This is a genomic window from Streptomyces sp. CA-146814 (assembly GCF_050942385.1).
GTDB lineage: Bacteria > Actinomycetota > Actinomycetes > Streptomycetales > Streptomycetaceae > Streptomyces.
The window spans coordinates 3381416-3438259 of the sequence record NZ_CP192068.1 but is presented as its reverse complement, the minus strand read 5'-3'; the positions used below and the strand labels follow the sequence as shown (position 1 = coordinate 3438259).

51 protein-coding genes and 1 pseudogene (2 of these 52 only partly in view) are annotated in these 56844 nt (G+C 69.1%); 23 read left to right on the top strand and 29 right to left on the bottom strand.

Features of this window, described 5'->3' with window-relative positions:
* The 6 genes from ACQP09_RS15170 to ACQP09_RS15145 all read right to left on the bottom strand — a co-directional run.
* A protein-coding gene (locus ACQP09_RS15170; RefSeq protein ID WP_433399636.1) for an amino acid adenylation domain-containing protein crosses the window boundary here: on the bottom strand, positions 1-6152 show its 5' portion. 211 nt of this gene lie to the left of the window's left edge; only the first 6152 of its 6363 coding nucleotides appear in the window; it begins with the start codon at positions 6150-6152; its stop codon lies beyond the left edge, outside the window.
* Positions 6149-7330, bottom strand: coding sequence for a cytochrome P450 (locus ACQP09_RS15165; protein WP_433399633.1), 1182 nt, complete (start codon positions 7328-7330; stop codon positions 6149-6151). The genes ACQP09_RS15170 and ACQP09_RS15165 overlap by 4 nt, the downstream gene beginning before the upstream one ends.
* Positions 7331-7332: 2 nt before the next feature.
* Entirely contained in the window at positions 7333-8334 is a 1002-nt protein-coding gene (gene sbnA / locus ACQP09_RS15160; RefSeq protein ID WP_433399630.1) for a 2,3-diaminopropionate biosynthesis protein SbnA, read from the bottom strand.
* Positions 8318-9163, bottom strand: a complete 846-nt coding sequence (locus tag ACQP09_RS15155; RefSeq protein ID WP_433399627.1) for a formylglycine-generating enzyme family protein — start codon at positions 9161-9163, stop codon at positions 8318-8320. Before ACQP09_RS15155 ends, sbnA begins: the two co-directional genes overlap by 17 nt.
* A gap of 9 nt (positions 9164-9172) precedes the next feature.
* Entirely contained in the window at positions 9173-10786 is a 1614-nt protein-coding gene (locus ACQP09_RS15150; protein ID WP_433399624.1) for a DUF885 family protein, read from the bottom strand.
* Positions 10787-10873: 87 nt separating this feature from the next.
* Positions 10874-11251: an MbtH family protein gene (locus ACQP09_RS15145; RefSeq protein WP_433399622.1), complete on the bottom strand. Its 378-nt coding sequence runs from the start codon at positions 11249-11251 to the stop codon at positions 10874-10876.
* A 485-nt stretch (positions 11252-11736) separates the two neighbouring features.
* Between ACQP09_RS15145 and ACQP09_RS15140 the strand changes: the two genes are divergently transcribed.
* The 4 genes from ACQP09_RS15140 (at position 11737) to ACQP09_RS15125 (ending at position 16101) form a co-directional block, all read left to right on the top strand.
* Positions 11737-12627 (top strand): cupin-like domain-containing protein, encoded by an 891-nt coding sequence (locus ACQP09_RS15140; protein ID WP_433406604.1) that lies wholly within the window; start codon positions 11737-11739, stop codon positions 12625-12627.
* Positions 12628-12677: 50 nt separating this feature from the next.
* Entirely contained in the window at positions 12678-13928 is a 1251-nt protein-coding gene (ectB, locus tag ACQP09_RS15135) for a diaminobutyrate--2-oxoglutarate transaminase (RefSeq protein WP_433399619.1), read from the top strand.
* A gap of 127 nt (positions 13929-14055) precedes the next feature.
* Complete coding sequence (locus tag ACQP09_RS15130; RefSeq protein ID WP_433399616.1) at positions 14056-15342, top strand: MFS transporter; 1287 nt, start codon at positions 14056-14058, stop codon at positions 15340-15342.
* Between the two features lie 18 nt (positions 15343-15360).
* Positions 15361-16101: a thioesterase II family protein gene (locus tag ACQP09_RS15125; RefSeq protein ID WP_433399614.1), complete on the top strand. Its 741-nt coding sequence runs from the start codon at positions 15361-15363 to the stop codon at positions 16099-16101.
* 279 nt (positions 16102-16380) lie between these two features.
* On the opposite strand, the gene ACQP09_RS15120 is transcribed toward ACQP09_RS15125, so the two are convergent.
* Positions 16381-17319 carry a 3-oxoacyl-[acyl-carrier-protein] synthase III C-terminal domain-containing protein gene (locus tag ACQP09_RS15120; protein ID WP_433399612.1) on the bottom strand — a complete coding sequence of 313 codons (939 nt, stop codon included), beginning with the start codon at positions 17317-17319 and terminating at the stop codon, positions 16381-16383.
* A 478-nt stretch (positions 17320-17797) separates the two neighbouring features.
* Between ACQP09_RS15120 and ACQP09_RS15115 the strand changes: the two genes are divergently transcribed.
* The 5 genes from ACQP09_RS15115 to ACQP09_RS15095 all read left to right on the top strand — a co-directional run bounded on the left by ACQP09_RS15115 (position 17798) and on the right by ACQP09_RS15095 (position 21889).
* Positions 17798-19339: an amino acid adenylation domain-containing protein gene (locus ACQP09_RS15115; protein ID WP_433399609.1), complete on the top strand. Its 1542-nt coding sequence runs from the start codon at positions 17798-17800 to the stop codon at positions 19337-19339.
* Positions 19336-19605: a phosphopantetheine-binding protein gene (locus tag ACQP09_RS15110; RefSeq protein ID WP_433399606.1), complete on the top strand. Its 270-nt coding sequence runs from the start codon at positions 19336-19338 to the stop codon at positions 19603-19605. The genes ACQP09_RS15115 and ACQP09_RS15110 overlap by 4 nt, the downstream gene beginning before the upstream one ends.
* Before the next feature lie 88 nt (positions 19606-19693).
* On the top strand, positions 19694-20395 hold the full coding sequence (locus ACQP09_RS15105; protein ID WP_433399603.1) for a hypothetical protein: 702 nt from the start codon (positions 19694-19696) through the stop codon (positions 20393-20395).
* Complete coding sequence (locus ACQP09_RS15100) at positions 20392-20637, top strand: phosphopantetheine-binding protein (RefSeq protein WP_433399600.1); 246 nt, start codon at positions 20392-20394, stop codon at positions 20635-20637. The genes ACQP09_RS15105 and ACQP09_RS15100 overlap by 4 nt, the downstream gene beginning before the upstream one ends.
* A gap of 163 nt (positions 20638-20800) precedes the next feature.
* The gene (locus ACQP09_RS15095; RefSeq protein WP_433399597.1) at positions 20801-21889 is read left to right on the top strand and encodes a cytochrome P450; all 1089 of its coding nucleotides are present in this window, start codon (positions 20801-20803) and stop codon (positions 21887-21889) included.
* Between the two features lie 289 nt (positions 21890-22178).
* Here ACQP09_RS15095 and ACQP09_RS15090 read toward each other — a convergent pair whose 3' ends face one another.
* From ACQP09_RS15090 to ACQP09_RS15050, 9 genes are all read right to left on the bottom strand, one after another.
* Entirely contained in the window at positions 22179-23510 is a 1332-nt protein-coding gene (locus tag ACQP09_RS15090; protein ID WP_433399594.1) for a sulfate adenylyltransferase subunit 1, read from the bottom strand.
* 2 nt (positions 23511-23512) lie between these two features.
* Positions 23513-24448: a sulfate adenylyltransferase subunit CysD gene (cysD, locus tag ACQP09_RS15085; RefSeq protein ID WP_433399591.1), complete on the bottom strand. Its 936-nt coding sequence runs from the start codon at positions 24446-24448 to the stop codon at positions 23513-23515.
* Positions 24445-24999, bottom strand: coding sequence for an adenylyl-sulfate kinase (cysC, locus tag ACQP09_RS15080; RefSeq protein WP_433399588.1), 555 nt, complete (start codon positions 24997-24999; stop codon positions 24445-24447). Before cysC ends, cysD begins: the two co-directional genes overlap by 4 nt.
* A gap of 67 nt (positions 25000-25066) precedes the next feature.
* Positions 25067-26365, bottom strand: coding sequence for a (3,5-dihydroxyphenyl)acetyl-CoA 1,2-dioxygenase DpgC (gene dpgC, locus ACQP09_RS15075; protein ID WP_433399585.1), 1299 nt, complete (start codon positions 26363-26365; stop codon positions 25067-25069).
* Positions 26362-27021 carry an enoyl-CoA-hydratase DpgB gene (gene dpgB, locus ACQP09_RS15070; protein ID WP_433399582.1) on the bottom strand — a complete coding sequence of 220 codons (660 nt, stop codon included), beginning with the start codon at positions 27019-27021 and terminating at the stop codon, positions 26362-26364. Before dpgB ends, dpgC begins: the two co-directional genes overlap by 4 nt.
* A gap of 14 nt (positions 27022-27035) precedes the next feature.
* Positions 27036-28115, bottom strand: coding sequence for a 3,5-dihydroxyphenylacetyl-CoA synthase DpgA (gene dpgA, locus ACQP09_RS15065; RefSeq protein WP_433399579.1), 1080 nt, complete (start codon positions 28113-28115; stop codon positions 27036-27038).
* A gap of 89 nt (positions 28116-28204) precedes the next feature.
* On the bottom strand, positions 28205-29509 hold the full coding sequence (locus ACQP09_RS15060) for a PLP-dependent aminotransferase family protein (protein ID WP_433399577.1): 1305 nt from the start codon (positions 29507-29509) through the stop codon (positions 28205-28207).
* Between the two features lie 198 nt (positions 29510-29707).
* Positions 29708-32833 (bottom strand): amino acid adenylation domain-containing protein, encoded by a 3126-nt coding sequence (locus ACQP09_RS15055; protein ID WP_433399574.1) that lies wholly within the window; start codon positions 32831-32833, stop codon positions 29708-29710.
* A gap of 343 nt (positions 32834-33176) precedes the next feature.
* Positions 33177-34157: a helix-turn-helix transcriptional regulator gene (locus tag ACQP09_RS15050; protein WP_433399571.1), complete on the bottom strand. Its 981-nt coding sequence runs from the start codon at positions 34155-34157 to the stop codon at positions 33177-33179.
* 390 nt (positions 34158-34547) lie between these two features.
* Between ACQP09_RS15050 and ACQP09_RS15045 the strand changes: the two genes are divergently transcribed.
* From ACQP09_RS15045 to ACQP09_RS15020, 6 genes are all read left to right on the top strand, one after another.
* On the top strand, positions 34548-34760 hold the full coding sequence (locus ACQP09_RS15045) for a hypothetical protein (protein WP_433399570.1): 213 nt from the start codon (positions 34548-34550) through the stop codon (positions 34758-34760).
* Between the two features lie 102 nt (positions 34761-34862).
* Positions 34863-35042 (top strand): hypothetical protein, encoded by a 180-nt coding sequence (locus ACQP09_RS15040; RefSeq protein WP_433399567.1) that lies wholly within the window; start codon positions 34863-34865, stop codon positions 35040-35042.
* A gap of 47 nt (positions 35043-35089) precedes the next feature.
* Positions 35090-36196, top strand: coding sequence for a ParB N-terminal domain-containing protein (locus ACQP09_RS15035; RefSeq protein ID WP_433399565.1), 1107 nt, complete (start codon positions 35090-35092; stop codon positions 36194-36196).
* Between the two features lie 39 nt (positions 36197-36235).
* A complete protein-coding gene (gene dpgD, locus ACQP09_RS15030; protein ID WP_433399562.1) occupies positions 36236-37033 on the top strand; it encodes an enoyl-CoA-hydratase DpgD in 798 nt (265 codons plus the stop codon).
* A gap of 267 nt (positions 37034-37300) precedes the next feature.
* Positions 37301-38023 carry a VOC family protein gene (locus tag ACQP09_RS15025; protein ID WP_433399560.1) on the top strand — a complete coding sequence of 241 codons (723 nt, stop codon included), beginning with the start codon at positions 37301-37303 and terminating at the stop codon, positions 38021-38023.
* Positions 38024-38947: 924 nt separating this feature from the next.
* Complete coding sequence (locus ACQP09_RS15020; RefSeq protein ID WP_433399558.1) at positions 38948-39703, top strand: hypothetical protein; 756 nt, start codon at positions 38948-38950, stop codon at positions 39701-39703.
* Here the strand turns inward: ACQP09_RS15020 and ACQP09_RS15015 are convergent.
* Positions 39675-40844: a hypothetical protein gene (locus ACQP09_RS15015; RefSeq protein ID WP_433399555.1), complete on the bottom strand. Its 1170-nt coding sequence runs from the start codon at positions 40842-40844 to the stop codon at positions 39675-39677. The genes ACQP09_RS15020 and ACQP09_RS15015 overlap by 29 nt on opposite strands.
* 161 nt (positions 40845-41005) lie before the next feature.
* On the opposite strand from ACQP09_RS15015, the gene ACQP09_RS15010 reads away from it, so the two are divergent.
* Positions 41006-43288, top strand: coding sequence for a 2OG-Fe(II) oxygenase (locus ACQP09_RS15010; protein WP_433399552.1), 2283 nt, complete (start codon positions 41006-41008; stop codon positions 43286-43288).
* 205 nt (positions 43289-43493) lie between these two features.
* Here ACQP09_RS15010 and ACQP09_RS15005 read toward each other — a convergent pair whose 3' ends face one another.
* The 9 genes and pseudogenes from ACQP09_RS15005 to ACQP09_RS14965 all read right to left on the bottom strand — a co-directional run bounded on the left by ACQP09_RS15005 (position 43494) and on the right by ACQP09_RS14965 (position 48943).
* Positions 43494-43913 (bottom strand): PIN domain nuclease, encoded by a 420-nt coding sequence (locus ACQP09_RS15005; protein ID WP_433399549.1) that lies wholly within the window; start codon positions 43911-43913, stop codon positions 43494-43496.
* Positions 43913-44167 (bottom strand): type II toxin-antitoxin system VapB family antitoxin, encoded by a 255-nt coding sequence (locus ACQP09_RS15000; protein WP_013001761.1) that lies wholly within the window; start codon positions 44165-44167, stop codon positions 43913-43915. Before ACQP09_RS15000 ends, ACQP09_RS15005 begins: the two co-directional genes overlap by 1 nt.
* A 494-nt stretch (positions 44168-44661) precedes the next feature.
* A pseudogene (locus ACQP09_RS14995) lies at positions 44662-44850 on the bottom strand (NUDIX domain-containing protein); the annotation flags it as partial.
* 185 nt (positions 44851-45035) lie between these two features.
* Complete coding sequence (locus ACQP09_RS14990; RefSeq protein ID WP_433399545.1) at positions 45036-45410, bottom strand: hypothetical protein; 375 nt, start codon at positions 45408-45410, stop codon at positions 45036-45038.
* A 19-nt stretch (positions 45411-45429) separates the two neighbouring features.
* Positions 45430-46017, bottom strand: coding sequence for a class IV adenylate cyclase (locus tag ACQP09_RS14985; protein ID WP_433399542.1), 588 nt, complete (start codon positions 46015-46017; stop codon positions 45430-45432).
* An 11-nt stretch (positions 46018-46028) separates the two neighbouring features.
* Positions 46029-46691 (bottom strand): class I SAM-dependent methyltransferase, encoded by a 663-nt coding sequence (locus ACQP09_RS14980; RefSeq protein ID WP_433399539.1) that lies wholly within the window; start codon positions 46689-46691, stop codon positions 46029-46031.
* Positions 46609-47181, bottom strand: a complete 573-nt coding sequence (locus ACQP09_RS14975; protein ID WP_433399536.1) for a hypothetical protein — start codon at positions 47179-47181, stop codon at positions 46609-46611. The genes ACQP09_RS14980 and ACQP09_RS14975 overlap by 83 nt, the downstream gene beginning before the upstream one ends.
* A gap of 61 nt (positions 47182-47242) precedes the next feature.
* Positions 47243-48145 carry a radical SAM protein gene (locus ACQP09_RS14970; RefSeq protein ID WP_433399533.1) on the bottom strand — a complete coding sequence of 301 codons (903 nt, stop codon included), beginning with the start codon at positions 48143-48145 and terminating at the stop codon, positions 47243-47245.
* 105 nt (positions 48146-48250) lie between these two features.
* Entirely contained in the window at positions 48251-48943 is a 693-nt protein-coding gene (locus ACQP09_RS14965; RefSeq protein WP_433399530.1) for an HAD family hydrolase, read from the bottom strand.
* 96 nt (positions 48944-49039) lie between these two features.
* On the opposite strand from ACQP09_RS14965, the gene ACQP09_RS14960 reads away from it, so the two are divergent.
* Both ACQP09_RS14960 and ACQP09_RS14955 read left to right on the top strand, forming a co-directional pair.
* Complete coding sequence (locus ACQP09_RS14960; RefSeq protein ID WP_433399527.1) at positions 49040-49813, top strand: XRE family transcriptional regulator; 774 nt, start codon at positions 49040-49042, stop codon at positions 49811-49813.
* A complete protein-coding gene (locus ACQP09_RS14955) occupies positions 49800-50267 on the top strand; it encodes an NUDIX hydrolase (RefSeq protein WP_007493464.1) in 468 nt (155 codons plus the stop codon). The genes ACQP09_RS14960 and ACQP09_RS14955 overlap by 14 nt, the downstream gene beginning before the upstream one ends.
* Here the strand turns inward: ACQP09_RS14955 and ACQP09_RS14950 are convergent.
* Positions 50255-50818, bottom strand: a complete 564-nt coding sequence (locus ACQP09_RS14950) for an HD domain-containing protein (protein WP_433399524.1) — start codon at positions 50816-50818, stop codon at positions 50255-50257. The genes ACQP09_RS14955 and ACQP09_RS14950 overlap by 13 nt on opposite strands.
* A gap of 459 nt (positions 50819-51277) precedes the next feature.
* Here ACQP09_RS14950 and ACQP09_RS14945 point away from each other — a divergent pair, with 459 nt between their 5' ends.
* Positions 51278-52120, top strand: a complete 843-nt coding sequence (locus ACQP09_RS14945) for an IS5 family transposase (protein ID WP_433398764.1) — start codon at positions 51278-51280, stop codon at positions 52118-52120.
* A gap of 91 nt (positions 52121-52211) precedes the next feature.
* On the opposite strand, the gene ACQP09_RS14940 is transcribed toward ACQP09_RS14945, so the two are convergent.
* Positions 52212-52631, bottom strand: a complete 420-nt coding sequence (locus ACQP09_RS14940) for an Imm10 family immunity protein (protein WP_433398767.1) — start codon at positions 52629-52631, stop codon at positions 52212-52214.
* 121 nt (positions 52632-52752) lie between these two features.
* Here ACQP09_RS14940 and ACQP09_RS14935 point away from each other — a divergent pair, with 121 nt between their 5' ends.
* Entirely contained in the window at positions 52753-53022 is a 270-nt protein-coding gene (locus ACQP09_RS14935; RefSeq protein WP_433399521.1) for a hypothetical protein, read from the top strand.
* A 22-nt stretch (positions 53023-53044) separates the two neighbouring features.
* On the opposite strand, the gene ACQP09_RS14930 is transcribed toward ACQP09_RS14935, so the two are convergent.
* Positions 53045-53841, bottom strand: a protein-coding gene (locus tag ACQP09_RS14930; RefSeq protein ID WP_433406603.1) for an IS5 family transposase whose coding sequence is annotated in 2 segments (ribosomal slippage) — positions 53045-53505 and positions 53505-53841 — 798 coding nt in all. Because the reading frame shifts where the segments join, the coding sequence is not laid out codon by codon here.
* A 136-nt stretch (positions 53842-53977) separates the two neighbouring features.
* On the opposite strand from ACQP09_RS14930, the gene ACQP09_RS14925 reads away from it, so the two are divergent.
* The 3 genes from ACQP09_RS14925 to ACQP09_RS14915 all read left to right on the top strand — a co-directional run.
* Positions 53978-54991: a helix-turn-helix transcriptional regulator gene (locus ACQP09_RS14925; RefSeq protein ID WP_433399518.1), complete on the top strand. Its 1014-nt coding sequence runs from the start codon at positions 53978-53980 to the stop codon at positions 54989-54991.
* Between the two features lie 145 nt (positions 54992-55136).
* Positions 55137-56120: a hypothetical protein gene (locus ACQP09_RS14920; RefSeq protein WP_433399515.1), complete on the top strand. Its 984-nt coding sequence runs from the start codon at positions 55137-55139 to the stop codon at positions 56118-56120.
* 99 nt (positions 56121-56219) lie between these two features.
* A protein-coding gene (locus ACQP09_RS14915) for an HSP90 family protein (protein WP_433399512.1) crosses the window boundary here: on the top strand, positions 56220-56844 show its 5' portion. It continues 1223 nt past the right edge of the window; the window shows 625 of its 1848 coding nt (coding positions 1-625); the start codon lies at positions 56220-56222; its stop codon lies beyond the right edge, outside the window.

The following is a 56844-nucleotide window of genomic DNA, read 5'->3' as shown; positions in this document are numbered from 1 at the left end:
ATGTCCAGGTCGGTCGCCTCCACCTCAAGACCGGTCAGTTCGACGGGTCGGGAGGGCGGCTGCATCACGAGCATCACGTCGAACGGCGACCCGTCGCCGTCGGTGGCCGGTGTGAGGAGCGGCGCCAGTTCCTGGAAGGGCACGTTCGCGGACCGGTAGGCCCGCAGGGCGCCGGCACGGACGGCGGCCAGTGCCTGGGCCGGCGAGTCCGCCGGGGACAGGTCCACGGCCAGCACCGAGACGTTCAGCAGCGGCCCGACGACCTGCCGCCACTCGGGCCGGTCGCGCTGGGCGATCAGCGTGCCGAGCATGATCTGCTCCCGCTCGTTCGACCCGCTGTGGGTGAGCGCGGCCAGTGCGGTCGCGAACACCATGTAGGGGGTGGTGCCGGTACGCACGCCGAAGTCACGCACTGCCGCACCGAGATCGGCGTCGAACGCGTCGATGTGCCTGGCCGACGCGTCCTCGCCCGGCCCCGCCGGGACAGCCCGGTCCGGCAGCGCGGACCGTCGGGCCGGTCGGCCCACCACGTCCCGCCACAGGGCGGCGGTCTCACCACGGTCCCGCCGGTTCCACCAGGCTCGCTCGTCGAGGCAGTAGTCCGCGAACCCGTAGTCGGCCGCCGCCGGCACCCGCCGGTCGTAGCGGTCGGCCAGCTCGCGCAGGAAGAGCATGACTGACCAGCCGTCGCACACGATGTGGTCGATGTTGACGAACAGGCCCCGGTCCCGGTCCCCGAGTCGCGCGAGCAGCGCGCGGAACGGCAGCTCCTCGCGCAGGTCGGTGACGACCGCGGCCTCGTCCTCGACCAGCCGGTCGAAGACCGCGTCGCCGAGCTCGGCCACCGGGCCGCGCAGGTCCAGACGGGCGAGCTCGAACTCCTCGACCGGGCGGGCGGTCCAGGTGAGTTCGCCACCGTCGGTGGCGAACCGGGCCAGCAGCACGGGGTGCGCCGCCAGGGTCTCGCGCAGCGCCGCCTCCAGCGCCGCCTCGTCCAGGTCGCCGCGCAGCCGCAGCACACCGGGCATGTTGTACGTCGGGGAATCGGGGTCGATCTCGCGCAGGAACCAGAAGCGCTGCTGCGCGGCGCTGGCGGGAACCGGCCGGGTCGGGTCCGCGGGTACGCGGTTATCCCGCGTCCGGTCGGCCGTGGCCGGGTCCGCCGCCCGTACGGCACCGACGAAGTCGCGCAGTCGCGGGTTGGCGAAGACGACATCGACCACCAGCCCCACGCCGAGCAGCGCGTTGACCCGGTCGATCATGGCGAGCGCGAGCAGGGAGTGGCCGCCGAGCTGGAAGAAGCTGTCCTCCCAGCCGACCGTGTCGAGCTCCAGCAGGTCCGTCCACAGGGTCCGGACGGTCGCGGCGAGCGGGTCGTCCGGTTCGGCCGCAGTCCTGGGGGCCGCCGACGCCGTGAACGACAGAGACCGGTAGTCCACCTTGCCGTTCTTGGACCGGGGCAGCCGCCCGAACTCGGCGATGATCGTCGGGATCATATGCCGGGGCAGCAGGTCGGTGAGGACGGCGCGGAACCGTTCGTCCTCGTCGAGGCCGAGTACCGCCGCCGAGTCCTCCGGTCCACCGGGCCGGGACACATAGCCGACGAGCGAGGCACCCGCCGGCCCGTGGTGAACCTTTACCGCGGCCTCGACGACACCGGGGCACCGGCGCAGCGCGGTCTCGACCTCGCCGACCTCGATCCGCTGGCCGCGGATCTTGATCTGGGTGTCGGCGCGTCCCAGGAACTCCAGGTCGCCGTCGGCGTCCAGGCGGCCGAGGTCTCCGGTGCGGTAGAGCCGCCCGCCCGGGGCCGCCGCGTACGGGTCCGGCACGAACACCTCGGCGGTCCGCCGGGAGTTGCCGCGGTAGCCGCGGCCGACCGCGCCGCCGCCGACGTGCAACAGACCGACCACACCGGGCGGCACCGGCCGCAGGTGCTCGTCGAGGACGTGCACGGTGGTGTTGGCGAGTGGCCGGCCGACCGCGGTGGTCATCGGAGCGTCGGGTCCGGTCGCGCACAGGCCGGCGGTGACGTCGTCGGTGCATTCGGCCGGACCGTAGGCGTTGTGCACGGGGATGCCGGGCAGCTCCCGCGTCCAGCGCCGCAGCACGTCATGGGTGAGGGTCTCGCCCGTGGACAGCATCACCCGCAGGGCGCCCGGGGTCGCGGCGAAGCCCGCGTCGAGCAGCGCCATCATGTTGGACGGCACCAGCTCCAGCATGGTCACGCCGCCGTCGACCACGGCCTTCAGTAGCTTCGCGGGCGACTGCGAGTCCGGCTCGGGCACGATCCGTACGCGGCCGCCGAGCATCAGTGGAGTCAGCAACTGCCATACGGAGATGTCGAAGGAGACCGGGGCGGTCTGGGCGACACAGTCGTGCTCGGTGAGCCCGAAGTGCTCGGCCAGCTGCCACATGTGGTTGGTGACGCCGTAGTTGGTGGAGACGGCGGCCTTGGGAACACCGGTGGAACCGGAGGTGTGGATGATCGTCGAGGTGGCGTGGTCGTGGCAGAGCCGAGGCGGCCGGACCTCGGTGGCGCCCGAGACCAGCTCGGCGAGGTCGAACACCTGGCGGTCGCCGAACAGATGGCGGCCCGAAGGCCCGGCGATGATCGCGACCGGCTCGACCGCGTCCACCATCGCCTCGGCCCGCCGAGGAGCCTCGCGGGGGCTGATCGGCACGTAGGCGCCGTCGGCCTTGTGCAGGCCCACCAGGGCCACCAGGTAGTCGGCGGACCGGTCCGCGCTCATCACGACGGCGGCGTCGGTGGCCACGCCGGCGGCCCGCAGCCGCTCGGCCGCCCGGTTGGCGCGGACGTCCAGCTCGGCATAGGTCAGCCGGACCCGGCCGTCGTCGACGGCGATGCTGTGGGGGGCGCGGTCGACCCAGTGCTCGAAGGAGTCGAGGTAGTTCTCCGGGCGCGGAACGTCGGGACCGATGCCCCGGGCGATCAGCGCGGCGGCCTCGTCCTCGGCCAGCAGCGGCAGTGGTCCGCCCGTCCCGGCGCCGATGCCGGCGAGCAGCACCGGCAGGGTCCCGGCCACCAGCTCGGCTTGGTCCCGGGAGACCTTCGCGGAGTCGTACTGGATCTGGAAGTCCACCGTGTCGTCGCGGATCGCCACGTTCAGGCCGAGGTCGGACTGCGTGGTGTGGTCGGGTACTGCGTGGCCGTGCAAGGTGACGGCGCCCGCCGCCAGCTCGGACTTCTCATCGCCCGTCACGATGCCGGCCGCGCCGGGCAGCGACGCCGTGTAGCAGGTGAACATGGCCTGGAAGACCGTGGCCGTGGCGGTGTCGCGGTCGGGGTTGACTAGCCGGACGATGTCGGAGAGCGGCATGTCCGCGTGGTCCAGCACGTCGAGGACGTGGCGGTGGGTCGCGGCGGCGAACTCGACGAACGGCGTCCCGGGGCGGTGGACGGAGCGCACCGGCACCACGTTGACGAGATAGCCGACCCACTCGGCCAGGGACCGGTCGGTGCGGCCCGCGGTGGGCACGCCGACGATCAGGTCGGACTGGCCCGACAGCCGGTGCAGCAGCTCCTGATAGGCGGCGAGCAGCAGGTTGTGCAGGGTCAGACCGTGCTCGCGGGCGTATTCGGCCAGTGGGGCGCCGGGCATGCGGAAGGCCAGTGACTCACGGGGTGCACCGGCCTCGGGGCTGCCTAGCTCGGGCAGTGTGAGGGTGGGCAGTTCGCCTTCGAGTTCGGCCTGCCAGAAGTCACGGTGTTCGCGGGAAGAGGGCGGTGCGGCCAGTGGGTGGGGCTCAGCCTGCTCGCCACGGAGTGCGGCGGCCAGGTCGGCGACGACGATCGCGTACGACGACACGTCGCACACGATGTGGTGCATGGACAGCGCGAACAGCCAGTCGTCCCGGCGCCGCAGCAGGGCGGCGCGCAGCGGGGCCCCGGAGGCGAGGTCGAACGGACGGGTCGCGATGTCGCGGTACCAGGCGGCGACCCGCTCGTCTGACCAGTCGCGCCCGTCGGCGACCTCGGCCTCGGGGACGCCGGTGTCACACACCTCGGCGTGCGGGGTGCCGTCGCGCGTGGTGATTGCCAGGCGCAGGCTCGGGTGGCGCGCGGCCACGGCACGCAGTGCGGTGCGGAAGGCGTCGGGGTCGACGGTCCCGGTGACCCGGAACGCGCGCGTCACGTTGTAGTCGCCGCCGTCCGGTCCGGCCCGGTGCAGGAACCACAGGGCGCGCTGGGAGGGAGTGAGCTCGTAGGTCTCGGTGGCCGTGGCGGCGGTGGCCGTGGCGGCGGTGGCGGTCGAGGCCGCCGCGGCGAGTGCGGCGATCGACTCCGCCCGCAGCGCGGCCGTGGGCGACAGCTCGACGCCGAGCGCCTCCTCCAGGTCGTGACGCAGCCGGACCGCGGTCAGCGAGTCGGCGCCGAGGCCGGCGAGCGTGGCATCGGCCGGCGGCGGCTCGGCCAGGCCGAGCAGGGCCCCGAGGTGGAGGCGGAGCGCGTCGGTGAGGGCGTGGTCCGACAGCAGTTCCGTGAGCGAGGAGGTGCGCCGGGTGGGCGTGTCCTTCCGCAGGACCGGCAGCACGCCGTCGACGTAGCGCCGACGGACCGCGTAGCGCTGGACCTTTCCGCTGGATGTCTTGGTGATGGTGCCGGGCGGCACGATCAGGACGGTGCGGGCGGTGACGCCGTGGACGCGCGACAGGGTGTCGCGGACCCGCGCGGCGATCTCGGCGTACCGCTCGGCCGGAGTACCGGCGCCGACCTCCTGGCAGACCACGACCTCCTCGTCACCGCCGTGGTCGACGCCGAAGACGGCACAGCGGCCGGGCCGGACCTCCGGGTGGCAGGTACCGGCGTCGGCCTCCAGGTCCTCGGGGTAGATGTTGCGCCCGCGCTGGACGATGAGGTCCTTGGCACGGCCCACCACGAACAGCTCGTCGCCGTCGCGGAAGCCGAGGTCGCCGGTGCGCAGGTGGGGCCCGAAGCTCTTCCCGCCCCAGTAGCCGTTGCCGTTGCTGTCGCTCGCGACGGCGATCTCGCCGACCTGGCCGTCGTCGAGCCGGGCATCGCCGTCACGGTCGAGGATCCGCACATCGGCGTGGTCGGGCAGCCGGTAGGCGGTCAGCTCCCGGCCGTCGTCGAAGGTCCGGGAGACGGTGGCGGCGACGGTGGTGACGAGCAGGGTCGACTCGGCCAGGCCGTAGCAGGGCAGATGGGCTCCGGAACGGAAGCCGGTGTCGCGGAACGCCTCGGTGAAGGCGCGCAGCGTACGCGGATAGACCTGGGCGGCGCCGTTGAAGGCGACGCGCCAGCGGGACAGGTCGAGTCCGGCCTTCTCCTCCTCGGTCACCTTGCGCACGCACAGGTCGTAGGCGAAGTTCGGGCCGCCACTGATGTCGGCGCCCTCGGCGCTGATGGTCTCCAGCCAGCTCGCGGGGCGGCGGATGAACGACAGCGGGTCGAGGATGACGCCCTTGGCGCCGGTGTACAGCGGCTGCAGCATCGCGCCGATGAGACCCATGTCGTGGTGGAGAGGCAGCCAGCTGACGATCGTGGAGTCCGGCGTCACGCCGAACGACCGCTGGATGGCGGCCTCGTTGTGCATCAGCGCGCCGTGGGTCACGACGACGCCGCGAGGCGTACTGGTGGAACCGGAGGTGTACTGGAGGAAGGCGACGTCGTCCCCGGCTGCGAGCGGCAGGCCCGCGCCGTCGTCGGCGGCGGAAGGCTCGATCAGATCGGCGAGCAACCACTCCTGGGCCTCGGCGAACGCACGCAGCTCCGGATCCTCACCGGCCAGCGCGAGGTCCCGGACGAACGACAGGGAGACGACGAGCGAGACGTCGCAGTCCCGGGCCACGTTCAGTACGCGGCGCCGGGTGCCCTCGTCGATCGGCAGCGGTACGGGCACGGCGATCACACCCGCGGCGAGGCAGCCCAGGAAGGCGGGGGCGAACTCCGGCGCGGTCGGGAACAGCAGCAGCACGCGCGAGCCGGGCCGCACCTTCTCGGTGAGGGCGCGGGCCACGGCGAGTGACCGGCCCCACAGCTGTCCGTAGGTCAGGTCCACTCGCGGTCCGCCGCCGAGCGACGCGATCGACAGTGCCGGCTTCCCGGCCGAGTCCTGCGCGTGTGCGGCGAGCCGTGCGATCAGCCCGCCCGGGAGGAACCCCGTCATGACTTTTCCTTCCATGTGAACCGGACGGTCGCCTCACTCGCGCCGAACATGAGCCGCGGGTCGAGTAGGCGGGTGCCTGCCGGATCGACCGCGAAGTCGGTGGTGGAGTCGAGCAGGGCGCGCAAGGCGATGCGGATCTCCAGGCGTGCCAGCGGCGCGCCCAGGCAGTAGTGGATGCCGTGCCCGAAGGCGATGTGCGGGTTGGCCGACCGCCCGATGTCGAACACGTGCGGCTCGTCGAAGACCCGTGGGTCGCGATTGGCGGCGGCGATCCACACCGACACCGATTCGCCGGCGGGGATCTCGTGCCCGCCGATCACGATGTCCCGGACGGTCCTGCGTTCCACGCGGGTGGTCTCCGAGCGGTACCGCATGACCTCGTCGATGGCCGAGTCGAGAAGTTCGGGCCGGGCACGCAGCTCGGCGACGGCCTTCGGGTGCCGCCCGAAGACGATCATCGCGTTCACGAGCGTGATGGTCGCGGCCTGTCCGGTGGACATCAGCAGCGCGATCAGCCCGGCGATCTCGTCGTCGCCGAGGGACTCGCCGTCGATCTCGGCCGCTATGAGCTTGCTGGTCAGGTCGTCGGTGGGCGCGGCGCGCCGCTTCGCGACGAACTGGTGCAGGTACGCCTCGGCGATCTGGGTCAGCGAGAGCACCTTCTGCAGGCCGTTGCCCTCGGAGCTCGGGTCGGCGAGTGCGAGGAGGTTGCTCGACCACTCCTGGAAGAGGTGCTGTCCCTTGTCGGGGATGCCGAGCATCCGAGCGATGGCCGTGGCCACGACCGGCGAGGCGAACTCCCGTACGTAGGAGACCTCTTCCCGGCCTCGCAGCTCCGCCAGGAAGCTCTCGACGGTCTCGTGGACCATCGGTTCGAGACCGGCGACCCAGCGGGGGGTGAAGGCCTGGCTCACCAGGCCTCGCAGGTTCCGGTGCCGGGGCGGGTCCATCCAGGTCAGGTTGCCCGTGCGGTACAGGCGCATCGGCGAGTCCTCGGGCACCGGCCGCACCACGGCGTTGGAGAAGGCACCGTGGTTGGCCAGTACCTCTTTGACCTCCGGATAGCCGAAGACGTGCCAGCCGCCGCCCGGCGCCCGGGTGACCGGGGCGCGGGTACGCAGCCAGTCGGTCAACGCCGCCTCGTCGGCGGGTGGCGGCGTCCACACGCTCGTCGTCACGCTCATACTCCCTCGGTTGCTGCCGGTGTGAGGTGTTCGGTGACCCAGTCGTCCGTGTAGACCGTGTCGGCGTACGGATTGCCGCTGTCGGCGCAGAGGAAGGCCACCACCGGCTCCGGGCCCGTGTGTCCCTCGAAGTGCCGGGTGATCGCTGCGTAGACGCAGCCGGTGGAGCCGCCCGCGTAGATGCCGTGGTCCCGGAGCAGGGCGCGGCAGCCGGCCACCTCGTCCAGCTCGGAGAGCACGACCACCTTCTTGATCCAGGCCTCGTCGATCAGCGGCGGCCGGATGCTGGAGCCGATACCCGGGATTCGCCGCCGGGCCGGCGGAGCGCCGAAGATCGCCGAGCCCTCGACGTCGACGGCGACCACCATGGCGTCGGGGCAGGTCTCACCGAGCCGGCGCGAGAGCCCGTTGATCGTCGCTCCGGTGCCGACGCCCACGAAGAGGTAGTCGATCCGGCCGACGTCTTCGAGGAGTTCCCGGGCGGTCAGTTCGTAGTGGCCGCGCGCACCGTCCGGATTGGCGTACTGATTGGGCCAGTACACGTCCGACAGCTCCGCGCGCAGCTCGCTGATCCGTCCGAGCCGGCTCAACAGGTAACCGCCGGTGCCGTCGGGCTCGGTGACCTTCTCGACCCGCGCGCACAGCCGCCGCAGCGTCCGCTCGGTGGCCGCGTTCACGTTCGGGTCGAGGACCGGCACGAACGGCACGCCCAGTTCGTTCAGGAACGACGCGAGGGCGAGCGCGAAGTTTCCGGAGGACGACTCGACAACCGTGGTGGTACGGGTGATCTCGCCGCGCCGCACCGCTTCACGGAGGATCCAGATAGCGGCTCGGTCCTTCGCGCTTCCCGTCCGGTTCTCCAGCTCCATCTTCGCGTAGAGCTGGAGGCCCAGGTGAGGCAGTCGCACGACCGGGGTCCTGGGCAGGTCGCCCAGGAGCGCGTCCGCGCGGTCGAGCAGCTGCCTGTCCAGCCGGCCTTGGTCAACGTGCGCAGACACGGAAGCCCATGTCGTAGCAGCTGTAGTCGGGCAGGTTGTAGATCCGCACCCACGCCAGGCAGCCACGGGGGTCACAGTTGTTGTAGAACGATCCGCCGCGGATCACACCGAGCTCGACCTCACCCTCCTTCGTCTTGATGACGCGGCCGGGCTTGTTCGCGTCGTACGGGTAGTGGTGGAAGGCGCTCGCGGTGATCTCCCAGACGTTGCCGGTGAGGTCCTGGACGCCGTACGGGCCGGCCGACCCGGGGTAGGCGTCGACGGGAGTGGTGTCGGCCACGTTCATGGTGTGGTTGCAGAGCTCGGCGGTGGGCTCCTCGTTGCCCCACGCATACCGTCGGCCGTCGGTACCGCGTGTGGCCTTCTCCCACTCGGCCTCGGTCGGCAGGCGGGTGCCGGACCACGCGCAGTACGCGGCGACGTCGAGGGAACTGACATGGGTGACCGGGTGGTTGTCCTTGCCCTCCAGGGTGGAGTCCGGCCCGTGCGGAGTGCGCCAGGACGCCCCGTCGATGTTCTTCCACAGGTAGTCCTGGTCGGGGACGACGACGGCGGGGTCACCGATCCAGACCCAGCTCCTGCCCTTCTTCTCCGCGTCGGTCACATGGCCGGTGGCCTCGACGAAGCGGTGGAACTCGGCAACGGTCACCGGGTACTTGGCCATACGGAACTCGGCCACGTCGACCTGGTGCTCCGGCGCGGCAGCACGAGGCTTGCCGTCCTCGCGCAGCTCGTCGGAGCCCATCGTGAACGGGCCGGCGGGAACGGTCACCCAGTAGTCCGAGGGGAGTGCCTCGGCGGGGGTCATCTCTGCCGTTACCTGGGTCACGGATTCTCCTTACATCGTGGTGGACGCAGCCGGAACGAGCCGGCCGTCGAGGTAGTAGCGCCATGCGGCGGACAGCGGGGCGCTGCCGCAGCGCAGCAGCCGGTCGTGGAAGGCCTTCAGGTCGGCGGCCGACGTGCCTGCACCGGCCAGTTCGCGCCAGCGCCGGATGTGCAGTTTTCCTAGCGTGTACATGGCGCCAGCCGGGTACGCGGCCACGGCCAGCACCTCGCGGCCGGCCCGCTCCGGCGACCACGCGCACAGGGTGGCGGCCTTGAGCGCGGCGGCGCCGAACTTCATGCGTCCCGAGTGGACGGAGAGGAACACCAGCAGGCGAGTGGCGGCCTCCAGCGCGTGGCGCAGGGCGGCGACCTCGACCAGCGGGCGGCCCTCGGCAAGGCCGCGTTCGATCGCCAACTCCTCGGCGTAGTGGGCCCATCCCTCCGTGATCCCGGGAAACCACGGCACGCACCTGCGGATCACCCCGGCGTGCGGGGAGGTGGCCTCGTGGTGCAGATAGTGGCCGGGGACGGCCTCGTGCACAGCGATCATCTCGAGCATCGGCTCGTTGAGATAGTCGCGGAGTGCCGCGGGGTCGGCGGGCTCGGGGACGTGCAGCACATGCGGCTGCGGGACGGTTTCGAGTGCTCCGGCGTGGTCGAAGACGACCGCGGCGGAGGTCGACGCGTCGCGGGCTGGCCGGATGTCGAGGCCGTAGCGGTTGGTGAGGGTGACGACGTCCTGCTCGGTCCAGAACTCCCTGAGCCGCTCGATGATCCCCGACAGTGAGGCGACCACCGATCCGGCCGGGAGCCGCGCACTCAGCAGTCCGTAGGTGTCCTCACGACTGCCCACGCCCAGCCGCACGGAGAGTGCGTCGAGACGGGCGACCAGGTGTCGCACCTCGTCATCGACCTCGGCGAGCAGGTCGTCCACCGGAGTGTCGACCCCTTCGGCGGCCTCGAGGTAGCCGGCGAGCAGCTCGGGACCGAAGACCGCGCGGGCCGGCTCGGTGGCCGCGACCGCGTCCGCGAAGCCCGCGAACGCGGCTCCCGCGGAGTCGGCCAGCCTCAGGAGAGAGCCGTCGGCCAGGTCCGGCCGTGCCGCGACGAGTTGGGCCGCGAGGTTCGGTACGGACGCTGCGCGGGCCCTGGCGTTCTCGATGCCGCTGATGCGCTCGCCCGCCGGCAGCGTGCCGCCGAACGTCTTCGCCGCGGCGGCGAGGAAGTCCGGCAGCTGGGTGAGATGGCGCGACAACGCCGTGACGCGCTCGTCGAGCGGTGCGTAGTGGCCGCGCAGGTAGACCTGCACATCGGTCTCGGCGAGCCACAGGTCGGGCCCGCGGTGGGCCCGGCCGAGCTCGGCGATGCGGAACCGCTCGTCGTCGAGCACCCGCATCGCCGTGCCGAGGTCCGCCCGCACCTCCGGGTCCGCGTTCTCGGGCAGGGCGTCGAGCTGCGCACGGACCGTGGTCAGCAGACCTTCCACGTCGGACCGCAGGTCGGGCGAGACCTCGGGCAGCCGGGCGTCGAACTCATGTCGGCCCGCGCGCCTGGCCACCTGCGGATATCGCTCGAAGACGTGGTCGACCACATCGGAAACGGAACTCGGGGCAGCAGACGTCATGTCACTTTTCTCAGAGAATGGCGATCCGGCGGTGCGCGGAGAATGGATGCGCAATACGCGTCACGGAATGCTCGGCGAAATTTCTGACTAGGTCGTCTCGTTGCCAGTGCTGGGCTCGATGACATTTCCGTCGTCGCCGTAGATCACATCGTCGTCGAGGCTGGCCAGCATATTGCGAAGCTCCTCGGGAGACATGGCCTTGAGGTCGTCTGCGTCAACCAGCTGCGAGAGTACCATTCGACTTCCCTGTGCAGTGAGAGATCCGGCATTTTCGAGGGCCTCGCGCACACTCTTCGGACGCATATCGGTCCACGCGCTTTCGATGTGGTCGAGGCATTCCTGGCGAGGGCGGGAGCCGCCCACCGCCGTCCAACCGGCCGGCAGGTCACGGGCGGCCGGCCATATCGAATACTGTTCCTCGCTGTTTATCACCACGAGGTACTGGGCGTTCTCGTCGTCGAACATCGGATGGAGAGGTCCCCTGCTGTCGGCCTCGATGGGAGGGAGGCGGGATGCACTGTCGGATGAGAATGCTGCTGAATACTTACGTGCCGCCCGTTCGGGAGGCCGGTAATTCATTCCCAGCAGTTCGGCTGAATGGAAGCTAGGCCAGGCCGATTGAGAGTGTCAAGAAACGAGAAATGCTTGGTGCTCAACCGGCTGTTCTCCTGGGGTTGCCCTTGACCGTGCGACCGGACCTGGGAATGCTCGAACCTTGGCAGAAGCACCGCACGGGCGAAAGAAAAAAGGCCGGAAGATCGGAAACCGTCCGAACGGTCCACCCGGACACCGGCCTTTGCGAAGTCACCTCGCACTGTTCGACCGATGCCGCGCTCCACTTGGACAGCAACCGACGCGGGGCTCCGGCGACAGCGGTACCCGCACGGGCGACGAGGCGTCCCATGCCCGCACGCCTACGCGGAAGACGATAGGAGATGGCAGTGACAACGATGGCCCCACCGGTCCCTGTGGACGTGCGGACCGAGCTGAGCCTCGAAGAGTTCCGCGCCGAGTACATGGGGCGCAGGCCCGTGGTGATGCGTGGCGCGGCCGCACACATGCCGGCGGTGTCCATCTGGTCGGCCGCCCACCTCGGCGATGTGGCGCCTGAGCAGCAGGTACGCGTCAAGGTCGGTACCGTCTCCGCGGGCCGTACCGCTGTCGTCCGCCTCGGCGACTACGCTCGTGAACTCGCTCGGTGGGAGGCTGCGGCTGCCACGGGAGAGGACGCCGGCGACCCGCCGGGCTACCTGCACGATGTGCCACTGCTGTCGACCCTTCCGGAGCTCCGACACGACCTGGAGCCGTTCCCCACCGACTTCTTCCCACCGTTCTTCCGCGATCAGTGGTGGAAGTTCACACAGTTCTTCGTCGGGCCCGCGCGCGCGGTGACACCGCTGCACTTCGACACGCTGCTGACCCACAACCTGTTCTTCCAGGTGCAGGGCTCCAAGCGGTTCGTGATGGTTGCCGACGCGGAGCGTGACAAGTGCTACACCTACAACTGGCGGTGGGCGGGGGTCGATCCGGAGGCTCCTGACCTCGACCGGTACCCGCGCTTCCGGGACGCGACGGTGCTGTCCTGCGACGTCGAGGCGGGGGACGTCTTCTACATGCCGCCCGGAACACTGCACCAAGTCACCTCGCCGGGCGCGTCGATCTCGTTCAACATCGACTGGCATGACCGGGCCAGCGCTTTGCGCGGCCTCGCCGCAGTGCGCGAAGGCATGCCGCTGAAGAACCTGCGGTACAACTCGCTGTTCGCGCTCGGGGTCGTCGCTGGACTGCCGCGCGGTCTGCTGATGCCGGGCCTGCGCTCGTACTACTCCTACATCTCCTAGCGAAGACCGGACCACGGTCGCGCTGTCTCCCGTACCGAGAAGGGGCTTCCATGAGCATCTTCGACCAGCACGAGTCGAACGTGCGTTGCTACAGCAGGCGTTGGCCAGTCGTCTTCTCCCGCGCGACCGGCAGTCGCCTGCACACCGCGGAAGGCGGAAGCTGGCTCGACTTCTTCGCCGGAGCCGGCTCGCTGAACTACGGGCACAACAATCCGGTGCTCAAGCGGGCGCTGCTGGACTACATCGACAGCGACGGCGTCACCCACGCGCTCGACATGTTCACCACCGCCCGGCACGACCTGCTCGAAACACTCGTCGACGTTGTGCTGCGGCCCCGGGGCCTGGACCACAAGGTGATCTTTCCGGGCCCGGGCGGCGCCAACGCCGTCGAGGCGGCCCTGAAGCTGGCCCGTACCGTCACCGGCCGCACCGAGGTCGTGCACTTCACCAATTCCTTCCACGGCGCGACGCTCGGCGCGCTCGCGGTCACGGGCAACCCCGCCCATCGCCGGGGCGCAGGCATACCGCTCACCGGCGCCACGCCGGTGCCGTTCGACGGCCAGGACGGGCACCCCCGCCCCGAGTACCTCGAACAGCTCCTGACCAACCCGGGCAGCGGCCTCGACCGGCCGGCCGCGGTGATCGTGGAGACCGTGCAGGCCGAGGGCGGGGTGAACGTAGCGAGCACCGAGTGGCTGCGTGCGCTCGCACAGCTGTGCCGGCAGCACGAGATCCTGCTGATCGTCGACGACATCCAGGCCGGCTGTGGTCGGACCGGCCCGTTCTTCAGCTTCGAGGACGCGGGCATCGTGCCGGACCTGATCTGTCTGTCGAAGTCGATCGGCGGATACGGACTTCCGCTCGCGCTCACTCTGGTCCGGCCGGAGCTGGATGTGTGGGGGCCGGGCGCCCACAGCGGCACGTTCCGCGGCGTGAACCCGGCGTTCGTCACCGCGGCGGCGGCGATGTCCGCCTTCTGGCGGGACGACGTACTGGAGAAGTCGACGCGCAGCAGGGGCGAGTGGATCGGGAACGCGCTGCGGGACATCGTCCAGGCGCACCCGGGCATGGGCCTGTCCACCCGCGGACGCGGCCTCATCCACGGTCTGGTCCTCGGCGAGGGGCTGGCCGACGAAGTGGCCGACGAAGCCTTCACGCGGGGCCTGCTGGTGGAGACCGCCGGACCCCGGGACGAGGTCGTCAAGCTGCTGCCGCCGCTCACGGCCTCCGACGCGGAGCTGGCCGAGGGGCTCTCGATCCTCGCGGACTCCGTACGCAAGGTGTCCGAGCGGACCTCATGAGCACGACCTCGACCGTTCCGACCGTCAGTTTGACCGTGATGCCAGACAGGAGTCCGCTTGTGCCCCCCCAGCACATCGCCAGCGTTCAGGATCTACCGCTCGCTCCGACACGGCGAGGAGCACACGGATGATGCCGGGCAAGGGCATCGGTAGGCGTCTCGCTCTGGCCGAAGCGCTGGCGCCGTTCTCCCTGCGGGAGTTCCGCATCCTGTGGATCGGGCAGGCCGTGTCGGCCGCCGGCGGCGGGATGACCAAGGTCGCGCTGATCTTCGCCGTACTGGCGGTGGACGGCTCGGTCACCGACATCGGACTGGTCATGACCGCGCAGGTCCTGGCACAGATCATCTTCGCGCTGGCCGGCGGAGTGTGGGCGGACAGGCTGCGCCGCCAGGTCCTGATGCTGTCGTCCGACCTGATCCGCGCGGCCACGCAACTGGTGCTGGCCACTCTCCTCGTGTCCGATGCGGCCCAAGTGTGGCATCTGGCCGTCGGCGCCGCGGTCTTCGGTGGCGCCCAGGCGTTCTTCGGCCCGGCCTCCAGAGGCCTGATGGCGGAGATCATGCCGCCGGAGCAGCTCCAGCGTGGCAACGCGCTGATGTCTTTCTGCATCAGCGCGTCCACGGTCCTGAGCCCGGCACTGGCCGGCGTGGTGATCGCGTGGTGGGGGCCGGGCCTGGTGCTGGCGGTGGATGCCGTCACGTTCATCGTGAGCGCGGTCTCGCTGGCGTCACTGCGCCTCGCCCCGCGTACCCTGCCCGCGCCCGAGACGTTCTGGCGCGATCTGGGCACCGGTTGGCGTGAGTTGTCCGTACGCAAGTGGCTATTGATCAACATGTTCGTGCACATGATGCAGAACCTGGCGGTCGCGGCCTACTACGTGCTCGGGCCGGTGATCGCGGACAAGTCGCTCGGCGGGCCGTCCGCCTGGGGCATCATCGTGTCGGGCTTCGCGGCCGGCGCCCTCGCGGGCGGGTTCGTCGCACTGAAACTGGAGCCGCGCAGGCCACTGGTCGTCGGCAACCTGGCGCTGGTCCTCACCGCGCTGCCGCTGCTGACACTCGCGGTGCCGATGCCTCTGTGGTGCGTGGTCGGCTCGGCCTTCCTCAGCGGCGCGGCCACCTTGTTCCTCGACGCGCTGTGGCAGGCGTCGATGCAGCAGCTGATCCCGCAGGAAGTGATATCGCGGGTCGAGTCCTACGACTGGCTGATCTCCACGGTCGCTGCTCCGCTGGGCCTCGCCCTGGTCGGTCCGCTGGCCGGTCAGACCGGTCATACCACGACTCTGCTCATCGCCACCGTGATGATCGTCGTCCCGTGCAGCCTCACTCCGCTGGTGCCCGGCGTCCGCGCGGTCCGGCGTGCTTCCGACGGCAAGATCACCGGACCGGCCGTCCCCCAGCTCACCCGCGTGTGAGCCGACGAACGAGGAGTCATGGTCAAGGGACAGAGCGCATGGATCCGCCGGTACCGGCCGGCACCCGAGGCGGCGGTGCGGGTGATATGCCTTCCGCACGCCGGGGGCTCCGCGAACTACTTCCGGCCGCTGGCGACGGCACTGCCACCCACGGCAGAGGTGTTGGCCGTGCAGTATCCCGGCCGGATGGACCGCGTCAACGAACCGTACGTCGGCGACTTCGAGGAGATGACCGAGCGCACGCTCGCCGCGGTGGGCCGCGAGGTGGACAGGCCGGTGGCGTTGTTCGGACACAGTATGGGCGCGCTGCTGGCGTTCCAGGTGGCCAAGCGCCTGGAGGCCGAGGGAGTCCCTCCGCTGGCGCTGTTCGCCTCAGGAGCACGGCCACCCGGCCGGTCACTACTCCCCAGGCACACGCGCCCGAGGACCGATGAGGAACTGATCACGGACCTCGCCTTGCTGAACGGCACCGACGAACGGTTGCTGGACAACCAGGAGATGCGCACGCTCGTGCTGTCCGCGCTGCGCGCGGACTACCGGATGCTGCGGTCCTACCGACGTGACGATTCGGCGCTGGCGTGCCCGCTCGCAGCGCTGACCGGCGATGACGACCCCGTCGTCCCGGTTGACGACGCGGGTGGGTGGTCGCGCCACACCACCGGCGCGTTCGGGCTGCACGTCTTCGCCGGCAAGCACTTCTACCTCGCCGACCATTGGGCCGGGGTGAGCACGGTGATCACCAAATATCTCGCGGCCTGAAGTGCGGTGCGTACGGGATGATCCGACGCGGAGCACCCTCTCGTCCGCGACACCGCACGCGGGCCGTTCGGCCGGACGCTCGGCTCCGTGTCCGGTGTCCGATCGGCGAAACGACCTGGCTTGCCCGCGCTCCATGCGCGGGCAAGCCTTTTGTGTCCGTGCCCGAGACGGATCTCGCGGATCACGATTCCGTCGCGTTCCCGTAGGCCGGTGGGCAACGGCCGTGAGAACGCAAGCCGCCGGAGAGGGCGGCTCCGTGCGGTTCGGGGGCCGGAGGCCTCAGCCGTCGACCTGCCATGCGGGCCGCGCCAGAATTTCCAGAACGGCGCAGCCGAAGCTGAATCCGGTGGAGTCGCCCAGCAGGACGACCCGGTCTCCTGGCCGCGCGGCCCCCGTCTCCAGCAGGTGGTTCAGTCCGACGAACGAGTCGCCGCCGCTCGTGAGATGGCCGACCGTGCGCCCCAGATCCCACGTCGTGTGCTTCTCATCGATCCCGAACTCGGCGAGGAAACCGCCCTCGACCAGAAAGCGTCCCGTGTAGGGCAGGAGCCAGTGCCCGATGTCCCGGGCCTCAAGGCCGGCGTCGGCGAGGGCCCCCCGCACACAGTCGCGTTTCGCCTCGGCCATGGTCCGCATCATCGACACGACCCGCTCACGCTGCGCCCGCCGGTACTCCCGGCGGTCCTCGAAGTGAGCGGGGTCGAGGCCGGCCAGCCCATTGATCCGGCCGTCGCCGACGATGTCGGTGGCGAGGACCCGAGCCACGCCGTCCCCGCCGCCCAGCACCATGGCGGTCGCGCCATCGGCGGCCACACCGCCTTGGTCGTCGCGGTAGCGGTCGCCTTCCCGCTCGTACTTGTCCGCCGAGGTCAGCACGGCCGCGCTGCCGGCGGCTACGTACATCGCGCCGATCTCCAGTGCCGCGAGCGCCCCGTTGCAGCCCTGCCGCAGTCCAAAGGCCCGGGCACGGCCGTCGTGAGCCATGCCCTGGACGTAGGAGGCGGGCTCGACGATCCCCTTGGGGCCCTGTTCGTCCACGTAGGCGTGGACGAACAGGCCGATACCGGCCGGGTCGACGGCGGACCGGGCGATCGCGGCCCGCGCGGCGTCGATGGCCATGTCAGCGGCGCAACCACTGCCCGCGACCGCGATCGACTCATAGCCGTGCGCCTCCCGGAGGGCGGAGTCGTACCGGCCTGCCTCCACCGCGTCGGCCACGGGCTCCCGGTCTCCCAAGACGACCGCACAGGACCGGACATACACATCGCTCCAACGCACGAGGAAGCCTCCAGGGATCATCAGGGTGGGTGCTGAGCGTGAACGGCTGCGACCGTAACGGCCCGTGCTCCGTCCCAGCAACGCCCGCCCCGCGCCCGGTCACCGCACCGCACCGCCCCGCCTGCCGCGCTCGCCTTCGGGGTGTTCATGCTCCGCGTGCGCGCCTTCACTGAGCGGCGGTGCTGTGGATACGATCCCGCGACGAACCGGGCTGGGGCGGGAGCTGATCCACGCCCCCTGCTGCTCGACTGTCGCAGCAGACAGGCGACGTGCTGCCCGGACCAGCAGAACCGAAACTCAGCCAGGACAGAGATCCCTCGCGATCCGCGAACGGGTCGAGACGAACATGCTCGACGACGGTGACGGCAACCGTCGCACGTTGGGAGTCCACATGTGCCAAAAGGAGCGGGCGGCGACAGTGCGGCCGCCCACGCTGTGGGGCGGGACCGCGGAGCCGGGGTGCCTGTTCGACGGACTGGTTCGTACGGTGGAGGAGGGGCCCGGCCGGCTCGCCGTGGTCGACGGGGCGACCCGGCTGACCTACGACGAGCTGTGGCGGTGGGTCGCCGAACTCGCGGAGACCCTCGTCGGCCACGGCATCGGACCCGGCAGCCGGGTCGCGGTGACCGGCGAACGCGGCGCCCGCACCATCACGGCCCTGCTCGCCACCATCGCGGTCGGCGCCACCTATGTGCCGCTGGACGCGTCGTACCCAGCCAAGCGGCTCGCCTTCATGCTGCGCGACAGCGGGGCGAGTCTGCTGCTGCACGACGGCCCCAGGCCGACGATCGCCGACGAGGTCAGAACCCTTGCCATCGAGGACTCCACCGGCGCCGGTGCCCGTGGCTTCCGGCCGGTCGCCTGCCGGCCGGACCTGCCGTTGTACGTCATCTACACCTCCGGATCGACCGGCCTGCCCAAGGGCGTGACGATTCAGCACAGTTGCCTGGACCCTCTGATCGCCTGGCAGCGCGGCGACTCCGTCCGGCCCGGGCTGCGGACCGCGCAGTTCGCTCCCCTGAACTTCGACGTCAGCTTCCAGGAGATCCTGGGCACCCTGTGCGACGGCGGCACCCTGGTCATTGCCCCGGAACCGCTGCGCCGCGACCCGTTCACCTTCCTGACCTGGCTGGCCGACCACGGCATCGAGCGCCTGTTCCTGCCCTACGTCGCCCTGCACATGCTGGCCGTGGCGGCCTCGGCGCAGGACGGCGGCCTGGGCCTGTCCCTGGTGGAGGTGAACACAGCGGGCGAGCAACTGCTGTGCACACCGCCGATCCGGGCGTTCTTCGAGGCTCTGCCCCAGGCCCGGCTCGGCAATCACTACGGGCCCTCCGAGACCCACGTGGTGACGGCATGGACGCTTCCCGCCGGCCCCGCGGACTGGCCGCTGCTGCCGTCCATCGGCCGGCCACTGCCAGGCTGCGAGCTGCTCCTGGACCCCGACAACCAGCAGGAGCCGACCATCGGTGAACTGCTCGTCGCCGGCGCCCCGGTCTCCCTGGGCTATCTCGACCGTCCGGAGCTGAACGCCGAGCGCTTCGTCACCGTCGCGCGCTCTCCGCAAGGGCACACCAGAGCGTTCCGCACCGGTGACCTGGTGCGCTTCGAGGACGGGCTGGTGCACTTCCTCAGCCGCCTCGACCATGACGTCAAGATCCGCGGTGTGCGGGTCAACCTCCTGGAGATCGAGGCCTGTCTCATGCGGCAGCCCGGCGTCTCCACCGCGGTCTGTGTGGCCCTTGAACCGGTCACCGGCTCGCGTCAGCTCCGCGCCGCCGTCACTCTGCGCCCCGACGAGGCGGAGCCCGGCGACCTTCGCGCGGCGCTGGCCGAGCTGCTGCCCGAGGCCTCGGTGCCCGCGTCGGTGACCGTACTGCCCGGGTTGCCCCGGACCTCGAGTGGCAAGATCGACCGCGACTCGGTCGCGCGGTCCCTGACGACCGGAGGTGCCCGATGACGGCTGAACCTGCCCTGGACCAGGCCACCACGACCCACCGGCGGCGGATCGCCGAGATCTGGTCGGCAGCCCTCGGCACCCAGGTGACCGGAGCCCACCACGACTTCTTCGCCGATGGCGGCGACTCCTTCCAGGCCGTGCTCGCGACAGCGACGGTTCGTCGCGAGTGGGGTGTCGATGTCCCCGTCCAGCTCCTCATCGACCATCCGGTGCTGGCCGACTTCGCGGACCGGGTGGCACAGCTGGCAGACGAGCAGTCCCGGTGAGGCGGTACGGAGTTCGGCGCTCGCCGCAGCGCCGGCCGGCCGGAGCGGCAGCGGTGGCGGGAGCCGTCGACGTACGGGAAGGGCACGCATGCTGAGGATCTTGGACTACCCGGGACGCAGGCCGGAGGCCCCGGTCACCGCGCTGGAACTCGACGGCATGGTCGGTCTGCTCAAGGACCCGCTCCCGGTCGAGGCCACCGGCCTTGCCTACGCGGCCCGGCTTGACGACGGTCCCGGGCCGATCCTGGCGTACTGTGCCGCGTCGGCGATCGCGGTGCATCTCGCCCGCCGGTCCGGATACCCGCGCCCCCTGATCCTGTTCGACCCGATGCCGGCTGGTGACGACGACGTCGCACGCGCCTACGCCGACGCGGTCGGCCAGGTGCCGGGCGGCAGCGAGCCGCCGGTGCCGTTCGACGAACTGCCCGCCGAACCGGGGATGTTCCTGCAGGCCGTCGACGAGGACCTGAGGCGCCGCGCGGAGACGGCCCTTCGGGCACAGGGGCTGAGTGGCGACGTGATCGCCGAACCGGTGGCCCACTTCGCCCGACAGCACCTGGCGTACCTCTCCTACCTGCTTGCGGCGCGGGGCGCGCTGCCCCCCGAGCCGATCGGGCCGATGCTCCAGGTTCTCTCCCGCGAACACCCCGACCACCGTGACTGGCTCCCCGCAGGAGAGCTGACCACCCTGCGTATCGACAGTGACCGGACCGGGCTCACAGCCCACGAGGCGACCAGGAACGGTGTGACGTCGTTCCTGGCCGCAGTGACAAGGAGGCAACACACATGACCGACAAGGAACTGCGCCGCGCGGTACGGACGGTGTGGGAAGAGGTTCTCGGCGCCGACGTCGACGACGACACCGACTTCTTCGACGCAGGCGGTACCTCGTTCGCCGCACTGCGCATCGTCGCGACACTCAACAGCCGCCACGCGATAGCGATATCGGTGAAAGCGCTGTTCGAAAACTCCCGATTCACCGACTTCGCGGCGGCCGTGGACCAGGACCCCGGACTGACCCGGCCGGCCTGAGAAGGCCCCAGGTCACTCCGCACACCATCACGAGATTTTCCAGGCCATCGAGAAGCAGGGGGCTTCCTTGTCCGTGTCGTTGACGGTCGATCTGTTGGATTCAGCGCTGTACGCAGAGGGAAACCCGCACGAGGTCTGGCGAGCCATGCGGGAAGCCGGCCCCGTGCACCATCAGGTGGCGAAGACCGGCTCGGAGCATTGGGCGGTGGTCGGGCACGCGGCAGGCAGACAAGTGCTGCACGACTGGAAGGTGTTCACCTCCACCCGCGGCGCGTTGCTCCGCGAGGACGACAACGCCGCTCCCTATCCCGGTGCCGGGAAGATGCCGGTCCTCACCGATCCGCCGCGCCACACCGACTTGCGCAGGGCTCTCGCCCAGATGTTCACACCGCGCGCCGTGGAGAAGCTGAGCGCGCTGGCTCACGAGGTGGCGCGTGCGCTTCTGACGGATCTGCGTGCGCGGGGCGGTGGCGATTTCGCCGCTGATGTGGCCGCGAAGTTCCCCCTGGCGGTCCAGGCCGAGATGCTCGGCATACCGGTCGAGGACATACCGATGCTCCTCGACGCCACGCGTCGCTCCGTGGACGAGTCGGACCACGATTCCTTCGGTCACCACGATGTGATGACGTACTTCCTGCAGGCGCTCGGCACGCGGCGGGGCGAAGCCGGCCGCAACCTGATCGACGCACTGCTCGAAGCGCGGGCAGGCGGTCTCCCTTTGACGGACGAGGAGATCGTATTGACGTGCGACAACGTGGTGGTGGCCGCGAGCCAGACGGTCCAGCACGCCGTGAACGGAGGCCTCCTGGCTCTGCTGGAGCATCCGGCCGCGTGGGAGGCACTGCGCGAGGGGCGACTCGGTGTCGACTCCGCCGTCGACGAACTGCTGCGCTGGACCGCGCCTGCCACGCACGTGATGCGCACCGCGGTCCGCGACACCGAACTGGCGGGCACCACGATCCGGGCCGGTGACGCGGTGGCCGTGTGGGTTCCCGCCGCCAACCGGGACCCCGCCGTCTTCGCCCGCCCGGAGGAACTGGTTCTGGACCGCAGCCCCAACCCGCACCTGTCGCTCGGCGGCGGCATGCACTTCTGCCTCGGAGCCGCCCTGGTGCGTGTGCTGATGCGGGCGCTGCTCAGGGAGCTGATCGGGGCGGATACGTCTCTGGCGCTCGCGAACAAGCCTGTGCGGCACTCCACCTGGGCGGTCAACGGGATACGTTCCTTGCCGGTGGAGGTCGTTCCTGCCTGACCGGGACCCCGGCTGCGCAGCAGCGCCCGGAGCCGTCCGCCATCGTTCACCCAGCGCCGCCGTGGTCTGCAGCGACGCCCAGGTCGGCGGTGACGGGCGGCTCGACGTGGTCGTCTCCCGTTCGAGCGCCGAAGGGCGCCGTACCGACCGCGCCGATGGCCGCTCCGGGCGCCGATCAGGTCAAGCGGCAGGCGGCACCGGCGGGCCCAGGAGGCCCGCCGGTGCCGTGAGGAACAGCGCTGTCCCAGGCCCCGCACTCGAACGGCAGGACGCGCCACCACCCGTGCCGTCAGAAGTCCCAGCCCTCCTCGTCCCGCACCGGGACCGCGGCGGCCTGCGCGGCGAAGGCGGGGCCCGCCATCCCCGCGGCCAGCGTGTTGCCGTCGGCCGGGTCGATGAGCAGGAAGGATCCCGTGCGGCGACAGTCGGCGTAGTCGTCGATGGGCAGCGCCTCGGCGGTACGGATCACCACCTGTCCGATGTCATTGGCCACGAGCGAGCCCGGTGCCGGGTGCAGGGACAGATCGTCCAGCGAGAGCCGGGACGGGATGTCCGTGACTATTGCCTTGACGACGCGGGTGCCGTGCTTGAGCAGCACGCGGGCGTCCGGGGTGAGCGGCCGGTCCGCCACCTGACAGATCGTGGCCACGACGTCCTGGCTGACGGGCGGTGCGCACGTGACCGGAGCGATCAGGTCGCCGCGCGATACGTCCAGCTGGTGGGCCAGGCGCAGCGACACCGACTGCGGGGACCGGGCGGTCCCGACGTCCTCACCGAGCAGGTCGATGCCCGTGACGGTCGTCGTCCGGTGTGACGGCAGGACGACGATCTTTTGGCCGACGCTGAAGGAACCAGCGGTGATCTGGCCGGCGTAGGCACGGTAGTCGGGATGCTCGGGGGTCTGCGGACGGATGACGTACTGTACCGGGAAGCGCGCCGGGTGCCCGGCCGGCTCGTGACCGGGCAGGACGGTCTCCAGGTGCTCCAGCATGGTGGGCCCGGCGTACCATTCCATGCGCGGGCTGGGCTCCACGACGTTGTCGCCGTTGAGCGCCGAGATGGGGATTGCGGTGACCGCGGGCACGCCCAGCTTCGCGGCGTAGGCGGTGAAGTCGTCGGCGATGGCGGCGAAGGTCTCCTCCGCATGGCCCACGAGGTCCATCTTGTTCACCGCCAGCACGACGTTCGGCACCCGCAACAGCGCGGCGACCGCCGCGTGGCGACGGGTCTGCTCGACGACGCCGTTGCGGGCGTCGACCAGCACGACGGTCAGGTCGGCGGTGGAAGCACCGGTGACCATGTTGCGGGTGTACTGCACGTGGCCGGGGGTGTCTGCCAGGATGAAGCGGCGGCGGGCCGTGGCGAAGTAGCGGTAGGCGACGTCGATGGTGATGCCCTGCTCCCGTTCGGCCCGCAGGCCGTCGGTGAGCAGGGCCAGGTCGGGAACGTTCTGCCCCCTGTTCCGAGATGCTTGCTCGACAGCCGCCAGTTGGTCGACCGGTACCGACTTCACGTCGTGCAGCAGCCGGCCCACCAGCGTCGACTTCCCGTCGTCGACGGAGCCCGCGGTGGCGAAGCGCAGCAGCGTGGTCGACGCCTTCTGTGCCGTGGTGCTGGTCATCGTCAGAAATACCCTTCGCGTTTGCGGTCCTCCATCGCGGCCTCGGACATCTTGTCGTCGGCCCGCGTGGCCCCCCGTTCGGTGATCCGGGAGGTGGCTGTCTCGGCGATCACGGCGTCGAGACTGGCTGCATCCGAGTCCACCGCGCCCGTGCAGGACATGTCGCCCACGGTGCGGTAACGCACCAAGCGTGTGTGCACCAGTTCGTCGTCCCTCGGGCCGCCCCAGCCGCCGGCGGTCAGCCACATGCCGTCCCGCAGAAATACCTCGCGCCTGTGGGCGAAGTAGATCTCAGGCAGCTCGATGCCCTCGCGGGCGATGTACTGCCACACGTCCAGCTCGGTCCAGTTGGAGATGGGGAAGACCCGGACGTGTTCCCCGGGAGCGTGGCGGCCGTTGTACAGATTCCACAGCTCGGGGCGCTGGCGGCGCGGGTCCCACTGCGAGAACGCGTCGCGCAGCGAGAACACCCGCTCCTTGGCGCGGGCCTTCTCCTCGTCACGGCGTCCGCCGCCGAACACCGCGTCGAACCGTTGATCGCGGATGGTGTCGACCAGCGGCACCGTCTGCAGCGGATTGCGCGTCCCGTCAGGACGCTCACGCAGCAACCCCTGGTCGATGTATGCCTGCACCGAAGCGACGTGCAGCCGCAGCCCGTGCTCCGCCACCGTCCGGTCACGGTGGCGGAGCACCTCGGGGAAGTTGTGCCCGGTGTCCACGTGCAGCAGCGTGAACGGCAAGGGCGCAGGCGCGAACGCCTTCAGCGCCAGATGCAGCATGACGATGGAGTCCTTGCCGCCGGAGAACAGGATCACCGGATTCTCGAACTCACCGGCCACCTCACGGATGATGTGCACCGCCTCGGACTCGAGGGCGTCGAGGTGAGTGAGGACCTGGGGCCTGCCCACCTCCTCGGCCACTGCGGTCGATGACGTCATGCGATGCCCTTCCTCTTCAACAGATCCAGTAGTGCCCGCACCGACTCGTCCACGCTCTGCCGGTGAGCCGCGATCCGCAGCTCCGGATCGGCCGGCGGCTCGTAGGGGTCGTCCACCCCGCTCAGCTCGGACAGCTCACCGGCCGCCTGCTTGGCGTACAGCCCCTTCACATCGCGAACGGAGCACACCTCCACCGGTGTGGCCACGTGCACCTCCAGATACGGTGTGCCGGACGACTCGTGGTGCCGCCGAACCTCCTCCCGAACCTCTGCGTACGGTGCGATGACCGGGGCGAGGACGACCACACCGTTGGAGGCCAGCAGCTCGGCGACGAAGCCGATACGGGTCACGTTGGTGTGGCGGTCCGCACGGGAGAAGCCGAGCCCCACGGAGAGGAACTCGCGCACCTCGTCCCCGTCCAGCACCTCCACCCGGTGTCCGGCTGCCTCCAGGCGCCCGGCGGTGGCGGCGGCGATGGTCGACTTCCCCGCGCTCGGCAGGCCGGTCAGCCAGATGGTGGCACCGCGCTCCTTCGCCCCGGGCCGAACCATGATCAGCTCACCTCTTTCCTGCTCGGAGCGTGCGGGCGGTCGGCGCGGGAGCAGCGCGCGGGTCGTTTCAGGACCGCACGAGACACGTCGGCCGAACCTCCTCCACGAACCGGCCAACCTTGCTGATGACGTCCTCGCCGTACAGGCGCAGGGCCTGCTGGAGTGCGAACTCGGCCATATAACGGCGGAAGTCGTCCACCGGCTCCTCGGCCAGATTCAGCATCCTCCGGTTGGGCACGACCGCCGGGCCGCGCAAACGGTCGACGGCGCCGGCCACGGCCGCGTCGATCTCCTCCGGCTCCACCACCTCGTCGATCAGCAGCCTGGCATCCGGCTCGGTCGCCCGGATCCGGCGGCCCTGGAGAATGACCTGCCGGGAGACCCTGGGCCCGGTGTACCGGCCGAGCCGGAAGTTACCGGCCCCGGGCACGATGCCCTCCCGGGCGGCAGGCAGGCTGAGATACGCGTCCGACGCGGCAATGATGTGGTCGAAGGCGAGCAGCAGCTGCGTACCGCCGCCGATGGCGAAGGTCTCGACGGCTGCCACCCACGGCTTCTCGACCGTGCGGGAGTGCCAGGGGGCGTCCTCGGTCCGTATCCCCCGCACGAGTTTGTGGATGTACCCGAGCTCGCGCTGGAGCAGAAATCCGACCAGCGAAATGTCCCCGGCGTGCAGGCTCTTCAGGTTGATGCCCGCGCTGAACACCCGTCGTCCCCGGTAGCGCGGGTGGGTCATCGTGCCGCCGCGCAGCACGCACACCTTCACCTGCGGATCGAGGAGCACGAGATCGACGGCGGTCTCCATGTCGTCGACCTGCTGGTTGTCCTCAGCGTTCAGGCAGTCGTCCCGGCACATCGTGAGGTATGCCGCGCCATCCCGGCGCTCCACCCGGACCGACTTCGTCTCGAGGACGCCCGTGCGCAGGAACTCGGGCAGCAGCCCCAGCGCCCTGGGGGTCGGCCGGAGCATCGTGTCGAGCAGGTGGGCGCCGGCCCTGGGAGCTCCGAGAACGGCCCGCAGGAAGATGCCCTGGTCGATCTCGTAGCCCTCCTTGTCCGCCTGCCGCCGAGCACGGTCCGCCGCGAGCTGCTCAGCGGTCGGCATCAGGCCGGGGAACTCCACCGCGGCGGCCTCCACGAGCTCCGCGATCCGCAGCCGCTCGGTACCGCCGTTCGTCAGGCGGTCGTACACGGCTTCGGCTCTCGTCTCCAGGAAGCGCATCCGCAGCTCTCGTGCGGCATCCTTCGCCGCGGCGACCTCCAGCTGTTCCTCAGGCAGTCGTGAGCCCGGTTCGGGCAGCTCAGACACCAGCTTCTCCACCTGTGCTGCCGTCGCCTGCAGCGCCGACCAGAGCGAAACGCTCACGATGCCACCCCCGCGGGCATACGCAGCACCCGGTCGCACGCGGCCAGGTGCGGGCCCAGAGCGTCCTCGAAGCTCGTCGTCGCGGCGTCGAAGTGCAACTGCCTGCGGATGGCTATCTCTTCGCCGGCCATTCCGTCGACCAGCTCCACGACAGCGGTGAGGGCGGCCGCGAGGTCGTCGGTCAGCTCGTCGGCGAGGCCGATCCGCATCGCGGTGGGGGCCTCGATGGGCTCCCCGAAGAGCAGCGCGCGCCGGACCTGCGCGGCCCCGGCGAGCTGGACGAGCCGGTATCCGGCCATCCCCGGCCAGGTCGCGGCGGCGTCCTTGGCCACCAGCAGCCGGGTATCGGGCGTGACTACCCGGATGTCACAGGCGAGAAAGACATCGAGGGCCGCGCCGCCGCAATCGCCGGACGCCACAGCCACGGTGGCACGCGGGAGCCGCTCCAACCGGCGCAGCGCCCGCTCCCACTTGCTGACCGCTGTCACATCGAGACCGCTGGTCCAGCTCTCGGCCGGGGACCCGCTGAGGCGCACGACCACGGCACCGGAACCGGCCCGGTCCTCGGCCGCATCGCAGAAGGCCTGCACGGCCGCCGCCGTTGCCGCCGTCGGCGGCTCGGTGCCGTCGACCACCAGAGTCAGTGCGTCTTCCATAACGTCCTCCTCATTCACCACTGGACCAGCGCCAGTTCGATCGTTGAACCCGGACCCATCGTCATCAGCACGCCGTACTCGCCGGGCTGGGTGATCGCTTCGTCCAGGAGTCGTTCGTACGAGAACAGGAACGAGCCGCTCGACACGTTTCCGTAGTCGCGCAGCACACCAACGGTGTGCCGTACGTCGTGCCGGGTCAGCCGGAGGTTGACGGCGACGGCGTCGATGACCTTCTTGCCGCCCGAGTGCACCAGCCAGTGCGCGATGTCGCTCCGGCGCAGGCCGGTGTTCTCGAGGAGCCGGTTCACGGCCTGCTCGGCGTGTGCACCCACCACGTAGGGGACCTGCGGGTCCAGATAGAAGCTGAAGCGCCCCTGGTCCCGGTCCCAGTCGTAGCGCATGGCGTCGACGGCTTCCGGGATGAGGCAGCTGGAGAACTTCAGGATCTGCGGCCCCTCGAGGACGGCCACCTCGTCCGGGGCGGGGCCCGAGCGGATCGCGAGTGCGGCGGCGCCGTCGCCGAACAGGCTGTTGACCACGGCGGTGCGCATGGTGGAGTCCATGGCGTACGCGGCGGAGCAGGCCTCCACGCAGAGTACGACGGCGAGTTCCCCGGGGTGGGCGGAGGCCCAGCCGGAGACCACTCCCAGCGCGTTGAGGCCGGCGTTGCAGCCCATACCCACGATGTCGGAGCGGCTGCAGTGCCGGTCGATGCCGAGCTCCTTGATGAGCAGGGCGCTGAGTCCCGGCGTGAGCAGTCCGGTGGACGTCACGCAGCACAGGTGCCGAAGGTCGGAGAGCTCGGCCCCGGCCCGCTTGAGGCAGGCGTGCAGCGCCTCGGCGCCCATCTCGATCGCCTGGGCCTTGTGCTTGTCGAGGAGGTCGCCCTGCGCCTCGACGACGCGCCCGCCAGCCCCGTCCGGTGGCGGCAGCTTCAGATGGCGGCGCTCGATGGCGCTGTTGAGGAAGACCGAACGGATCCTGGGGTCGGTGATCTCGAAGGCGTCGAGTACCTCCTGCTGGGTGTACGAGGTGCTCGTCACCGCCGTTCCCACCCCCAGGGCCCGGGGCCGCAGCCCGGCTGCCAGGGTCATCGGAACATCCACCCCCACCTGCGCGGCTTGCTCCGCGGTCGTCGACGCCGACTCGGTACGGACACGTGTACGTCCTCTCTCGCTGGGAATTACGCTGCCCGCCCCGCGGGCCGGAGCGCCGCGCTCTGTGCCTCGACAAAGCGCACGAGTCTTGCGGTGCCCTCTTCGATCTCGGCGGGTGTCAGACAGCTGGTCGACAGCCGGATGCCGTGCTGGCCTCCGGTGCCGGGATGGAAGTGCGTCATCGGCGTCCAGATCACGCCGAAGTCTTCTGCGGAACGGACCAGTTGGTCGTTGTCTACGCGGAACGGGACCTGCATGGAGAGGAAGAAGCCACCGGTCGGCTCGTTCCAGCTCACACCAAGGGCCTCGCGGCGCGCAGTGGGCAGCCGGGCGTCGAGTTGCCGCAGCATCTCACGCATCGCGTCACCGTAGTAGGAGGCTGCTCCGGCGTTCAGCTGCGACAGCCGTCCCTGGACTCCGAGCAGTGCCCCGGCCACGACCGCCTGGCTGATCGAAGGTGTGTTGACCGTGACCATGCTCTTGATCTTGGTGAGGTCGGCGGCGAGCAGGTGCTGGCCGCCGTCGGCGTCGTGGACGCGCTGGTCGGCGACGACAAAGCCGACCCGGGCACCGGGGAAGACCGTTTTGGAGTACGAGCCCAGATGTACGACTCTGCGCGTCCGGTCCCGGGACTTCAGCGTGGTCAGCGGTGTGCCAGGGCTCACCAACCGGTACGGGCTGTCCTCCAGCACCAGGAAGTCGTAGCGCTCGGCGAGTCTCAGCAGTTCCTCGCGGTCTTCGGTTCCCATGGTGGTCCCGGACGGGTTGGAGTGGTCGGGCACCACGTAGAACGCGCGCGGGCGGCGGCCGTTCGCCAGCTCGTCCCGCACCGCGGCCTCCAGATCCGCGGCACTGAACCCGTCCTCGCGCTCCTCCACCGGGCGGACACGCACGTCGAGCAGCCGGGCGGCACCGGTGATCCCGACGTAGCAAGGACTGGAGACCAGCAGTACGTCATCGGGACCCGCGATGAGTGCTCGCAGAACCAGGAGCATGGCCTCCTGGGCGCCCACGGTCACCACGACCGACTCGGCCGGCACGTCGATGCCCTCGTCCACCCGCAGTGAGTCGGCGATGATGCCGCGGATCAGCCCCGCCGTCGGCCCGTACTGGTACAGCGTGGTGCGGATGTCGTTTGGCGATCCGCCCTGCTCCGCCAAATGGTCCAGATACCGACGGATGTGGGTGATCACCTGCTCGGTTTCGAAGAATCCGTCGTAGGGCCGCCCGGGTGCGAACGAAATCGCGTCCGGATAGCGATGCGTTATCTCATTGAGGAAGTTCATGGTGTCGAGCACCGGCTCGGAAACACTGCCGTGCAGCTCTGCCATTTCCAGACCGTCCCGCGAACGCGGATTGCTGGAAACGGTTGTTCCTGGCATGGAGGTCTCCCAAATTTTGATGATCCGATACCGGTGGGAGGCCTCAGCGTCACACGATCACTCGCGCTTCGGCAATGGCGTCCAAGTGCTTTACGGAAACGCGCAAGCGGCCTTTCCGATGCTCTCCAAGAGACCAGGAAATGCTCGTCAGACCGGCGCGATGGCACTCGCATCGGAGGCCCGGCGTCCCGGGGCGGCCACGACCGCCGTGAGCAAGGCGGTGAAACGGTCGCCGATCCGCCGGGCCGTCGCCGCGTCGAACAGCGTGGTGTCGTACTCCAGGTAGCCGGTGATACCCCGTGGGCGGCGCAGACGGTCGTACTGCTCGGTGAGGCTGATGAGAAGGTCGAACTTCGCGGTCGACGTGTTCTCCTCGACGACCGTGACGTCGAGGCCGGGCATCTCGAACTCGTAGCCGACGACGTTCTGCAGAACGAGCATGACCTGGAACAGCGGATGCCGGGACAGCGAACGGGGCGGGTTGACGGCCCCCACCACCTGCTCGAACGGCACGTCCTGGTGGGCGTGCATGTCCAGGGTGGTTTCCCGTACCCGGGCGAGCAGTTCGGAGAAGGTGGGGTCTCCTGACAGGTCCGTACGCAGCACGACCGTATTGGCGAAGAAGCCGACCAGGTCGTCCAGTGCGGCGTCGCCGCGCCCCGCCACCACGGACCCCAGCGAGATATCCGCTCCGGCGCCGAGCTGGTGCAGCGCCATCGTGAGTCCGGCCTGGAGCACCATGAAGGGTGTGGCGCCGTGAACGCGCGCCAGCTCGGCCATCGCCACCTGCAGTTCGGCATCGAGGCGGAGCGGCAGGGCTGCGCCCCGGTGATCGCCGTCCGCCGAACGCGGCCGGTCGACGGGCAGGGGCAGCTCGTCCGGCGCGCCGGCCAGGGTGTCCTTCCAATAGGTGAGTTGACGCCCGGCGAGGCTCTCCGCGGATCCTGGGTCACCGAGGAGGGTGTGGTGCCACAGTGTGTAGTCCGCGTATTGCACGGGGAGTTCGTTCCACCTCGGGGCCTCGCCGCCGCGTCTGGCCGCGTAGGCGGTCGCCAGGTCGCGGCTGAGCGGCGCCTTGGACCATCCGTCCGAGGCAATGTGATGGAGCACCAGCAGGAGCACGTGCCGCCGTGCGTCGAGGACGAACAGTTCCGCACGCAGGGGCAGGTCGGCCCGTAGATCGAACGGTCGGCAGCCGGACTCCCGTATCGCGGCGTCGAGATCCGCCCCGTCGATGTGCCTGACGGCAAAGGCGGGATGCGCGTCGGCCGGATCGATGACCACTTGGCAGGGCTCTCCGACCGCGTCGCCCACGATGGTACGCAGACTCTCGTGGCGGATGACCACGTCCCGGATCGCGTCCCGGAGCGCATCCCGGCTCAGATCACCGCTCAGCTCCAGGACGACGGGCAGGTGGTACAGCGGAGACGGGCCACCCCACTGTTCCAGGAACCAGATCCTGTGCTGTGCGGCGGACAGGGGTACGTGTGCGGGGCGCCCGTTGCGGGCCGGCCTCGGGCGCCGGGCCGAGGGATGGGGGGCACGGAGCAGCGGAAGCAGTGCGGCAACGGTCGGGGCGTCGAAGAACTGCCGGATGGAGACGTCCGCGCCGAAACCGGTCCGTAGCTCGCCGATCAGCCGGGTGGCGAGCAGGGAGTGGCCGCCGAGGTCGAAGAAGCCGTCGTCCACGCCGACCCGTGCGACACCGAGAATGTCCGCGAAGAGCGCACAGAGCCTCTTCTCGTCCGAGGTGCCCGGCGCGCGGTAGGCAACCGCCGCGGTGAACTTCGGCGCGGGCAGGGCCTGATAGTCGACCTTTCCGTTCGGTGTGAGGGGGAAGGCGTCCAGGCCCACGAATGCGGCAGGGACCATGTACTCGGGCAGGGCAGCCGCGGCGTGCTCGCGCAGCGCGCCGGTGTCGTTGACGTTGTCAGCGACGTAGTACGCCACCAGACGCTTGTCACCGTTGCTCTCCCGGGCCACGACCACGACCTGGGTGAGGCCGGGGAACGCCGACAGGACGGTCTCGATCTCGCCCGTCTCGACGCGGAAGCCGCGGATCTTGACCTGGTCGTCGGCACGGCCGAGGAAGTCGAGCATGCCGTCCGGGTTGCGGCGCACGATGTCACCGGTGCGGTACATGCGGCCGCCGGCCGGGCCCTCGGGGGAAGGGACGAAACGCTCGGCGGTGAGACGGGGGTCGTGCAGGTATCCGCGGGCCGTTCCGGCACCGGCGATACACAGTTCGCCGGGCTCGCCGTCGGGCACCGGGGCCATGTGCTTATCCAGAATGTACGTGTGCGTGTCGTCCAGCGGGCGGCCGATGGGGACCTGATCGGTGACCTGGGCAGCGCTGGTGTAGGCGTGCTGGGTCGCGTACAGGGTGGTCTCGGTCGGTCCGTAGGTGGCCCGCACCACCGTGCCCGGGCAGGACTGGAGGATCCGCCGCACCGCGACCGGGGAGATGACGTCGCCGCCCGTGGACACTTCACGCAGCCCGCGGAAGGTTTCCGGTGCGGCCTCGGCGAGGGTCCGCAGCAGGCCGGCGGTCATCTCCACACTGGTGATCCGCTCTGCGGCGAAAAGCTCGCGCAGCCGGGGAGCGGCCACATCGTCGTCGGCGGCGACGACCGAGGTGGCACCACGCAGCAAGGGCATCCACAGGCCGTGCAGGGAGGCGTCGAACGCATAGGGGGCGACCAGCAGCACCCGGTCGTGATGCCCGCTGTCGAACAGCGAGTCGTCCACCAGATCGAGCACGTTGCGGTGGCTGACGGCCACGCCCTTGGGCGTGCCGGTCGAGCCGGAGGTGAACATGACGTACGCCAGCTGATCCGGCGTGCACGCCACCTTCACCCCTCCGGGCGTGGCCTCCGCGATGTCCGGACCGTCCACCGGGACCACGGTTACGTCGCCTCCGGGCAGCCCCCGTGCGGTCATCACCGCATCGGTCAGGAGGACATGAGCACCCGTCCGGCGGACGATCCACTCCATCCGCTCGACCGGGAACCCGCTGTGCAGGGGCACATAGCAACCACCGGCCTTGAGGACACCCAGGAATGCCACCGTGACGTCCACACTGCGGTCGGTCAGCACCGCGACCGGAGTCTCCCGGATTACTCCCAGGCCGGTCAGGACGCGCGCCAGCGCGTCGGATCGCCGATCCAGCTCCCTATACGTCAGCTCACGCTCCGCGGAACGCACCGCCACCGCGTCCGGGGTGCGCGCGGCATGTTGTACGAACCGCCCATGAAGGGATGGCGAATCACGCATCTGGTCCGACTCCACGTCATGGTCGAGGCGATGCTCTGCAAAGCAGGAGCAGCGGCAGGGGGCCTGGCTCGGGAGAATCCTCCGCGGAATACGAGTGATCGTGGAGCGGAGATCTCCTGGAGTTGTGCGCCACCAGACCAGAAACGACACGGAGGGTCAATGGAGCTGATTGTTCACGGCGTTCGAGCATCGCTCGGCGAAACCCAGAGAACCGCCCGCCGGCTATTTTCGGCGGCGGGCGGTTCGGGGGATCGTGTGGTGGTGGTGACCAGGCCGTGTCCGGCTGATGCCGTGGACCACTCAAGTGGATTCCGGAATCACTTGGACAGCAGGCGTGAGCGCGTCAATCGGCACCGAGAGGGAGGAATCCCATTTGCAGGGCGAGCACTCCTGCCTGGAAGCGGCTACGCGCACCCAGGTGGGTCATGAGGCTGGACGTGATCCGGCGGGCGGTACGTGGTGACACCCCGAGACGCTTGGCGATGGCCTCGTCGGTGTGGCCGAGCGCCAGCAACTGAAGCGCGTCGGACTGCTGGCTGGTCAGCTCTCCGGGAGCCGGGAGGACTGGTGCCTCAAGCGGTTCCGCGGACTGCCAGACGCGCTCGAACAAGCTGTGCAGCGCGGTGATCATGCCCGGTGCGCTTACCCGAATGGCGCCGGCGGCTGTGTCGTCGGCGTCGGAGGCGATCAGCACGGAGGTACGGTCGTAGATGATCATCCGGTTCGGTAGTGACGGGACGGTACGCACCTTGCACCCTTGTGAGATCAGCCAGCGTGAGTGGTCCATCGTCGGCCGGTCGGTGCGGATGCTGTTCAGGTAGATTGTCCGCATCCGCACGCCGCGTCTGAGCAGTTGCTGGTTGAGCGGTCGGGACGCCTGCATGTTCTCCGGCCGTTGCGGGCCGCCGGGTGCGAAAGTGAGAAGCTCTTCGGTCACTTGGTCGTTCAGGATGGCCAGGTGGTCCCGGATGGCGTCCAGCCCTGTGAGGTGCTCGACCTCGGCTTCGGAGGCGCCGGGAAACTGACGTGCCTCGTAGTCCAGGATGAACCTGGCCGCAGCAGCCTGTGCCTCCTCCAACCTTTTTTGGTGCATGGTGAGTTCGGAACGCTGTCGAGCGATCAGGATCTCCATGCCCAGGTGCGGGCTGACCGCATGCAGGCGATGGGGGGATTCTGCCGAGGCGCGTACAAGGGTCAGTTCACTGAGGCGGTCGAGTGCGCCCCTGACGGCATACTCCGACAGATCCAGCCGACGACAGATGTCGGCCACCCCTTTGGCCCCTTCCAGCAAAGCGCTGTAGACGGACTCTGCGAGCGGCTCCAAGCCGAGCGAGCCCAGGGGTCCACGAATTACTTGTGTATCAACCATTCTGCCCCCACCTCGTACGCCTAAGACATAGACCGGCTGGTTTTGAGCCTACGCGGTGGGGCAATGACAGGGCAAGGAGATGTCCGATTTGAACAGAGTTGATTCATATGAATCCGGATGGCCCGGCTGTGTACCGTTAGGGCTCACCGATGGCTGTCGGACCGGGGCCGCCCCCTGGCTGCACATTGAGATCTTCCGGAACCAATAATTCGAAGGACAAGGGCGTCCATGTTTCTCGTCCACGTATCCATCCGGCGCCGTCGGCCCGATGCGGAAATACCTGAGTGGGCTGCGGAGTCGATCTCCCTGCTCTGTGCGGGCCGGCATGGCTACGAGCATGTGAGCGTGCACCCGCACGTGCTCCCTCACCCGGTCGTCGGCTTCTACGTGCGGGCCGAGTCGCTGCTGGAGGCCGAGGCTGCGGCCCTCTCCCTGTGGCATCGCGCCCGTGCCGGCGTCGTCGAGCTGCAGGGCTGGGAGGCGGTGCGTGCCGAGAGCCCCCTGTTCAGGCCGGAACTCGAGACGGGCCCGCCCCAGGGGACGGGGTGGACGGAGTAGGTCATGGCCGGTTTACCTCCCGCCTGCCTACTTTCCCTCTCCGCGAACTGGCGGCAGTCTCATTCCCGTCAGCGAGTTCCAGTCGAGGAGAGGGATCATCCGATGTTCCATCTGATTCTGCGCAAGGCCCTTCGCTCCGTGATTGTGGCCGGAGTTGTCGCCACGGGCATCGGATTTTCGACACAGGCCGAAAACGCTGGCTCCAGAGCTCCGGAAGTCCATGTGATGGCCAGTCATTCGGATGCGGCCTCGACCCTCTCCGACGACCACGGCTGGCAGTGAGACCAGCCCCTTCTGAATCGGATTTCCTTCACGAAAGGGGAGTGGCCATGGACCGAGCCGACTCGGATTACTTGATCAAGCTGCAATCCATCACCAAATCGTTGCCCGTTAAACGAGTCCCGGTGGCACTCCTCCGGACCGGCTTCTCCCCGCGGATGGACGGCGAAGACCCCGACCACATCCGGATCCTCTCCGAGAACGCGGAAGAGCTCCCACCGATCCTCGTGCACCGCGCGAGCATGAAGGTCATCGACGGTGCCCACCGGCTGCGGGTGGTCGAGCTGCTGGGAGAAGCGCGTATCGCGGCGCGATTCTTCGACGGTGACCCGGCAGACGCCCGGCTCCTTGCCGTGGCAGCCAACATCGCGCACGGGCGCCCCTTGTCCACGGCCGACCGGGCGGCCGCTGCCACGCGTATCTTCGCCACGCATCCGCTCTGGTCCGACCGGGCCGTCGCCGCGGTCGCCGGCCTCTCCCCGAAGAAGATCGCGCGGCTTCGCAGAGAGCTGACGCTGCCGCAGTCCGACAGCCGGGTAGGGCGTGACGGCCGGGTCCGTCCCATCGACCCCGCAAGCAGGCGGGAACGGGCCGGTGAGCTGATCCAGAGCAATCCCGGGTTCTCCCTGCGGCAGATCGCGGCGGAAGTGGGTCTGGCCCCGGCGACCGTCGCCGATGTGCGCGACCGGATCCAGCGCGGCGAGAGCCCAGTACCCAGCGGCGTACGCAGGCGCTCGGCCCGGGCCGCGGAACTCACGCGGCCAGCGACGATGCGGCCGGTGCCGGCAGAGCTGGGCACGGTCCGGTCCGTGAACAGCCGGCTCCCTGCCGCACGGCAGCAGAGTGCTCCTGCCGACGAGATGCCGCCGGGCGCTGCGCTGGAGGACGTCAGGAAGATCACCAGCATGCTGGCGCGCGACCCATCGCTGCGACACAACACCTCGGGTCGCTCCCTGCTGCGCATGCTCGACGCCTGCGCGCTGATCACCCTGGACCGGCAGAAGATCACCGAGACGGTGCCCGCTCACTGCAAGGAATCGGTCGCGCAGCTCGCCCGTGGGTACGCCGGAATGTGGCGGTGGCTGGCTGAGGACCTGGTGCGGCAGGTCGAGGAGATGCACGATTTCGGCGAGGACGGCGGGGCGCTCAGCGCATAGATTCCGCCCGGTTCTCCTCCCTTTTCTGACGAGGAAAGTATGACGGCGGACGTCGTTTACGAAAAGACCGGCCACGTGGCCCGCATCACGCTCGACCGACCGGCAGCACTCAATGCGATGACCCTGGCGATGCATGAGCAGCTGTGCGATATCTGGGATGATTTCGAGCACGACAACGATATGTGGGTAGCGGTGCTGTCCGGCACCGGCGACCGCTCCTTCTCCGTCGGCCAGGACCTCAAGGAACTGGAGTGGCGCACCAGGGAGGGTCTCGCCTCAACCTCGACGTTCGGTAGCCGCGGCAAGCCCGGCTGGCCCCGGCTGACCGAGCGGTTCCACCTGGCCAAGCCAGTGGTGGCGCGGGTCAACGGATACGCACTGGGCGGCGGGTTCGAGCTGGCACTGGCCTGTGATGTGATCGTTGCCGCCGAGCACGCCGAGTTCGGGCTGCCCGAAGCCCGGATCGGCCTGATCGCCGGCGCGGGCGGAGTCTTCCGGCTCACCCGGCAGGCCCCGCTCCGCGTCGCGCTGGGGCACCTCATGACGGGCCGCAGGTTGAGCGCGGCCCGAGCTTATGAGCTGGGGCTGGTCAACTCGGTCGTGCCCGCCGAAGAGCTCGACACCTGTGTCGACGGGTGGGTCGAGGACATCCTGCGCTGCGCCCCTCTGGCGGTCCGTGCGGTCAAGGAGGCAGCGCTGACCTCCGTCGACCTCCCGATGGAGCAGGCTTTCGCCACGCGCTACGTATGGGAGGAGCAGCGAATGCACAGTGACGACGCAAAGGAGGGGCCCCGTTCCTTCGTGGAGAAGCGCGCACCCCGGTGGCAGGCTCGCTGACGGTCTCCGGATCGCGGCAGCGGTCAGCCGCAGTTCACGTTCGTCTTCCACCATCTTCCCGACGACCCACCGGGCCTCCCAGGGTGAATCGGCTGGGCCGACCCGGCGCCGCGGGCGGTGGTGCTTCCGTGCGGTTGTTATCTTGTGGAGGACCGGGCTCTCCGCGACGGAACTCTGATGCCGGGGGCGCACGGCCACCCTCGGGCGGCGCCTGCGGGGAGGGCGAGGCGCGGTATCGACCCTCAGGGGATCGGAGATGCACGGGGTATGGCCAGTCAACTGTTCGCCATCTGCTTCAACGCGACCTCGCCGTCGCGCCTGGCGCTGTTCTGGTCCGAGGTCCTGGGTTGGGATCCTGCCGGCGGTCCGGATGACGATGTCGCGATCCTGTCCCCTGATCCCGCTGCGTTCCGCATCCGTTTCCTGCCGAGCCAGGAGCCTAAGGCCGGCCAGAACCGGGCGCACTTCGACCTGACGAGTGCCTCCCCGGAGGACCAGCGGCAGACGGTGGCAAGGGCTCTGCGATGCGGGGGGACACACATTGACGTGGGCCAACTTCAGGAAGAGGGGCATGTGGTGCTCGCCGATCCGGACGGCAACGAGTTCTGCGTCATCGAGGCGGGCAACGAGTTCCTCGCCGACACCGGCGTGATCGGAGCGCTGGCCTGCGACGGTACGCAGGAGGTCGGCTACTTCTGGAGCGAGGCGCTGCGTTGGCCTCTCGTCTGGGACCAGGACGAGGAGACCGCGATCCAGTCACCGAACGGTGGTACGAAGATCACGTGGGGTGGTCCTCCGGTGGCGCCGAAGAGGGGCACCAACCGGCTGTACTTCGAGCTGGCGCTTGCCGCCGACGCCGATTGGGAGGCGGAGGTCGACCGCCTGACCTCGCTCGGCGCGACGCGCACGGACATCGGCGAGGGCGACGGCATTCAGACCCTGATGCTCGACCCCGACGGAAACGAGTTGTCCCTACGGAGGCTCGGGTAGAGGCTGCTGTCGGGGCAACTGTGTTCTCGTAATGCGTAGGTCGACGGTTCGCTCTCGGTTGCCAGTTAGCCGTGAAAAGGCTCTGACCAGCGAATTTGATGTACTGGGCGCTTCGGGCGCCCAGGCGGGCGAATGTGCCGGTGGACGGCCGGTGGACAAGAGTGCGTGACGGTCAGCCAGAACCGCCTCGCCGATCCCGGGGGAGCCGCGGGCTTTCGGTGCCTTGGGAATGGTGGTCGGAGGCGTACGGCTTGTGCTTTTCCGACAGGCTGAGGGAGAACCGGGCTACCGAGGTGCGATGTTCATTGTTGAGGATTCGCCGCAGGGACGCTCGCAGACGGGACTCCCGTCCGTGGGAGGATCGGCAGGTGGGCCGGAGTGCGGCAGCGTTGGTGGCGGACGAGGCGATGGCGCAGCGCCTGCTGGGCTGGCTGGTGCCCGACGGTGACCCGCTCGTCGCGCTCTCGGCGGCCGAGGTCGAACGGTTCTGCTGGTACGAGCTGCCTCGCAAGTGGCACGCGGACGCCCCTGAGCAGCGGCGGGCTGTCGCCGTACTGGCCGATCTGCTGGCCGGAGTCGGCCGTGTTCGGGGCGCCGCGGTGTGTGCGAGCGCAACCAAAGTTCAGGTGCTGGCGGCTTGGCAGCGCTCCGAGGAGGCGGGTTTCGCGGCCTGCCACAAGGCGGCGACCGCCTCGCCCACGACTCCGCCGGACGTTCCCGAGCTGAGCTGGGGGCAGGTCATGGGCGTCCGGGAAGCGCTGGCCCGTGCCAACCTCGAACGTCGGCTGGAGCAGGCTCTGGACGAGGGCGAGCTCGACCCGGACGTGCGTACGTTCCCGGCCGCGCGCCGACGGTTCGTCCAGCACTGGCTCACCACCGTGCAGCCCGGGTTCGAGGGCCGCGCCCCGCTGGAGGCCGTGCGGCGTGAACGGCGCGAGTTGTGGGCCGCGGCGCCCGACCGAGCGCCGCGCTCTGCTCGCCGCCGTCTTGCCTGCTCTGGAGGAGCCGGCCGCGGCACCCGTGGACACGGCGGAGCCGCTGCGGTGGCTGCTGGAGCAGATCGGCGGCGGTGTCACCCTGACCCAGGCCGGCTACCTGCCACGGGAGGTGGTGGCTGCCGCGTTCGCCCGCTATTCGCACTGGTACCCGATCGGCAAGGGGCCGCGCTCGGAGGCGGACCTGTTCCAGCTGGCCGACCTGCACGAACTCGCCCGCATTCACCGGCTGGTGACCAAGCGCCATCGCACGCTCAAGCTCTCGGCGGCCGGGCGCGCGCAGCTGGCGGATCACCAGCTGCGTCAGCATACGGCTGCGCTGGCCTGGCTCGGCACCACCGTGGCGGAGCGGCAGGTGGCCGAGTGCGCCTTGGGCGCGCTGTGGGCGGAGCCCCGGCTCCGCGAGGACCTGTGCGATGCCGTCCATCCGGTGCTTGCTGCGGGATTCACCCACGCTGACGGTACCGCGATGGAGGTGAAGGACACCGAGCGGCTGCTGTGGAGGTTCTGGCACACCGGCCGCGAACTCGGCTACCTCGACGAGCGGGACCGGTCCGTCGACGCCCCGATCTCCCTGTCCGCCACAGGCCGCTTGGCTGCCCTCGCGGCGCTCCGCGTCCTGGCCGAGGGGCCGCGCGACCGCATCCGAGCGCGGCTCAGCGGGCTGTCAGGCCGGCGTCGGTGAGGCGGCGCATCAGTGAGGGCTTGCCGTGGTGCTGTTCGCGCAGGTCATGGAGGCGTCGGGCGAACTCCTCGGGGGTGCCGGCCCGGTCGTGGACCTCGCGGAGATCCTTCAGGAGGGTGACGGCGGTGTCGTAGGGGCCGGGTTGTTTTTTCCCGATCAGGTGGGCGATGTCCTGCCAGGCTTGCTGGGTGTTCTCGGCCAGGCGGTCCAGGTGGTTCTCGCGAGCCCGCTGTTCGGCTCGGCGGGTCTGGGCGCGGGCCTGTTCCTGCTGTCGGGTGTGCTCGGTGCGCACCTCGTGGGCGGCGTCGAGGAGTTCCGCGGCTGAGCGGCGCCGGGCAGCGGCGGACGGTTGGGCTGAGCCGTGGGACACGGTGCGGTGGCGGGCCAGCAGGGCGGGGCCCGGTTGTGGGGCGGTGCCCAGGGCAGCGTCCAGCAGCAGGCTGTCCTTCTCGTGTGGTGGCAGGGCGCGGATCCAGGCGATGAGCGCGTCCTTGTCGATCGCCTGGGAAGGGGCGGTACCGCTGGCGCGGGCAGCCGCGGTGAGCAGATGCGGGTCGACGTGAAGGTAGTCCGCCAGGGTCTGTTGCGGGCCGGTGAGGTGGGCGAGGCCGGCGGGTACGGGCGGTTCGAGGGTGGAGGTGTACTCGTCCTCGTCGACGTCCTCCTCCAACTCCCAGCGGGTGAGTGCGGAGAGCCAGGCCAGATAGAGGGGGCGCAGGTCGCCTGCGGCGAGTTCGGCACGCAAGGTGATGAACGAGGCGAGGGTGAAGGAGGTCTCGAAGTCCCACTCGGCGCCGTCCTCGGCCTGGTAGGAGAAGTCGAGCAGCAGGTGCCCTTTCCTGGTCCAGCGGGTCAAGGCGTCTTCCGCGCAGTACGGTTCGGCGCTGCGGGCGGGCAGCAGGGCGGTGGGCAGGCGCAGCATCAGGCGCCGTGATCCCCAGTTGGCGAAGTACAGGTGGGCGTCGTACAGCTGCTCCATCAGTTTGCGCTCATCGCCGCGGAAGTCGCCGTAGTGGTACTCGTTGACGAAGTGCGTCGCGCTGATCGTGGCCCGGCCCGACAGCCCCCGCACCTGCTCCAGTTCGTCCTTGGTCAACGGCCGATCGATGGCCTGGAACTCGTAGTACTGGTACTCGCTCACGGCCGTGCAGACTACCGCTGCGCGCTGCGGCTCATATGGCGGGGATGGGCCGGGACCCCTCGTTCGGGGCTCATCCACGGTTACGGTCCTGCCGGTGCCGTCGGGTTCGTAGGATCGAGGCGAGGACGACGGACCGGCAGGGTTCGGAGGGCAGGCGTGTGATGGTGACACCCAGGGAACGGCTGGCCAGGCTGCTCGGTGAGGCGAAGGCGGCGGGGGCCTTCAGCGCCCGGCTGGAGGCGCCGGTGGCCGGCCTGGGCTTTGAGGTGGCCGGGGTCGGGCCGGTGCGTCTTCCGCTACGGGCGCCACAGGTGAAGCGGCTGATCTCGGTGGCACGGCCGGCGTTGTTCGGGCGGGGCGAACAGACGCTGAGCGACACCAGTGTGCGTGACACCTGGCAGATCCTGCCGGATCAGCTCAGTCTTGCCGGTCCTTCCTGGTCGTCGCTGCTGAGCGGCCCGCTGGAGCATTTCCGGGACGATCTCGGTCTCCCGTCGGCGACGCTGCTGCGGGCTGAGCCGCACGCGATGCTGGTGTACGGCAAGGGCCAGTTCTTCCTTCCGCACCAGGATTCGGAGAAGGACGACGCGATGGTGGGCACGCTGGTGGTCTCCCTGCCTTCGGCGCACACGGGGGGAGAACTGGTCGTCGAGCATGCTGGGCGGAAGTGCGCCTACCGTGCCTCGAAGACGGATCTGACGCTTGTCGCCTTCTATGCCGACTGCCGGCACCAGGTCACTCCGGTCCGCTCCGGGTACCGGGTGACGCTCACCTTCAACCTGCTTGCTGAGCCGGGGACGTCGGGCGAGGTGTCCGGGCCGCTGGCGGAGCTGGCGCACAGTCTGGGCCGGCACTTCGGCTCGTCGGCCAAGCCGCGTTACGGCACCCGTGAGCTGGATCCACCGAACCGGCTCGTGTATCTGCTCGATCACGAGTACACCCAGCGCGGCCTGAGCTGGGAGCGGCTCAAGGGCGCCGACGCGGGGCGTGCCGCTCTGCTGCGCGCCGCCGCCGGGCAGGCCGGGTGCGAGTCGGTGCTGGCCCTGGCCGAGGTGAAGGAGACCTGGGACGCCCATCCCGAGGGGGAGGATCCCTGGGACGACTACGGGTACGGCGAAGACGATGAGGAGGAGAGCGGCGATGAGGGCGAGGACGGGGACTACGTCCTGCAGGAGCTGGTCGACGACGAGATCACCTTGGGCTGGTGGACCGGTCCGGACGGCACCGGTGGCGAAGAGATCTCGTTGTGGGTTCACGACTACGAGGTGTGCGCGAGCACCGCGAACGCGGACCTGACGCCCTGCGCCTCCCAGTACGAGGGCTACATGGGCAACTACGGCAACACGCTGGACCGGTGGTACCGGCGGGCTGCCGTCGTCGTGTGGCCGCGTGAGCGGGCATTCGCGGCACGCGGCGAGGCGGGATCGCGGTGGGCTCTGGAGGAACTGCGCGTCGTCATTGCGCGGGGCGATGTGGACCGGGCGCGCGACCAGGCCCGATCCCTGGCACCGTTCTGGAAGAGCATCCGTCCGCAACCCGACCTGTTGGACAGCGCGTTGCAGGTGGCCTCGGGCCTGGACGCGGCCGAGACCGCGGCGATGCTGCTGGAGCCGTTCCGGGCGGGTGCGCTCGGCCCGGAGCACGCGGACGGACTCGCCGCGGTGGCCGAGCGGTACGGGACCGGGTGGATGCGCCGGGTGGTCGACGCCTGGTTCGCGTCGGAGCACCACCTCCAGTCGATGCGGTACGAGTGGACCGAGCGGTTGCCGGAGCTGTGCGCGAAGCTTCGTGAGCATCGGGCGTCGGCGGTGGCACGGCTGTTGTCCGCCGGGGCCTGGGCCGCGGTGGACAGCGGTCTGCGGCTGTGGACGACGACCGGGCCTGCCGAGACCCGCAGTACGCGGCTGCGGCAGCTGGCCCTGCCGCTCGGACACGTACTCGTGGCGGCCGATGAAGAGCTGCGGGACGGGATCCTCGCAGCTCTGCGCGAGTGCGGGGACACGGTACTGGAGTGCCTGATGCCGCTGCTGCGCCACGCCGCGGAGGCGAGCACGTCCTCCGTGTCGGGCGCGGCGGGGCTCGACGCGATCGCGCGGCACTGCGCGGACCGGCTTCCCGCGGTGTGCGAGCGGGCGCCGCGCGCTGCCGACGACTGGTCGGTGGCATGGTCCGGGTGCGGTTGTGAGCTGTGCCGTGCCCTTGGCGCTTTTCTCGGCTCCCGGTCGCGACAGGTCCTCGAATGGCCGCTGGCGAAGGAGGGGCGACGGCATGTGCACACGAGGATCGACTCGGCCGAGTTGCCGGTGCGCCACCAGACCAGGCGGCAGGGGCGCCCGTACACGCTGGTGCTGACGAAGACCCAGGAACTGTTCACCCGTGAGCAGACGGTCCGCCGTCAGGCGGCGGCGGACCTGGCATGGCTGATGTCGCTGCGGAACGGATGACCGCGGCCTCCGGCCGGGTGGCCACGTCGCGCGGATATGCCCCATCGGAACCGGCTCGTCGACCGAAGTGACCGCCAGGGCGTTGCCACTGGCGCGGAAAGTCATCACCGGCGACCGTCTTCGCCCCCGAGCTTGACCGTCCGGGCGCCGCGCTACCGCCGGAGATGTACCTACCCTGCGAGATTGGGCGGGAGGCTCGACCTGCTCAACGGTCGGCGCTGCCGGGCGGGACGACCCATTCGGTGGGTTGGCCGGTGAGGGAGGCGATCATGTCGAAGTCGCCGTCGTAGTGGAGGACCGTCCGCTGGTGCAGTTCTGCCGTGGCGGCGATCAGCAGGTCGGGGAGGGACAGAGCACGGTGGAAACCCGCGTTGAGGGCGTGGCGCTGGACTTCCAGGGCGCGGGCGAAGGCGTGGTCGTCGGTGTGTAGGTAGTCGAAGGCGTGGAGCCAGGTGCTGATCTGTGTCGCCTCCGAGCTGTCCCGTGCGGAGTGGATCATCTCGTACTCGGTGGGCTGGCACACGGCGAGGAGGTAGCGCTCGTGCAGGGGCTTGAGTACGTCCTTGACGTTCGGCTTCGTCCAGCGGGCGAGGGCGGATTTGTCGATCAGGTAGCGGTCCTGCATCAGGCGGCCCGGCCTCCGTCGCGGTCGCCATTGTGCTTGAGGGAGCCGTCTGCATTACGGGGCCCGGTGTTCTCGACGATTTCACTGAAGTCGAGCTCGCCGGCCTCCATGGCGTCGAAGCCCTCCTGCCGCAGGTGCCTCTTGACGGCGTCTTCCATGGCGAGGCGGACGGCTTTGGCCTTCGTTTTGGTCCCGAAGATGCGCATGGCCTCGGTGACCATGTCTTCATCGAGGTCGATGACGGTTCTGGCCATGTGGAGATCCTCTCGGAGATGCTTCCGCTAGTGAAACGATACCATTCATTGAATGTAGAAGATATCGTTTCGATCTCGGGGTTCCCCTCATGGACGGAGGCTGCGGCGTTCATGGCGACATGCCGCGCGGTCACTCCTTGTGGAAGATGGACAGTCGTCCCTAATGTCAGGCTCCGCCCCTGCCGTGGGTTGCATCAGAAGCGACGGGATGGCGAGAGGCGGCTGGCCAAGCAGCCCCGTCGGTGGACAGCCGGTGGACAGACGCCTTTGGACACTGCGTCACGGGGTGGCAAGGGTCAACCTGTCGCACGTGCTCTGATCAGGAAGAACGTCACTACAGAGCACGACGAGGTACCAGTCAACACGATCGCTCATGGTCTCGTAATGCGTAGGTCTCGGGTTCGAATCCCGAAGGCGGCCCTGAAGAACCCCAGGTCAGACATCTGACCTGGGGTTTTCTGTTGCTCGGGCATGGCGCGTCACACGGCCGGGTTGCCGTCACGTTGCTTGCGTGAGCGATGCGTGAGCGCCTCACACTCCTCGCCAGGCTCGACTTCACCTGCGGGGGGCTGCCAGGAGAGCTGCCCCTCACTCACCCGGTGGCGGACCATGAGCGCACGGCCTTCGTGAACGACGATGGCGGCGGCGATGCCCGGCCGCTCGTCCGTGGTCTGCTGCGTCACGTCTGCTCCTCCAGGGCGGCCGGGATGGGTGGGGGAAGACCGTATCGGTGGACTTGAAGCGGTCGCCGCGTTGTCAGGCCGTTCGTCTCGGGGCCTCCGCCAAAGGCGCGCACGCCAGAGATCCGCCCCGGCCACGGGCTCTCGCTGAGGGGGACAGCGGGCGCCAGCGTGACCGGGGCGGGGGCTCAACTACGGCGGAAGAGCCCGCTCTGACCCCGATGCTTGCCGGTTCTCTTGCCGGAGGCCGACTGTCCCACCTCGGCGGATTCGCTCGGCCGGGTGGAGCCGGCCGAGCGGTTCTCGTTGAAGAAGGATTGCCAGACCCGTTCCTGCAGCTCGCTGATGCAGGCGCCGCACGCGTACATCGGGGCCTGGGCCCCGGCGACTCTGGCGGGGCCGATCCACAGGACGCGCGTCCACCGCTGTCCGCAGTGGAGCCAGCAGAGTCCGTCGACCCACTCGTTGCCGTCGTCGGTGGCCGCCGGTGAGGGCAGTCCTCCTCGGGCGAACTCGGCGATCCCGGGGATCACCCTGTGCTGTAGGGCGACTTCCGTCAGCATCGCTCGTCTCCCTCCGTGATCAACGGTTCTGGGCCGTGGGAGAAGCGTCCTTCTGCTTCTCGGCTTCGGAGAACAGGAGCGTGGGCTCGGCGAGGATGTCGCGGCTGGACTCGCTCTTGTAGATCTCGTCGACGCTGCCGAACCGGGCCTCGGAGTAGTCGAGGTCCAGCAGGGCGGCGGCCTGGCGTACCGATGCCTCGTCGGGCCCTTCGATCTCCAGGAAGGTGGGAAGGTCCGGCCAGGTGTCGAAGTCGAAGGCGACCTCGCCCAAGCGCCATTCCTCGCGGTAGTTCTCCTGGTACCGGACCTCGGCGAGGCCGACCCGGCGCAGGATGTCGGCCATGGCATGCAGGTCGGTGACCTCGGTCTCGATCTCCTTGGTGCCGTCGATCGTCGTGGCGTCGGTGACCTGCTTGAGCGTGAGCGTCGAGCGGGTGCCCTCGTCCCGCAGACGGATCCAGGCTCCGCCGTCGAGGGAGTCGTTCTCGAAGATCTTGCGGGTGAGGAGCGTGCGGGGGAACGCCTGGACCGCATTGAGTGCGCTCAGTTTGTTCTGGAGGTCGGCGACGTCGACGGCCAGGAACTTCGCCTCGTATTCGTGCTTCATAGGGTCTTCTTTCAGAAGTGGTCGGTGAGGGTGGACGTCCGGGCCGCGAGCAGGAGGCCCATGCGGTGGGTATGGTCGTGCAACTGGCCGACGTGGGCGCGTTCCGTGAACTCGGTGGTGCGCAGGGTGAGCAGGACCTCCCAGTCGCCGATGAAGTGGGGGTGAAGGCGTTCCGGGGAGGTGTAGTGCTCGATCATGTGGTGGCGTCTTTCGACGGGCATCATGAACTCCGCGCCGAACACGCCGCCTGGGCGGACCAGGCGCTGCATGCGGTCGACGAACTCGCCGAGCGGGCGGTGGTGGTTGGCACTGTAGTGCCACGAGCAGCTCGTCCAGACCGCGTCGCACTGCAGGCCCAGGGGCTCGCCGTCCAGGAAATCGTCCTCCACGACCTCTACGCGTTCGTGGAGTTCTTCGAGCTTCAGTCGAGCGATCAGTCCCAGCGCGTGGGCCTGGCTGTCACCCGGGAGGTGGACGTCGCCCCCGTGGAGGGCTACCGCGTCGCGTTCGACGGCGACGACGCGGTAGCCGGCGGTGGCGAGGGGCAGGACGAACTTGCCGTCGCTCGCGCCGACCACGGCGACGGTGGAGTCAGGGGCGACACGTTCCCGCAGCGTGGCGAGGAACTGCGGGAAGAACGTGAGGGTGTGCTCCCACAGGCTCTGAGTCTGCATGGGGGTGCGCTCCTTGCGTCTCGGTATCCATGATCACTCGAAGGGCTTCGTCGGGATTGCGCCCCGTGGTGTCGACGCGATGCATCGGGAACGATGCGTAGGCGTCCGTCACCTGGTCCGTAACGGTCTCGATCAGTGAGTCCCACCGCGACACCAGCTTGTTCCGCCCAGCGAGTCGACGCTGTCTCTCGTCGTCGTCGCAGACGAGGTGGTAGGTAACGGGTGTCGGCAGCCAGCTCGGCAGGGTGACACCGAGTCGTGCTCCCAAGGCCCGGTGAGTGGTGAGACACCGGGCGAAGTAGCTCTCGACGACGACCGGGACGCCGGCGTCGAGGTGGTGCTGGATCTCCTCGGCCGCGGTGAACAGGCCCGAGAGGTAGAAGCACATCCGTGCCTCTACGTTCGTCCGCTCGTCCAGCGCCTGTCTGAGCGGCTGGTAGGGCAGCGGGACGGTAGCGACGAGGACGGCCTGCCGGGCGACGGCGAGCATGGGCGCCAGGGTGGATTTGCCGGTGCCGCGTAAGCCCTCCAGGCTCTCGAAACGCGGGTGATCAGGCACGTCCGTACACCACGTCCGGAACCGCGAGGGTGAGCTCGTCGACGGACGAGGGCTTGTGGACGATGCGTCCTGCCGCCTTCTCGTACCAGAAGGCGTGCGCGTCCTTGCCCACGGCCTTGCAGGACATGGTCAGCGCACCGCGCGGGTCGACCTCGATGCGGTCGATCTCGCGAGGGCCGTCGGAGGGGGCGCACATCTGCGGGGCGCCGTCCTCGGAGAGGTCCTCGTCGACGATCACCTCCAAGGGCAGATCGGCTGACGCCAGCTCGTCCCGTAGCCGGCCGTAGGCGGAAGGGGAGGTGACCAGCAGCTCGGGATGATCGGCGGCGTTGCCGACCGGCCGCAGGTGGTGGAGCTTGAGCTGCTGGACCCCGAGCTCCGCCAAGGCCCTTCCGAGGGGTAGGACTTCGGCGATGTTCCGCGAGGTGACGGTCATGGTCGCGCCGGTCGGAACGCCGAGATCCCGAGCCAGCCGGAGCGCCTCCAGGGCGCTCTTGTAGCTGCCCTGCTTTCGGATGCCGTCGTTGGTCGACCCGACGCCCTCCAGCGAAACCCTGAGCAGGTCCAGGGAGGGGGCGATCTCGGTCAGACGGCGCTCGATCCGGTACCCGTTGGTGCAGATCTCGACGCGCAGGCCCAATTCCTCTTTGGTGTGGCGGACGACCTGCGCGAGGTCCCGGTGAACGAAGGGCTCTCCGCCGAGCAGGGTCACGGCCTCGGTGCCGTACTGGTCCCGCATCAGGGTGAGAAGATCCGCGGCTTCGTCGACGGTGAAGGCGTCGGCGTACTGGAGCCGTTTGCCGTGGAAGCAGTGCAGGCACGTGAAGTTGCAGCGGTAGAGCAGCTGCAGGTACAACATGCGGATCTTCTTGATCCCGGTGACTTCCTCGATCACGTCGGCTCCTTCGGCTGGTTGCCTGGTGGGAGCCTGATAGTGGCCTTCTGCTCGGGGACCTCGACACCGCGTTCGGGGACGGTCCAAGGACGTCCTGGGACGTTTTCAGTGACCTGCGAAGGACTCCAGGATGCCGAGGACACGCTTCGTGTCCGACAGGTCGGGCAGGACTTCGACGGCTCCGGCGGCGGTCAGTTCCTCCTGGGTGTGGATGCCGGAGGCGACGGCGAGGATGCCGGAGTCTGTGGTCAGAGCCGCTTCCACGTCACGAGGGGTGTCCCCGACGAGGACGGTGGGGGTGTCGGCCGGAACACCATGAAGCCGCTGTGCGCGCTCGCGGGCGACAGCGACCAGGTGGGGGCGGAGTTCGGCGTCCGCTCCGTAGGCGCCGACCGGTAGATCAAGCAGGGAGTCGAGGCCGAACGCGGCAAGCTTCACACGGGCGTTGGCGGCGACATTGCCGGTGAGGACTGAGGTGATCCAACCGGTCTGAGCCGAGGCGGCTTTCAGGGCGTCGTGCACACCGGGCAGGGCGGTCCCGCGCCTGCGCAGCTCCTCCAGGCGCGCATCCCCTGCCTGGGCGAGTGCTGCTTCGATGAGGTGCCAGTCGGGCACGGGCAGCCCTTCGCGGGCGAACATGTCGCGCATGATCAGACGATCCGTACGCCCCTCAGTGCGCGCCGGCTCCGTGGGCTCCCGACCTGAGAGGGCACGAAAGGCAGCGGCGTAGATCTCCTTGCTGACCCCCGAGTTCTCGATGAGGGTGTGGTCGATGTCCCACAGGACGAAGAGCTCCATGCCGCCAGAGTAGGCAGTCCGCGAGGTTCCACTACAACGGACTGCGTCCCAAAACGTCCTTGCGCGATCACGCGCCGTGCCGATTCGATGGCTGCTGTGAACAACCGACTGCGCACTGTGCTCGGCCAACGCGGCGTCTCGCCCGATGCACTCGCCGAGATCTGCGAGGTAGATCCCAAGACGGTCAGTCGATGGCTGGGCGGACGGATTCCCCATGCACGGCACCGTTTCCGCGTCGCGCGACACCTGCGCGTCGAAGAGACCTTTCTCTGGCCCGAGCCGTCCAAGCGTCCAGGCCGGCCGAGGGACGGGTTAGGCGCCGAGCTGGTCGGCACCTACCAGAACCGGGCCAGCGTGCCCCGGGACGTGTGGCTCGCACTGCTGCGAGAGGCTCGGCACGAGATCGGCGTCCTCGTCTTCTCCGGCACCTTCTTCGCCCAGTCCAACCCCCACGTCGCCAAGATGATCTCCGAGCGCGCCGCCGAGGGCGTCCGGGTCCGCCTGTGCTTCGGCGACCCCGACGGGCAGGCAGTCGCCGTACGGGGTCGCGAGGAGGGAATCGGCGACACCCTCGCCGCCAAGATCCGCGCTTCACTGACGTACTACCGCCCGCTGCTGGGCGAGGCCGGGTGCGGCGTACGACTCCACGACACCACCCTCTACACGTCCATGTTCCGCTACGACGACAACTTGCTCGTCAACCCGCACATCTGGGGCCAACCGGCCAGCGCCAACCCCGTCCTGCACCTCAAGAGAACAGGCGATACAGGGTGGTTCGACAACTACGCTGAAAGCTTCGACGCCGTCTGGGCCGCCGCGAGGCAATGGGCACCCGACCATGAGAGGACCGCCGACCATGGGCAGGACTGAGTACTACAACGACCCCTCTGCCCCGAAGGCGAACACCCTCATCCCGGCCAGCAACCTGCTCGTCGCCGACGAGACGGGCGCCATCCTCCTCCAGCGTCGCCGCGACACCGGCCAGTGGGCCCTCCCCGGCGGAGCCCAGGACATCGGCGAGACCGCGGCCGAGTGCGCGGTGCGCGAGTGCCTGGAGGAGACCGGCATCATCGCGGAGCTCACCGGGTTCCTCGGCGTCTACACCAACCCGAACCACATCGTCGCCTACACCGACGGTGAGATCCGCCAGCAGTACGAGAACACCTACATCGGCCGACCCGTCGGCGGAGTGCCGACGATCAACGAGGAGGCCGACGGCGTCCGCTTCGTCCAGCCGGCCGACCTCGACCAGTACGACATCCACCCGAGCATGCGCCAACAGATCGGGGACTATCTCGCCGGCACCTACCCCTACCTCGGTTGAGTCGCCAGGGCTGCTTCCACCCGCTCCACGGAGGAGAAGATCTCCGGGGCCGCCCGGCGGATGAACCGCCCGACCACGCTGTCGTCCCCGTAACGGCTGCGGATCTCCGCGACCCGGTCCTGCGCGGTGGTTCGGTCGCCGTCAGGCGTGGTCGTCATGTCGCAGTACACGAGGGCGTCCACGAGCAGCGGCTGCTCCAGCAGGGGGAACTCGCTCGACAGCTCTTCCCGTAGCCCCCGCTCCCCGGCTTCCAGCAGCGCGAACGAATGGTTGGCGACGAGCCGTACCAGCCGCTCGTCGGCTCCATGCTCGTCACGAAGGAACCGGGCCCCGTCCAGCGGATGGAAGCCGGTCGCCGCAAGTCGGGGGGCGTACCCGACGTCGTGCAGGGTGGCGGAGGCGATGAGCAGGCCGGAATCTCGGCCGAGAACCTGACCTACTTCGGCAGCGCGCTCTGTCACTCCCTGCGTATGCGCCCACCGTCGTGGAAGCGTGCTGCTGAGTTCGGCCTCTGCGACCTGCGTCGCCCACTCCTCGATCAGATCACCCATGCGAGCTCTCTGCCCGGGGCACGGCTCGTACAAGCGTGGCCAGGGGCGTGACTCGTATCGGTTCCGGCCGACACCGGCCATGCCCGCGTCGCCACAGGTCAGAAGATCAATTTTCATCTCCCGCTGCCTGGTGAGGAAGGGGCTTGCAACGGCTGCCCGTGGGATCGTGCACGGCATCTTCAGCAGTATCGGCGCTCTCGCGGTCGCGGCGGGTGTGTGGTGGTTTCGGAATCGGTGACTCAAAGAGCGTTTTGTCCTGATAGGGGAGCTTAGTTGCAGTTCAGGTGGCAGGCCGCTTCGGGCCGGCTGAGGCGGCAGCCGCTTGTTGTGGCAGATGGGGCGGGTGACAGCCTTCGAGGGCCCGTTTCGGTCCCTTCGCTCCTGTCTGATCCCAACACGCCCCCGGTCGCGCCTGTTTGCGCCCTGTGGTCGGACGGTAGCCATCGGTACTACGGAAACATGCCTCGCCGACAACGGCCGTACCCCAGTGACCTGTCCGATGCCCGTTGGGAACTGCTTGAGCCAACCCTGACAGCCTGGCGAGCAGAACGCAGAGGGAAGGGCCTGGACATCGGGCGGCCGCCCGAACACGACCTGCGCCGGATCATGGACGCCATCCTCTACGTCGACCGGACCGGGATCCCCTGGCGCTACCTCCCACACGACTTCGCCCCGTGGGAAACCGTCTACGGATACTTCGCCGCCTGGCAGAAGGACGGCGTCTTCGACCAGCTCAACGGACTCCTGCGACGGCTTGTCCGGAAGGCCGAGGGCCGAGACGCCGAGCCCAGCGCCTGCATCCTCGACGCCCAGAGCATCAAGACCTCTGCCAACGTGCCCTCGGCCGGCCAGGGCATCGACGCAGGCAAGAAGATCGCGGGCCGCAAACGCCACATCGGCGTCGACACCGCCGGGCTCCTCCTGGCCGTGCTGGTCACCGCCGCCAGCGTCTCCGACAACGCCGGCGGAATCCACCTGCTCTCGAACATCGCCGAAGGTCACCCCCGCGTCACGAAGGCGTGGGCCGACAGTGGCTACCGCACCAAGGCCATCGACCACGGCGCCCGCCTGGGCATCGACGTCGAAGTCACCCGCCGCGACCCCGCCCAGAAGGGCTTCAAGGTGATCCCGCGGCGCTGGGTCGTCGAGCGGACCTTCGGCTGGCTCATGCACCACCGCCGCCTCGCCCGCGACTACGAAACCCACCCCCACCGCTCCGAAGCCATGATCCAACTGGCGATGATCGACCTCATGAGCCGCAGACTCACCCGAGAATCGACCCCCAACTGGAAGAACTCATAGGCGTCAAGCCACGCCCACCCCCAGCCCGTCCGCACTATGAGCCTCGCCGAAAGATACCGGCGAGATCCTGACGACGTCCGTGTCGGCAGATTCAGACAGCAATCAAGGTCGGTAGTGCGTCAGGGCGACCGTAGGTGAGGATGCGCGTGAGTGCCTCTCGCATACGAGTAACGTCTTCATCCGGCGCCCGCAGGAGTGCCTCGACCACTGGATCGTCCAAGCACAGATCGTGCAGGTACGCGGGGTTGAAGGTGACGCGCAGGAGGTTGCCTTCCAGCTCCACGGTGCGCACGCATCCGTACGCGGTGTTCTGGTCGGGAGTGACGACGCAGTAAGAATCGCAGCCGTTGCGGATGTCCTGTTCGTCGGGTTCCCCGAAGCCACACTGGAACTCGAGCGCGAAACTTTCCTCGTCCTTCGACTCAGCAACTCCGGCAGTGGGAACGTAACTGTCCGGCGGACGCTTGTCCTGCCACCCATAGGCGATGTTCGCAATGAATCTGTAGACCACACACGTGTTCTACCAGACCCGTCGCGGCCGATGCAGGGTGCATTACCAAACACTCCCGGTAGGATAAAACGCTCTTTGAGACGTCGTGTCATTTAGCGTCGATCGGTAGGCTCTGGCCGAGATGAGCATGGACGACAAGACCGAGACCGCCTGCCGGATCTGCGGGTACGACGATGGCGAAGCGGTGTTCGACGAGTACGGCGTACCGAAGTACGTCATCTGCCCCTGCTGCTACAACGAATCCGGCATCGGCGATGACAACGTGTCGCAGGTCCGCGAGCTGCGTGGATACTGGGTCGCCGGCGGCGCCCAATGGCACGACCCGAAGTTCCGTTCAGCTGACTGGGACCTGCTGACGCAGCTCGCCAACATTCCGCCCGAGTGGCGCTGACCTGGAGTGCCGAAGGGTATTGCTATCTGGCGAGTCGCCGGTAGCAGATAAGGGTAGCGGCGATGCCGGCGAAGGCGAGGAAGTGGTCGGCCTTGCGCTCGTAGCGATGGTGCAGACGGCGGCATCCTGCAAGCCAGGACATCGTTCGCTCGATCGTCCAGCGGTGGCGCCCGAGCCGCTCGGAGGACTCGATGCCTTTACGGGCGATGCGGGGTGTGATGTGCCGGGAACGGAGCCATTGCCGCAAGTGGCGGTTGTCGTAGGCCTTGTCCGCATAGAGTTTGGCCGGTCGTCGTCGACGCGGGCCACGGCGGGATCGGATCGGCGGTATCCCGCGCACGAGCGGCTCAAGTGCCTGGCTGTCGTGGAGATTGGCGCCGGAGATGCCGACGGAAAGGGGCAGACCGGCCCGGTCAGTGATCAAGTGGATCTTCGAGCCGAACTTGCCCCGATCTACAGGATTGGGACCCGTCAGGTCCCCTTTTTCAGGGCCCGCATGTTCACCGAATCGATCGCGCACCGCGACCAGTCCAAGTCCCCGCGGGCACCCAGCTCGTCCAGCACCAGGCGGTGGAGCCTGGCCCACACCCGGGCCTGGCTCCACTCCGTGAAACGCCGGTACACCGTCGACCACGACGGACCGAACACCTCGGGGGTCTGCCGCCAGGTGCAGCCGGAGGTAGCCACGAACAGGACGGCAGCCAGTACCTCCCGGTCGCCGTAGCGCCGCCGCCCACCACCTTGCGGTCGCACAGGCGCCACTGGCACCGCTCGGTGGAACAACTCCCACAACCCGTCCGGGACCAGACCCTCCACGATCGTCACGCCCGAACACTACTCAGCACGCCAAATGACACGTCGCCTGAATATAAACATCTATCACACGATTTGATGACCTGGTTAGGAGAAGGGCCTTCCTCTGCCCGGCTTGCCCATACTCGATCGTGGATGGTCGGTGGAGATGGGGGCCCGAGTCGTGCCGGATGTCTTTGATCGAATTGAATGGACCGTTCGTGATCATTTCGGTGAAGGGTTGGTCTGCGTACACGTAGGAAACGCCGCGAAGTGCGACATCAAGCGGCATCCTGCGTATCCGAAATTCCGCGCCCAGGCGATCAATTCGGGAGTGCGGTCGGCTGCGACTTCTCGTCTGTGGGAGTCCATGATTGCCATGGGGAGGTTGTGCGATCTGGATGGCGAGGACACGTGGAGGCTGGTGATCCTTGACTGCATTGTTCCCTCGTTCCGTCAGGTCTCCACGAGTGTCGCTCGTGATTTTGGGGTCGAGCGCGATGAAATCCGGGCGGCGATGGTGGCAACCGCGTTGGAGGTGTGGACTGACACGGTCATGGGTGTGCCGCCGCGTCACGTGAGGGATCGCATGGTGAAGGCCGCGCATGGCGTGGCGTATAGCCGGGGGCGGTCGGTGTCCTCCGAGTGGTCGACTGACGAGATCGAGATATTCCGGCCGGAAGCACCTGTCCAGGACTCCCTTCTGCGTGCTTTGTCGATCATCGATGTAAGTGGTATCCGTGATGCGGATGTCGCAGAACAGGTCAGAGGTGAGCGGTTCGGGTCACTGCTTCAGGGGCTGGGCTGTTTCGATGTGGCGCGGGTTTTTCACGACGCGCTTCGGGCCGGTCGGCGGTCGGGGTCCATCGGTCAGGCGGTGAAGGCTTCGCGGCTGGCCCGGTCCCGGATTTCCAGTCAGAACCTCTACTACTACGCGTCGGACCTCTACCCCTCGTTCATCGGGCTCCGGGAGGCCGCGAGTGCGATGGGGATTGCCGAGTCTGCCGCACACCGGCTCATCCGGGCGGGACAATTTCCTTTCCCTGTGGCGAGGGCGGGGCGGAGCTACAAGGTCTCCGTCAAGGCCCTCATGCATTTCATGGAAATCCCGGATGCCATTGTTCACGCCGATGACGTCGAGAACGGGTCCCTCCACGCGAGCGGCGGCGTGCGCTGAGTCGGGTGCCTCCGGAGGTACGCCTTCTGGGGGCGGGAAACCGCCCGCCCACGTGAAGCACCTGTGAACACCCTGGGGAGGCGGTGTCATAGGCCCCCCATATGCTGCACCCGAAGATCGTGTGGGGTCAGGGGAGGGTGCGGGCATGCTCGGGAAGTTGTTCGGTAGGGGTGGGGCGACGGCGGGGGACCCGTATGCCCTGCCGGTCGTGCGTAAGCGGAAGGGCGGGACCTACGCGTTGCGGGCGCTGGGGGACCGGCGGGTGCTGGCATTGGTCGAGGCGGCTGGTGCGGGGGACTGGGAAGGGGTCAAGGGCGGGCTCGGGGCCTTTGATCTTGGGCGGGACCATCGCGTGCTCGATGAGCTGGCCGACGTGGACGGGGTGGAGAAGTGGATCGGGCGGGCCGTGGAGGAGGACGGCGGCCATCGGGCGGCCGCTCTGCTGATATCCGGGGCCCGGCACGTCATCTGGGGGTGGGAGGCGCGTACCTCCGCGCGGGCCGTCGATGTCACGCGGGAGCAGTGGCAGGTCTTCGGGGAGCGGCTCGCGCTGGCGGAGGAACAGCTGCTGGCCGCAGCCGAGTTGGAGCCCTCGTGGGTCACTCCCTGGCGGCGGCTTCTCACCTCCGGGCGGGGAATGTCGCTGGGGGAGGACGTCAACCGGGCCCGGTTCGATGCCGCCCTGCGCCGCGATCCGCTGGACCTGGAGGTCCACATCGACTGGCTGTCGCAGTTGCAGCCCCGGTGGGGCGGCGAGCCCGGCGAGGCTCTGGCGTTCGCCCGGGAGGCGCTCGGGCGGGCTCCGCTGGGGCATCCGCTCGGCTGTGTGATCGCCATGGCCCACATCGAGGAGTGGGTCGAGTCGGAGGTTGCCGGATGTCTCGAATCGCCGGCTGTCCAGGCGGAGCTGCGGGACGCGGCCGACCGCAGCATCCTCCACCCCGCGTATGTGCGAAGCCCCGGGTGGCAGCAGGACTTCAACGTGTTCGCCATGGCGCTGTCGCTCGCCGGTGAGCGTCACACGGTCCGGCGTGTCTTCCAGGCGCTCGACGGCGCCTACACCAGCTGGCCCTGGACCTATCTCGACGATCCGGAAGAGCAGTTCGCCAGGCGGTCCCGTCGCAGCTGACCCCCGCTCCTCGGCGTCCGCATCCCGGATTTCCGCCGTCGTGCCTGAGCTCCGTTCCTTCCGCCCTGCCGCCTGCCGGCCCTCCCCTCGGACTGTCCGATGAACCTGCCCCCTGCCGTGTCCCCGGACGGCGCCGACCGCGCCTTCCAGGTGGATCTGCGCGGTCTCGTCGATCTCCTCTCCCACCACCTCTACTCCAGCCCCCGCGTCTATCTGCGCGAACTCCTCCAGAACGCGGTGGACGCGCTGACCGCCCGGCGCGGTCTCGAACCGGGCGCGCCCGACGGCGCCTTCGGCATCCGGCTGTTCGCCGACGGGTCCGTGGTCCGTGTCGAGGACGACGGCGTCGGGCTCAGCGAGGCGGACGTCCACACCTTCCTCGCCACGATCGGGCGCAGCAGCAAGCGCGCCGACGGGATCGCCGAGCAACGCGGCGACTTCATCGGGCAGTTCGGTATCGGACTGCTGTCGTGCTTCCTCGTCGCGGATGAGATCCATGTGCTCAGCCGCTCCGCCCGGACCCCCGACGCACCCGCCGTGGAGTGGCGCGGGCACGGGGACGGCAGCTACAGCGTCCGGACGCTGCCCGCCTCCGCCCGGCCGCTGCCCGGGACCACCGTCACGCTCACGCCGCGCAGCGACACGGGGGAGTGGACCCGGCCCGCGCAGGTGCACGCGCTGGGGCGGCACTTCGGGTCCCTGCTGCGCCATCCGGTGACCTTCA

Coding starts and splice junctions, on each gene's coding strand:
- ACQP09_RS15150 (WP_433399624.1), bottom strand. CDS start 10,786: ATGACGTCTGCTGCCCCGAGTTCCGTTTCCGATGTGGTCGACCACGTC.
- ACQP09_RS15145 (WP_433399622.1), bottom strand. CDS start 11,251: ATGTTCGACGACGAGAACGCCCAGTACCTCGTGGTGATAAACAGCGAG.
- ACQP09_RS15140 (WP_433406604.1), top strand. CDS start 11,737: ATGGCCCCACCGGTCCCTGTGGACGTGCGGACCGAGCTGAGCCTCGAA.
- ectB (WP_433399619.1), top strand. CDS start 12,678: ATGAGCATCTTCGACCAGCACGAGTCGAACGTGCGTTGCTACAGCAGG.
- ACQP09_RS15130 (WP_433399616.1), top strand. CDS start 14,056: ATGATGCCGGGCAAGGGCATCGGTAGGCGTCTCGCTCTGGCCGAAGCG.
- ACQP09_RS15125 (WP_433399614.1), top strand. CDS start 15,361: ATGGTCAAGGGACAGAGCGCATGGATCCGCCGGTACCGGCCGGCACCC.
- ACQP09_RS15110 (WP_433399606.1), top strand. CDS start 19,336: ATGACGGCTGAACCTGCCCTGGACCAGGCCACCACGACCCACCGGCGG.
- ACQP09_RS15105 (WP_433399603.1), top strand. CDS start 19,694: ATGCTGAGGATCTTGGACTACCCGGGACGCAGGCCGGAGGCCCCGGTC.
- ACQP09_RS15100 (WP_433399600.1), top strand. CDS start 20,392: ATGACCGACAAGGAACTGCGCCGCGCGGTACGGACGGTGTGGGAAGAG.
- ACQP09_RS15090 (WP_433399594.1), bottom strand. CDS start 23,510: ATGACCAGCACCACGGCACAGAAGGCGTCGACCACGCTGCTGCGCTTC.
- cysD (WP_433399591.1), bottom strand. CDS start 24,448: ATGACGTCATCGACCGCAGTGGCCGAGGAGGTGGGCAGGCCCCAGGTC.
- cysC (WP_433399588.1), bottom strand. CDS start 24,999: ATGGTTCGGCCCGGGGCGAAGGAGCGCGGTGCCACCATCTGGCTGACC.
- dpgB (WP_433399582.1), bottom strand. CDS start 27,021: ATGGAAGACGCACTGACTCTGGTGGTCGACGGCACCGAGCCGCCGACG.
- dpgA (WP_433399579.1), bottom strand. CDS start 28,115: ATGACCCTGGCAGCCGGGCTGCGGCCCCGGGCCCTGGGGGTGGGAACG.
- ACQP09_RS15060 (WP_433399577.1), bottom strand. CDS start 29,509: ATGGCAGAGCTGCACGGCAGTGTTTCCGAGCCGGTGCTCGACACCATG.
- ACQP09_RS15055 (WP_433399574.1), bottom strand. CDS start 32,833: ATGCGTGATTCGCCATCCCTTCATGGGCGGTTCGTACAACATGCCGCG.
- ACQP09_RS15040 (WP_433399567.1), top strand. CDS start 34,863: ATGTTCCATCTGATTCTGCGCAAGGCCCTTCGCTCCGTGATTGTGGCC.
- ACQP09_RS15035 (WP_433399565.1), top strand. CDS start 35,090: ATGGACCGAGCCGACTCGGATTACTTGATCAAGCTGCAATCCATCACC.
- dpgD (WP_433399562.1), top strand. CDS start 36,236: ATGACGGCGGACGTCGTTTACGAAAAGACCGGCCACGTGGCCCGCATC.
- ACQP09_RS15025 (WP_433399560.1), top strand. CDS start 37,301: ATGGCCAGTCAACTGTTCGCCATCTGCTTCAACGCGACCTCGCCGTCG.
- ACQP09_RS15010 (WP_433399552.1), top strand. CDS start 41,006: ATGGTGACACCCAGGGAACGGCTGGCCAGGCTGCTCGGTGAGGCGAAG.
- ACQP09_RS15005 (WP_433399549.1), bottom strand. CDS start 43,913: ATGCAGGACCGCTACCTGATCGACAAATCCGCCCTCGCCCGCTGGACG.
- ACQP09_RS15000 (WP_013001761.1), bottom strand. CDS start 44,167: ATGGCCAGAACCGTCATCGACCTCGATGAAGACATGGTCACCGAGGCC.
- ACQP09_RS14990 (WP_433399545.1), bottom strand. CDS start 45,410: ATGCTGACGGAAGTCGCCCTACAGCACAGGGTGATCCCCGGGATCGCC.
- ACQP09_RS14985 (WP_433399542.1), bottom strand. CDS start 46,017: ATGAAGCACGAATACGAGGCGAAGTTCCTGGCCGTCGACGTCGCCGAC.
- ACQP09_RS14980 (WP_433399539.1), bottom strand. CDS start 46,691: ATGCAGACTCAGAGCCTGTGGGAGCACACCCTCACGTTCTTCCCGCAG.
- ACQP09_RS14975 (WP_433399536.1), bottom strand. CDS start 47,181: ATGCTCGCCGTCGCCCGGCAGGCCGTCCTCGTCGCTACCGTCCCGCTG.
- ACQP09_RS14965 (WP_433399530.1), bottom strand. CDS start 48,943: ATGGAGCTCTTCGTCCTGTGGGACATCGACCACACCCTCATCGAGAAC.
- ACQP09_RS14955 (WP_007493464.1), top strand. CDS start 49,800: ATGGGCAGGACTGAGTACTACAACGACCCCTCTGCCCCGAAGGCGAAC.
- ACQP09_RS14950 (WP_433399524.1), bottom strand. CDS start 50,818: ATGGGTGATCTGATCGAGGAGTGGGCGACGCAGGTCGCAGAGGCCGAA.
- ACQP09_RS14945 (WP_433398764.1), top strand. CDS start 51,278: ATGCCTCGCCGACAACGGCCGTACCCCAGTGACCTGTCCGATGCCCGT.
- ACQP09_RS14935 (WP_433399521.1), top strand. CDS start 52,753: ATGAGCATGGACGACAAGACCGAGACCGCCTGCCGGATCTGCGGGTAC.
- ACQP09_RS14920 (WP_433399515.1), top strand. CDS start 55,137: ATGCTCGGGAAGTTGTTCGGTAGGGGTGGGGCGACGGCGGGGGACCCG.